We start from the raw sequence: 49137 nt of genomic DNA on the forward strand, positions 1-49137 counted from the left end.
CGTCGTTCAGCGCTCGAAGCGCATGCGCGAAGCGCGAGTCTCGAGCGCTGAACGACGAGACTCGGGGCCGCGAACCCGCCGGAGCGAAGCGGAGGCAAAACAACCCAGCGCGCCTCCGACTCTCGGACGGTGTTCGGGTTTAGGTTCACAAGCGTGACACCGCTCGACTTCCGCGACGGCGCCGCAGCGACCCCGGGCCCCGATAGCGAACCCGCCCAGTTTCGCGCCGCGGTCGATGCGATGGGCACCGCATCCGTGCATCCCCGGATCGAGCTCGCGCCGATCCGGCCGCCACAACGCCTGGCTCCGTACTCCTATGCCATCGGGGCCGAGGTGAAACATCCGGACACCAATGTCATTCCGGTGGATTCGGAGGGGGAGGACGCGTTCGGGCGGCTGATCCTGTTGCACGACCCCAACGGGCATGAGGCATGGCATGGGGTGTTCCGGCTCGTCGCCTATATCCAGGCCGATATCGACGCCGCGCTGGCCGGCGATCCGCTGTTACCGGAGGTCGCATGGAGCTGGCTGGTGGACGCGCTGGAATCGCGGGGGGAACCCTTCACGGCGTTGGGTGGGACGGTGACCTCCACCAGTTCGGTCCGCTACGGCGATATCGCCGGACCGCCGCGCGCCTATCAGCTCGAGCTGCGGGCCTCGTGGACGGTGGGGTCGACCCAACTCGGACCACACGTGGAGGCATTCTGCGAAGTTCTGGCCTATGCGGCGGGTTTGCCGCCCGCCGGCATTACTCATTTGCGGCCGCGTCCGCAGATTGCCGACGACCGGTTCTGACCGCAACGTAAAGTTCTGGGCTATGCCCGACGAGTCCGAGAATTTCCCGGGTGGGGTTGGAGGAAATGCCACCGCTGTCCCCCTACTGGCGCCCGCCGATGGCGTGCCGCCGGTACTGGACACCGCGGTGGATATCGCCGACGCCGCCGCCCGGCTGGCTGCCGGCAGCGGTCCGCTCGCGGTGGACGCCGAGCGCGCCTCGGGTTTCCGCTATTCCAACCGCGCCTATCTGATCCAATTGCGCCGCAAGGGTTCGGGCACCGTGCTCATCGACCCGATCCCCGTGGACGGCGAGCTCACGCCGCTGGCGCAGGTCATCAACGATCTGGAGTGGGTACTGCATTCGGCCGATCAGGATCTACCCGGGCTGGCCGAGCTGGGCCTGCGGCCGGCGGCGCTGTTCGACACCGAATTGGGCGGGCGCCTGGCCGGTTTCGAGCGCGTGGGCCTGGCGGCGATGGTCGAACTGCTGCTCGGACGCGAGTTGCGCAAGGGTCACGGTGCGGCGGACTGGTCCACCCGGCCGCTGCCCGCGGAATGGCTCAACTACGCCGCCCTGGACGTGGAGCTGCTGCTGGAGCTGCGCGACGCTGTCGCCGAGGCCCTGACCGAACAGGGCAAGACCGACTGGGCGGCACAGGAATTCGAACATGTGCGCACCACCGAACCGGGACCGCCGAAGGCGGAGCGCTGGCGGCGCACCTCCGGCATCCACACCCTGCGCCGCACCCGTCAGCTGGCGATCGTGCGTGAATTATGGACGACCCGCGATCAATTGGCCCGCAGCCGCGACGTCGCCCCGGCCCGCATCCTGCCGGATTCGGCGATCATCGCGGCCGCCGAGGCGGATCCGAAGTCGGTGGCGCAGCTGCGGGCGTTGCCGGTGTTCGGCGGTCCGCGGCAGCGCCGGTACTCACGGGAGTGGCTCGGTGCCGTGGAACGCGCTCGCACCCTCTCGGATTCGCAACTGCCCACGCTCACCCAGCCCTACGACGGCCCGCCGCCGGTGAACCGCTGGGAGCGGCGCGATCCGGAGGCCGCCGCCCGCCTCACCGCCGCCCGCGCCGCGATGGCCGATCTGTCGACCCAGCACGCGATCCCGGTGGAGAACCTGCTCACCCCGGATCTGGTACGCCGCCTGTGCTGGGACGGACTCCCCGAATTCCGTTCCGGCAGCAGACCGGACGATCCGGAACAGGTCATCGACGATTTCCTGAAGTCGGGCGGCGCCCGCCCCTGGCAACGCGAGTTGTCGGTACCGCGCCTGTCGGAGGCGCTGTTCCCGGCGGAGCCGTAGCGCCGGGTGAGCCGAGCGGGCCAGTCAGGCAAGGGGTAGACGGGCGGACTCGGTCTCCGAAAGCCGGTGTGCGCCGGGCGTGGTGCTCAGCCCCGCAGCGTGACCCGCAATCGCGCGCCACCGCGGGGACTCTCCTCGAGACACACGGTGCCGCCGTGCAATCGGGCCTGCTGCGCGACCAGTGCGAGACCGAGTCCGCTGCCCGCCGCGGCAGTGGCGCCGCGGGTGAACCGTTCGAAGACTCGCTCGCGATCCTCGGGCGGCACGCCGCACCCATCGTCGTCCACGGTCAGTTCGACCGCGTCGTCGATTTCGCGGGCATCGATGTCCACCAGGGTCGCCCCGCCGTGGCGCACCGAGTTGGTCACCGCATTCTCGACGATGCTGCGCAGGCCCGCGGCCAGGCCTCGGATACGCAGTGGTTCGGTGACGGTCGAGACGATCGTCACCTCCGGATGGTTCCGGCACGCATCCGCCACGACCTGATCGATGAGTTCGTCCAGATCGACCTCGGCGAAATCGTCGTGGGTGGTCAACTCCCCCAACGCCAATCGCTCGAGCGCCCCCAGCGTGTCCTCGACCGACTGCTGGGTGCTCAGTACGTCATCGAGGATGTCGAGGCGCTCCGGCTCCGGCACATCCATCGTCCGCAGCACCTGCAGGTCAGTGCGCATCGCGGTGAGCGGGGTGCGCAATTCGTGCGCCGAAGTGGCCGCGAAATCCCGGGCCGCGGCCAGAGCGTCGGCGGTGTGGCGGCGTTCCGCGGCGATGCGGTCGAGCATCCGGTTCATGGCCGCGGTCAGTTCGGCGGTCTCGGTGGTTCCCCCGGTCGCCGGAACATCTAGCGACAGCCGAGTTCCCACCCCCTTGGTCGCCGTCGTCAACCGCCGCAGCGGCAATACGGCCCGATGCGCGAAGAACCACCCCAGCGCCGCAGCCGCCACGATCGCCCCGGCCCCGACCACCACGATCCGCATCCGCTGCGCCGCAACGGTATCCGCCAGCGCCTCCTTCGGCACCGCGGCCGCGACCACAACCGTGTCCCCATGCCCGACCTCCGCGGGCACGGGCCACGTCAGAAACGTCTCCGCCGGACCGGAACCCACCCCGTCCCGATCGGTCGACACGAACTCCGCACCCGACCCCGGCATGATCACTCTCGGCGAAGCGGCAGCCCCGGAAGCGATCACGCCCGGCACGGCGACAGCCGGACCCGCCGAGGGCGCACCCGGCATCCGCGCGGCAGGACTCGGGGCGGGTGCGGATGTTCCTGACGCGGACTCGGTCGCGCTCGGCGCGGAAACTCCAGGGCCAGACACGCCCGGTGCGGATCCGGAAGCGCTCGGGGTGGATTCGGCTGCACCTGAGGTGGATCCGTTTGTGCCTCGCACGGAATCGACCGGGCCAAGCGAACCGGGCACGAGTCCAGGTGCGCTCGGGGTGGATTCGGTTGCACCTGAGGTGGATTCGGTCGCGCCTCGCACGGAACCAGCCGAGCCAAGCGAACCGGGCACGAGTCCAGGTGCGCTTGCGGTGACCGGTTCTGTTGCGCCCGGCGCAGATACGGGTGCGCCGGGCGCACCCGGCATTGGCGCAGCCGGGCTCGTGGAGGGTCCCGGATCGTTCGGAGCGGGTGGGCTCGGAGTGGGGGGCGATGTCGCCAGGGAGGCGGGGGCGGTGATTCGCAAGGAGCGGACCGTCGTTGCGAACTGTTGTTCGGTGCCGGAGGGGGCCAGGGCGAAGAAGACCGCGCTCATGGCGATGACGACCAGGGCCGCGGCGGCCGCGCTGGCGAGGGCGACTCGGGTGCGCAGGGATAGCAGGCGGGTCATGGTTCCATCCGGAGGACGAAGCCGACTCCGCGGACGGTGTGCACCAGCCGCGGGCAGCCGGTGGCCTCGATCTTGCGGCGTAGGTAGGCCACGAAGACATCCACCACCTTGGTCTGGGTGTGGAAGTCGTAGCCCCACACTCGATCCAGCAATTGCGTGCGGCTGAATACCTGGCCCGGGGCCGCGGCCAACGCGGCCAGCAGGTCGAATTCGCGCTTGGTGAGATCCAGCGGGTGGTCCTCGATGTAGGCGCGGCGGGCGCCGGGCAGCACGGTCAGCGGTCCCAGCACCGTTCGGCTCGGGTCGGCGGCGGGGGCGGGAATGCGGCGCAGCAGCGCGCGCAGCCGGGCGGCCAGCTCGCCCAGGTCGAACGGTTTGGTCAGATAGTCGTCCGCCCCCGCCTCGAGCGCGCCGATCCGATCGACCACCTCCGAGCGGGCGCTGAGCACGCAGATCGGGATCTCGTTGCCCAATGCCCGCAGCGCGGTGACGACCTGGACGCCGTCCAGCCGCGGCATGTTCAGATCCAGGACCATCGCCGCGGGCGCCTCCGCGGCGATGGCCGCGAGTGCCGTGGCCCCGTCGGCCGCGGTGTCGACCTCGAAACCGGACAGCCGCAGCCCGCGTGCCACGGAGGTCAGCACGCGGGCATCGTCGTCCACCACCAGTACTCGACTGTTCGTCACGATTCGACGATATCGACGAGTCGCGGCTCAGGGTCGGGAGCAGGTCACCAGCGTATGGTCCGCGCCGTCGCGCTGCGCATAGGGCTGCGCGGGTTCGGCGGGAACCACCTCGCATCGACCGCGCGGACCCGCGACGACACCGGGTAGGGCCGGGACCCCGATCACCTGTTGCCCGTCGGGACCCACGATCACCACGCCCTGGTCACCGGGAGCCACGACCGCGGGCTCACCCGGCGACACCACCGCGGGCTGCCCATCGGGGCCAACGGTCACGAGACCCGGCGACACGACCACGGGCTGCCCGTCGGAGCCAACGGTCACGACACCCGGCGATACGACCGCAGGCCCGGAACTCGGACCGCCCGGCGACACGACCGCCGGGCCTGACGATCCCGACTGCATAGACAGCGGCGCCTGTGCGCCCGCCACGGCGGGCAGCGTCAGCACCGCGCCGCCCGCGAGACCGGCGATGAGGAGACGACGAACAGTGAACAGCGACATGGGCACAACTCCTGGGCTCGGGGACGATCGCTCGTCGGTATGTCGAACGCCGTCGACGTTATGAGCCCAGTGCTGGACAACCGTTCGAGAACGGTTAGGGAATCGATAGAAAGACTCAGGCGCTCCCGGCCAGCCATCCGGTGATGCGGCGGGCGATATCGGCCTCGGTCAGCTCGAGCTCCTGATGGATCTGCGCGCGCGAGGCGTGGTCCAGGAACTGTTGCGGCACACCGATATCGCGGGTCGGCACGTCCAATCCGGCCGCGCGCAGCCGCGCCGACACCGTGGATCCGATGCCGCCGTGCAGGCCGCCGTCCTCGAGCGTCACCACCAGCCGGTAGTTCTCGGCGAGTTTGACCACGGCATCCGGTACCGGAAGCACCCAGCGCGGATCCACCACCGTCACCGAGACGCCTTCGCGCTCCAACACTTCCGCGGCACCTACCGCGGTATGCGCGAACGGGCCGACCGCGACCAACAGCACATCGCCGCGCACCGACTGCGCCGACGTGCCCTCCGGCATGCGCAGCACATCCACCCCGTCGAGTCGCTCCACGGCCGCGAGATCCTGCGCCACAGCGCCTTTCGGGAAGCGCAGCGCGGTCGGGCCGTCGTGCACGGCCAGCGCCTCGGCGAATTCCTCCCGCAGCGTGGCGGCATCGCGCGGGGCGGCGACCCGGATGCCGGGGACGATGCCCAGCACCGAGAGATCCCACATGCCGTTGTGGCTGGCGCCGTCGTCGCCGGTGATACCGGCCCGGTCCAGCACGAGCGTCACCGGCAGACCCAGCAGCGACACGTCCATGAGCAGCTGGTCGAAGGCGCGGTTGAGGAAGGTCGAGTAGATCGCGACCACCGGATGCAATCCGCCCAGGGCCAGCCCGGCGGCCGAGGTCATGGCGTGCTGTTCGGCGATGCCGACATCGAACATCCGCTCCGGGAACCGCTCGCCGAACGGGGCGAGCCCGGTGGGGCCGGACATGGCGGCGGTGATGGCGACGATATCCTCGCGCTGTTCGGCCTGGCGGATCAGCTCGTCGGAGAACACCGAGGTCCAGCCGACCGAGCGGCCACCCCTCGGCTCACCGGTCTCCGGATCGATGACCCCGATCGAATGCATCTGATCGGCCTCGTGGTTCTCCGCGGGCTGATAACCGCGGCCCTTCTGGGTGACCGTATGCACGATGACGGGCCCGCCGAAGTCCTTGGCGCGGCGCAGCGCGGCCTCGAGGGCCACGATGTCGTGACCGTCGACCGGGCCGAGATACTTCATCCCGAGATCGCTGAACAGCTCCTGCGGGGCCACCGCATCCTTGATCCCGGTCTTGAGCGCGTGCAGCATCGAATACGCCGAACCGCCCACCCGCGGAATGCTCTGCACGAAGCGCTTGGTCGCGTCGAGGGCCTGTTCGTAGGCGGGCTGCATGCGCAGCGCGGTCAACCGATCGGCCAGGCCGCCGATGGTCGGCGAATACGAGCGGCCGTTGTCGTTGACCACGACGATCAGCGAGCGGTCTTGTCCGGCGGCGATGTTGTTCAGCGCCTCCCAGCACATACCGCCGGTGAGCGCGCCGTCGCCGACCACGGCCACCACATGGCGACGCTGCTTGGTCAGCGCGAATGCCTTGGCCAGGCCGTCGGCGTAGGACAGCGACGCCGAGGCGTGCGAGGACTCGACCCAGTCGTGCGGGCTCTCCGCGCGGCTGGGGTAGCCGGACAGGCCGCCCTGCTTACGCAGCCGCTCGAAGTCGTCCTTGCGACCGGTGAGGATCTTGTGCACGTAGGCCTGATGTCCCGTATCGAAGATGATCGGGTCGGCCGGGGAGTCGAAGATGCGGTGCAGCGCGATCGTCAGCTCCACCACGCCGAGGTTGGGGCCCAGGTGGCCGCCCGTCACCGCGACCTTGCGGACCAGGAACTCACGGATCTCCTCCGCCAGCTCGTGCAATTCCGGTACCGCCAGCCGGCGCAGGTCCTCGGGCGTATCGACCCGGGAAAGAACTCCCACCGCTATCGCTCCCTCTGGATGGCTCGCTCGTCGTTTGGAACAGTCTACGGAGCCTGACAGGGTCCTCATGACCGGAATGGCAACCCACCTGCGACAGGCGTCCGGTATGTGAGGCTCGACATAGCCTCGGATGGCTACTGTGGGCGCTGCACTGTGCCACAGCCACTCTCGCACCCAGAAGGAACCTCAGTGACCGCCGACCAGCCCCACACCGCCGCCACGGTGACCACCTTCGGACACGGCACCGCCGCCGCCACCCCCGACCGCATGCAGGTCACCATCTCGATCGAAACCCGCGCCAGCACAGTCGCTCTGGCGTATCACCGCGCCGGAGAGCGCACGACATCGGTCACGGCCGCGCTGCGCGCCGACGACGTGCGCTCGACCGATATCGCCACCAGCGGGCTGTCGGTGCACACCGAGACCACCTGGATCGAGGGTGGCGGTTCGCGCATCACCGGCTATGTGGCGAGCACCTCGCTGACGGTCGCGCTGCACACCGACGAGAAAGGTTCGGATCCGGCCACGATCATCGGCCATGCGGTCGACGCCGGCGGCGACGACGTCCGCCTGGGCGGGCTGAATCTGACCTTCGCCGATCAGGAATCCCTGCTCATCCGCGCCCGCGACGCCGCCTGGGACAACGCCCGCACCAAGGCCGAGCAGTACGCCGCCCGCGCCGAACGCAAACTGGGCCCGGTCCTCGAGATCACGGAGAACACCACCTCCCACTCCCCGGTCCCCCACCACACCGTCCAATTCATGGCCGCCAAGTCCGAGGCCGCCCCCATCCCCATCGAATACGGCGAATCCGAAGTCTCCGCGACCCTGCGCGTCACCTGGCTGCTGGCCTGACCCTTTTCGCACCCTCTCCCGCGCTTCGCACCCGCTGTGGGCGGCTGGAAGGGGTGCGGAGTGCGGGAAAGGGTGCGGATCAGGGGGTGGGCTCGAGGAGGGCCAGGCATTCGACGTGGTGGGTGGCGGGGAAGGCGTCGAAGGCGCGTAGGCGGGTGGGGGCGTAGCCCGCGGCGCGGTAGAGGCCGATATCGCGGGCGAATGCGGCCGGGTCACAGCCGATGTGGATGATGCGGGCGGGGTGGTGGGCGGTCATGGCGGCGACGACCTGTTTGCCCGCACCCGCTCGGGGTGGGTCCAGCACGATGACTTCCGGTGTGGGAGCGCCGAATCGCTCGTCGACCCAGCTCTCGACGCGGTGCGCGTCCATATCGACCCAGGGCAGATCGCGCAGGGCGGCGATACCGTCGGCCACGGCCGAGCGCGCGGATTCGATACCGAGCACCGCGCCGTCGGGGCCGACCTGCTCGGCCAGGCGGGCGGCGAAGACGCCCGCGCCGCTGTAGAGATCCCATGCCGTCGCGCCCGGCCCGGCGTCCGCCCAATCGGCGACGATATCCGAATAGCATTGCGCCGCACCGCGATGCGGCTGCCAGAAGCCGGTCGCCGCGACCTCCCAGCGTCGGCCCGCCACATACTGCGCGGCCCGGCCGCTGCCCTCCAGCACGCGTTCGCGCCGCGGTCCGTGCGCGGCCGCCCGGCGCGCCGCGGTATTGCGCCGATCGCCGCCGGAACGCCGCCCGGAGCGCGACGGCTCGAGCTCCACGATATGCCGCAGTCCGTCCCCGTCGACGGCGATGACCAGCTCCGCACCCGGCGTCCAGCGGCTCTCCGCGATACCGTCGAGCGCACCCGAAACCGGTTGCGGGCAGCGCAGATCCGTGATCACCTCGGTGCTGCGATAGCGATGCACCCCCGCGCGCCCGTCGGCGTCGACGACCAGCCGGATCCGGGTTCGCCATCGATCGTTGCCCGCCTCGGGCGGGATCGGCTCCACGACCACCTCGGTATCCCAATCGGCCAGCCGCCGCAGCTGCTCGGTCACCACGTCCGCCTTGAGCGCGCGCTGGGCCTCGGGCGTTGCGAAGGCGAAATCACAGCAGCCCGCGCCACCCGGCCCGGACACCGGGCAGATCGGATCGATGCGATCGGGCGAGGGCTCGAGGATCTGCACCGCCTCGGCGCGGCAGAAGGAGCCGCCGCGATCCTCGGTCACCCGGGCCCGCACCAGTTCGCCCGGCAGCCCGTGCCGGACGAACACCACCCGCCCGTCGTGCCGTGCCACACAGAATCCGCCATGCCCCGGCGCACCGAGCCGCAGCTCGAGAAGCGTTCCCTCCCAGCTATTCTCGCTCATCAGCCGCGCCCGTCGTAGCCGCGTCGCACCGAACCGGGCGCGTTCACGTCGACCTCTTGGCGCGCCCGATCCGACGAACTGAGCTGCCACGGCACGCTGGTCACCATGACGCCCGGCTCGAACAGCAGCCTGCCCTTGAGCCGCAGCGCACTCTGGTTGTGCAGCAACTGTTCCCACCAATGTCCGACCACGTATTCGGGGATGAACACGGTCACCACATCGCGCGGCGAACTGCGCCGCACCCGCTTCACGTAATCCACCACGGGCTTGGTGATCTCGCGATAGGGCGATTCGATCACCTTGAGCGGCACCGGAATTCCGCTCTTCCCCCATTCGCGCACCAGCTGACGGGTATCGGGTTCGTCGACGTTGACGGTCACCGCCTCCAGGACATCGGGCCGCGTGGCTCGGGCGAAGGCCACCGCGCGGCGGGTCGGCAGATGCAGTTTGGACACCAGCACGATCGAATGCGTCCGGCTCGGCAGCACGAGGTTGTCATCGGACTGCTCGTCCAGCTCGCGGGCGACGGTGTCGTAATGCCGCCGGATCAGCCGCATCAATCCGAAGATCGCGGCCATGGTGACGATCGCGATCCACGCGCCCGCCAGGAACTTGGTGATGAGCACGACCACCAGCACGATCCCGGTCATGGTGAGGCCGATGGCGTTGATGACCCGCGACCGCAGCATCCGCCGCCGCACCGCGGGATCGGTCTCGGTGCGCAGCAACCGCGTCCAGTGCCGCAACATGCCGGTCTGGCTCAGCACGAAGGAGACGAAGACACCGACGATGTAGAGCTGGATCAGCCGCGTCACCTCCGCGCCGAACAGCACGACGAACGCCATGGCCGCGCCGGACAGGAACAGGATGCCGTTGGAGAAGGCCAGCCGATCCCCGCGGGTATGCAACTGCCGTGGCAGATACCGGTTCTGCGCCAGGATCGACCCGAGTACCGGGAATCCGTTGAACGCGGTATTGGCCGCCAGCACCAGAATCAGCGCGGTCACGACGGTGATGAAGTAGAACCCCGCCGGGAATCCCTCGAACACCGCCTTGGCCAGCTGCGCGATCAACGTCTTCTGCTCGTAGCCCGCCGGCGCACCCTGAAGATCGCTCACGTTCTGCGCGTAGACCACACCGATCCGGCGCGCCAGGGTGATGATGCCGATCAACAACGAGATGGCGATCACACCGAGCAGCAGCAGCGTGGTGGCGGCGTTGCGGGACTTCGGTTTCCGGAACGCGGGCACGCCGTTGCTGATCGCCTCGACACCGGTCAGCGCCGCACAGCCGGAGGAGAACGCCCGCGCGAGGAGGAATACGAACGCCAGCCCCATCAGATGCGATTGCTCGCCATTGAGCTGGAAGCCGTAGGACTCCGCATGCACCTGGTCGCCCAGGATCTCCACCCGGATCAGCCCCCAGATCAGCATCACGAAGACGCCGACCATGAACGCGTAGGTGGGAATCGCGAACATCGTGCCGGATTCGCGTATCCCACGCAGGTTCATCGCGGTCAGCACCGCGATCGCGACCACCGCGAACAGCACCTTGTGGGTGCCCACGAACGGCACCGCGGAACCGATATTGGACGCCGCCGAGGAGATCGACACCGCGACGGTCAGCACGTAGTCGACCAGCAGCGCGCTGCCGACCGTCAACCCGGCTGTCGGCCCGAGATTGACCGTGGCCACCTCGAAATCACCGCCGCCGGAGGGATAGGCGTGCACGTTCTGCCGATAGGAGGCCACCACGACGGCCATGACCGCGGCGACCGCGAGCCCGATCCAGGGGGCATAGACATACGCCGACAGCCCGGCGGCCGAGAGCACGAGGAAGATCTCCTCGGGCGCGTAGGCCACCGACGACAGGGCGTCGGAGGCGAAAACAGGCAGTGCGATCCGCTTGGGCAGCAAGGTATGTCCCAGCGAATCACTGCGGAAGGGGCGGCCGACCACCATACGTTTGACGGCCGTCGTCAACTTGGACACTCGCGCCAGCATAAGCTCAGTGGCCGCCGCCACACAGTGGCGGGGCCAGGGAGTTTCGACCGGTCGCTCAGGGGGAACGTGGCTGCAAGGATCATCAGCGGGTACGGTTGCGCCGATAACGAACCAGACCGCACACCACGGTTTTCGAATTAGGGATGAGCACGGTGTACGTAGTGATCATGGGGTGCGGCCGCGTCGGCTCGTCGTTGGCCCGCGCCCTGGTCCGCGTCGGTCACGAGGTTGCCGTGATCGATCGCGATCCCAGCGCATTCCTGCGCCTGGGCAAGGATTTCACCGGAGAACGCGTCACCGGGGTGGGCTTCGATCGCGATGTGCTGCTGCGCGCGGGCATCGAGCGGGCGGGTGCGTTCGCGGCGGTGTCCTCCGGCGACAACTCCAACATCATCTCCGCGCGGGTGGCACGCGAGACCTTCGGCATCGACCGGGTCGTGGCGCGTATCTACGACGCCAAACGCGCCGCCGTATACGAGCGGCTGGGCATTCCGACCATCGCCACCGTGCCGTGGACGACCGACCGGTTCCTGCGCACGATCATCGGCGATGAGGCCGGCTCCAGCTGGCGCGATCCGACGGGCACGGTCGCGGTCACCGAGCTCAGCCTGCACGAGGACTGGACCGGGCATACCGTGCGAGATCTGGAGGACGCCACCGGCGCCCGGGTGGCCTTCCTCATCCGGTTCGGCCGGGGCGTACTGCCCGGCAGCAAGACCGTGCTGCAGGCCGACGACACCGTCTATGTGGCCGCCACCTCCGGTTCCGTGGGCGAGGCCGTCGCGCTCGCCGCCGCAGCACCAACGAGCGAGGACCAGTCGTGAAAGTAGCGATCGCCGGAGCCGGCGCCGTCGGCCGCTCCATCGCCCAGGAACTCCTGCGCGGCGGACACGAGGTGATGCTGCTCGAACGCCGCCTCGATCACATCGATCCGGTCGTGGCCCCCGCGGCGACGTGGGTACACGGCGACGCCTGCGAGCTGGAACTGCTCGAGGAGGCGGGGCTGCAGGATTTCGAGGTGGTCATCTCCGCGACCGGTGACGACAAGGTGAATCTGGTCTTCAGCCTCCTCGCCAAGACCGAATTCGGGGTGCGGCGAGTGGTGGCCCGGGTCAACGATCCGCGCAACGAGTGGCTGTTCGACGGATCGTGGGGCGTGGATGTCGCGGTATCCACACCGCGACTACTGGCCTCGCTGGCCGAGGAGGCCGTCTCGGTCGGTGATCTGGTGCGCCTGATGACGCTGCGCCAGGGTCAGGCGAATCTGGTCGAGATCACACTGCCCACGGATACGGTGCTGGCCGGGCGGGCGGTGCGGACGCTCGCGCTGCCGCGCGACGTGGCGCTGGTGACGATCCTGCGCGGCGGGCGAGTGATCGTCCCGCAGCCCGACGATCCGCTCGAGGGCGACGACGAGCTGCTGTTCGTGACCTCGGTCGAGGCCGAGGACGAGCTGCGAAAAGCGTTGGGCGTCAACGGATCCGGATCCGACTGATCAGGACACGGCGATCAGCTTGGCGCGCAGCTTGTTCAGCGCCCGATGCTGCATGACCCGCACCACGCCGGGGCTGGTGCCGATGGCCTCGGCGGTCTGAGCGGCGGTCCAGCCCAACACGATTCGCATGACCAGCACCTCGCGATGCGCGGGGGCCAGCACCTGCATGAGGTCGTAGGTCGCGCGGCGACGCTCCGAGGCCAGCGCCATCTCCTCGGGACCGGCGTCCGGGGAGGCCTCCTCGGGGAACTCCGCGACCGGATAGGACGGATGCGTCTGCGCGCGGCGGAAGGCGTCGGCCACCTTGTTGGCCGAAATGCCGTAGACGAAGGCCAGGAACGACTTGCCCTGATCGCGATAGCGCGGGATGGCCTGCACGGTCGCGATGCAGATCTCCTGCGCGATATCGTCGGCGGTGACATGCAGATTGTTACCCGCGCCGACGCGGGCCGCGCAGTAGCGGCGCACCAGCGGATGCACGATCTTGACGATCTCGGTGACGGCCTGGCGATCACCGGCAGCGGCTGGACCGATCAACCGGTCCAGCTCGGCGGCGGCCCTGCGGCTCTCGGAGTTCGCGGCGCCCGGCCGTTCCGGCCGAATGCCGTGACCCTTCGCTCGGTCCTGCGACGCCACCGTGTTGTTGTCGGTACCCACTTGCCGGATCCTTTCGCCGATCTCGCTCTCACGAAAATCGTGCGACTTTCCGGGCTCGCGCAATAGGCACCCCAGGGGTGGGTCACCCCCACCCCCCGGCCATCCGATGCTCACCGTGGGGTCGATTGCCCCGAAAAGGCCGGGGCACAAGGCTGTACGGTAACGGTTCCGATCGGGTTCATCGTCGGGTCGACGTGGCGGGCAGATGCCCCGCCTTGCGCACCGCCCACACCGTGACCAGCAGCGCGACCGCCGTCAACGGCCAGCCCATGGCGATGCGCGCGGTGGCCAGCAGACCCGTGCTGTCGGTGTCGTAGAAGTGGTGCTGGACCAGAAAGCGGGCGCCGAACACCAGCACCCAGACCGCGGTGGCCACATCGTAGAGCCGCATCGCGCGGCGATCGGAGCGCCAGTCGTTACCGTGCCCATTGAGCACGCCCCAGATCACTCCGGCCAGCGGCCAACGCACGATCATCGACGCCAGGAACACTCCGCCGTAGAGCAGGCTGGCCCAGATGCCGAACAGGAAGAAGCCCTTGGCCGCGCCCATCCGATAGGCGATGAACGCGCAGATCCCCACTCCCAGGAAGCCGGAGATCGCGGGCTGGATCGGATTGCGACGAACCAAGCGCCACACCAGAATCGCGGCCGCCACCCCCAGCGCCGACCAGATGGCCGCGCCGAGACCCCACAGCGCGTTGGCGGGCACGAAGACCACCACCGGCAGGGTCGAGTAGATCAGTCCGCTGATGCCGCCCAACTGTTCCAGCAGGGTCTGCTCCAACGCCTCCTCGGATTCGGCCTCGGTGTCGAGGTCCTCGTCGGGCTGCACGATCGGCAGCACGGCGGTGGGCTGATCGTCCGCGGCGCGGTGGTCGGCGCCGTCGTCCTTGCTGGGTATCGGCATATGTGTCAGGTATTCCCGCGTAGTTCGTAGTAGGGGTTGTACATCACCTTGGCGCCATCGCGTTCCCCGATGCGGCCGCGGACCAGAATACGGCGTCCGGGTTCGATTCCCGGAATGCGCCGCCGTCCGATCCACACCAGCGCGACAGCGTCGGTGCCATCGAAGAATTCGGCCTCCAGCCCACCGGTGGATGCGGTCGGACAGGTCTCCACGCTGCGCAAGCGCCCGAGCATGGTGACCTCCTCGCCGCGGCGGCAGTCCGACGCCTGACAGGCGCCCGATGCCTCGGAGGTCTCGGCCAGTTCCTCGGCGTCGAGCCGGTCCAGATCCGCGGTGAGCCGGCGGCCGAGCCGCCGGAAGTAGCCGCTGTCGGGGCCCGCCTTGCCTTCAGCGGTACCGGATCCCGCCTTGTTCCTGCCCGTGAAAGGCATCTTCGCAACACTTCCTGCAACTGCTGACGACGTGGGTCGCACGTCATCGGGTTCCCACTCGAGCGGCCGGTTGGCCGTACCCCGCCAACTGTAGATGGGGCCCCGATGAGCTGCCACGCGGCCCGCGCCCATGCGTCCGGCGGACGCACCACCTGTGAATACCCACGCCCGCCTCCGCCGAACCAGTCGGTGTGCCGCGTAGGCTCGGCGGGTGCCCGACCTACCCCGCCCCGCGCTCGTCGTCGCCCTGCCCGGCACCGGGTCGGATGCCGATTTCGCGCGCCGCGCCTTCGGACCCGCCTGTGCCGCAGTGGATCTGCCGTTCCTGGCAGTCGAGCCGGATCCGCGGGCGGTGGTCGACAGCTGCCACGCGGCCCTGGACACCGCGGCGCGTTCGGGGCCGGTGCTGGCCGCCGGGATCTCACTCGGCGCGGCCATCGCGGTGGAATGGGCGGTCGCACATCCGGATTCGGTATTCGGGGTGATCGCCGCGCTGCCCGCCTGGACCGGCGCCGACACCACGGGCTGCCCCGCCGCCCTCAGTGCCGCGGGCACCGCCGCCCAACTGCGCGCCGACGGCCTGGACTCGGTCCTGGCCCGCATGCGCGCCAGCAGCCCGCGCTGGCTGGCCGACGCCCTGACCCAATCCTGGACCGCCCAGTGGCCGCACCTCCCCGAAGCCCTCGAGGAGGCCGCCGCCTACCCCTGGCCCACCGCGAAAACCCTTGCCGCCCTGTCGGTCTCGACCGCCATCATCTCCGCCATCGACGACCCGGTCCACCCACTGCCCATCGCCGAGCAATGGACCGACCACATCCCGAAGGCCGACCTGATCCGCATCACCCTCGACGATTTGGGCACCGACCCCGCTATCCTCGGCACCCAAGGCCTCAACCACCTGCTCCCCCGCCACGCCACCCACCGCTGACCCGGCGAAAAGCGCGCCGGGGCAAGCGATTTCGAGCACGCCGCGCCCATCCTCGGTTCCCCGCACCGTCCGCACCGCGCCGACCCCTGGTTCCCCGCACCGTCCGCACCGCGCCGACCCCTGGTTCCCCGCACCGTCCGCACCGCGCCGACCCCTGGTTCCCCGCACCGTCCGCCCAGCGGGCGGTGCGGGGATCGCTCAGTTCCGGCGCAGCTGTTGCATGGCCGAGCCCTCCGCGCCGCGGCGCGGCCCCTGCTGTTCCGGTGGGACCACGGGGAACTGGCCGGTGGCGTGCGCCTGGGCCGCGGCCGCCTGGGCCGCCAGCGCCTCCTGCTGGGCCTGCATCTGCTGCTGATGTGCCGCGATGAGCTGATCGGCCAGTTCCTGCGGCAGGACCACGGGCAGCGGCTCGCGCACCGGCAGCGGTTCGTCGCCGCGGCGCACGATGGTCTCGGTGAGGATCGAGCGCGCGGCATTCACCAGCGGCTGACCCTCGTCGGCCGCACCGCTCGGGCCCGCGGCGACCAGCCGCAGCATCCAGCGGTAGCCGTCGATACCGATGAAGCGCAGATCCGCGCCCTCGGTGACCGCGTGCAGCTCCCTGCCCCACGGACCGTTCTGGATCGAGACCTGCGCCCCGTCCGCGCGCAGCGAATCGGCGAGATCGGCCGCGACCGAACGCCATTGACCCGGCGACTTGGGCGCGGCGTAGGCGGCCACCGTGAGCCGCCCGTGCTGGGTGGCCAGGTGCACCGCCTGCGGCGTCCCGTCGGGAGTCATCTCGACCTGCAGCTGACCGCCCGGCGGCACCGGCAGGATCACCGAGCCGAGATCCAGGCGCTGATCGGCGACGTTGCCGACCAGATCGGCGACGTCCTCGTAGTCGTAGGGTCCGCTGCGCGGGCCGCCCCCGGCGGGCGCGTCGTCATAGCCCCGGCGCCCCTGATCGGGCTCGTAGCGCGGCTGCTCGTACTCCGCTTCCCGATAATCGGCCTCGTCGTACTCGTCGTCGCGGGCGTACTCGTCGTAGTGCCCGCGACGATCGTCGTCTCCGGATTGCTTCTTCCGTCCGAACATCGTCATGCCTCCTTGCCGACCGGACCTGCCCCCGACGGCGTGGTCAGGCTGGCGTGTCCACCGCTGGACCCGTAACCGCCTGCGCCACGCGATGTGTCGTCGAGCCGATCGACCTCTATGAAATCGACCAGTTCCACCCGCTGCACCAGCAATTGCGCAATCCGGTCGCCGCGCCGCAACTCGATAGGGGTGCGAGGATCGTGATTGATCAGGCATACCTTGATCTCGCCCCGGTATCCGGCATCGACCGTGCCGGGCGTGTTGACGATCGACAGGCCGGTCTTGGCCGCGAGGCCGGAGCGCGGATGGATCAGGCCCACCGTGCCGACCGGGAGCGCGACGGCGATGCCGGTGCCCACGAGCACCCGCTCCCCCGGCTCCAGGATGACGTCCTCGGTGGTGCACAGGTCCACGCCCGCGTCGCCCGGGTGTGCACGGGTGGGCACGGGGATGCCGGGATCGAGCCGCAGCAGGGATATGGGTGGAATACCGGTCACGTAGGGCGAGCCTACGCGTTCACCTCCCCGAGCACTGACCTAGTCTGATGTCGTGTCCGACCAGTCCCGTCAGGTGAGGATGAAGCCCACCGAATCCACCGTCCCCGTCTACTCCGAGCGCCTGTGGGTGCCGCTGTGGTGGTGGCCCATCGGCCTGGCCATCACCGGACTGCTCGCCGCCGAGATCCATATGGGAGCGCCCGGAATTCGGGCCTGGCTGCCGTATGTGCTGCTGTTCCCGATCCCGGTGTGGGCCCTGGCGTGGATGAGCCGCCATCGCGTGGAAGTGATCCGGGATGCCGCGGGCACCCTCGAATTGCGGGCGGACCGGGCGCATCTGCCGGTAACGTATGTGGCCCGGGCGACAACGGTCCCCACCAGTGCCAAGAGCGCGGCGCTGGGCCGCCAGCTCGACCCCGCCGCCTATGTCCAGCATCGACCCTGGATCGGGCCCATGGTTCTACTCGTACTCGACGATCCGGACGACCCGACGCCGTACTGGCTGGTCAGTACGCGTCGACCCGAACGGATCCTGACCGCGCTCGGTCTCTGACAGAGACCGAACGGGTCCACTGACCGCGCCCGGTCTTCGACAGGCTGAGTCGAGACCGAACGGGTCTTGTCCGCGCTCGGCGTACCGAGCGCGGGCTGACGAAATAACCCGTTACAGAAGGTGCTCCGGCCCTCAGGCCGCGCAGTCCATGCAGATCATCTGGCCGCCCGCCTCGGTGGCGAGTCGGCTGCGGTGATGAACAAGGAAGCAGCTGGAGCAGGTGAACTCGTCGGCCTGTTTCGGGATCACCCGAACCGACAGCACTTCTTCGGACAGGTCCGCGCCAGGAAGCTCGAACGACTCCGCGGTATCGGATTCGTCGATATCCACGACGGCGGACGCGGCCTCGTTGCGACGAGCCTTCAGCTCCTCCAGCGAGTCTTCCGACACCTCGTCGGATTCAGTGCGCCTCGGTGCGTCATAGTCGGTTGCCATGTCGTCTTCCCCTCGTCCTTACTCCGTATATCCCGGACCGGCCCCTCCTTGCCGATTCCCGACTGGAACCGGCTCGGCGAGCGCCGCCCCGCCGTGGTGTACGTCACGTGTACACCGGTCGCCGACCGGGCTGGATCTCAGGGATCCTTACCGGATCGCGCTCGGACAACGCAGGGCACGCCCTGGTTGTTCCCGAAAACGATCTGCTGATTCCCATCAGACGATTCGAATCGGGCCGCCAGACAATAGCGGACGGCGGGGCAAAAGTCGCAATCAAAACACAAGCGATCCGAAACCGACAGGTAATCGTCATCCCGAGGGCCACTCGTGGACCATTCCGTGCCCGATCGTCCAGCGAATCGTTACCAGGGCGATACCCGGCGCGCATCCGGCACGTCGGATGTCCGCATGCGCGATCGGGGCCGATCAACACCTAAGGTGTCCATGTGGTTTCACTGATCACCGAAGGTAGCGCGGTCGACGACAAGGGGCGGCCGTTCCTGCGCCGCCGCTACCAGCCCTGGGTCGCCCTGGTCGCGATTCTGGCTCTGATCTGCGCGATCGTGTGGATCAAGGCCCTGACGACCGAGGGTAAGAGCCATGCCGCGATGGCATGTAACCCCCCGACCGCCGTGCAGGACCCCAACGCGCCGCAGCAGCCCGTGCCGCTGGGTCAGCGGGTGTCCTCCTCCCGGCTGCACGATGTCGAGCCCGCCCCGCTGGCCCAGTCCCGGGTGCGCATCTACAACGCGTCGGGCCAGCGCGGCCTGGCCGAGCACATCGCCTCCCGGCTGAGCGACTACGGATTTGCCAGCCCGCCCGCGCCGGTGTACGCCAACGATCCCGTGTACGTCAACGGCGACCTCGAATGCACCGGTCAGATCCGTTTCGGGGTCAACGGCCGCCCCGCCGCGGCCTCGGTCCAGCTGATCGCGCCCTGCGCCGAGCTGATCGAGGATCAGCGCACCGACGACTCGGTCGATCTGGCCCTGGGCTCGCTGTTCGGCAACGACGTCCACCCCGGTACCGACGCCGAGGAGGTCCTCAAGGCCCTCAAGAGCCCGGCCCCGGGCGGCCCGGCCATCGACTCCAGCCTCCTCGACGCGGCACGCAAGGGGCACTGCTAGTTCTCCGGAATCGCCTCCGACACGCCGAGGCGATCGAACAGTCCGAGCAGATCGTCGGCGATACCGGGCGCGACGGCCACGACCAGCTCTCCGGTCTTGCTCACCGACCCCGGCGGCGGCAGGACCAGCCGGGCGCCCGCCTCGGCGGCGATCAGCGCACCGGCCGCCCAGTCCCAGGTGTTGAGGCCGTGCTCGTAGTGCGCGTCGACCTGACCCGAGGCGACCATGCACAGATCCAGGGCCGCCGAGCCGACGCGACGAATGTCACGCACACACGGCAGCACCTCCGCGATCAGACGGCCCTGCCGGGCGCGGCGGGCCGAGCCGTAGCCGAAGCCGGTGGCGAGCAGGGTCATGCCCAGTGCGTCGACCTCGTTGCAGCGCAAGGCGATCGACGTACCGTCCGGTTCGCCACGCTGCGCGCCCGCACCGAGTCCGGCGCTGTAGGTCACCGAGCGCGCGACGTCCACCACGGCCCCGGCCAGCGAACGGCCCGCACGCATGGCGGCCACCGAAACCGAGTACGCCGGAATGCCGTACATGAAGTTCACGGTCCCGTCGATCGGATCGACCACCCAGACGATCTCCTCGCCGCTCTCGTCGAGGCTGCCCCCGCCCTCCTCGCCCAGCACGTGATCGCCGGGCCGCAGCTCACTGAGCAGGCGGCGGATCAGCTGTTCGGTCTCGGTGTCGACGATGGTGACGGGATCGGTCGGCGTGCTCTTGGACCGCACCGCGTCCACCGCGCGGGCGGCCCCGAACACCTCGGGGCGGCGGGTACGCACATGCGCGGCGGCGGTCTGCGCGAGATGGATTGCGATACGGCGCAATTCGGCGACTTCGGCGGGATCGAACGGTGACAACGGTGACGCGGCGGCAGGGCCGGAGTCGGGGGCGGCGGCAGGGACTGAATGGTTCGATTCGGGCACGACGTCCATCGCAGCACAGATCCCCCGGGCCGCGCATTAGGCTTGTCGTGCACGACACAGATCGATTCGTCGCGCAGCCCATCACACAACGACGTGTATCGTGCCGCGCGCACTTGTTTCGCTCGGCACCTCAGGGAACGAGGAGTTTCAATGTCCGCTCGGGGACCAGCATTCGGAATCGATATCGGGGGTAGCGGCGTCAAGGGCGCCCTGGTGGACCTGACCACCGGCGACCTCGTCCACGACCGCATCAAGATCGCCACACCGCATCCGTCCACCCCGAGCGCGGTCGCCGAGACCGTCGCCAAGCTGGTGGCCCAGGCCGACTGGGACGGTCCGGTGGGCATCACGATGCCCAGCGTGGTGGTCAGCGGCACCGTCCGCACCGCCGCCAACATCGATAAGAGCTGGATCGACACCGATGCCGCCAAGCTGTTCTCCCTCACGCTGGGCGGGCGCGAGGTGGTGGTGCTCAACGACGCCGACGCGGCCGGCATGGCGGAGGACCGATTCGGCGCGGCGCGCCACGTCCAGGGTCTGGTCATGCTGCTGACCTTCGGCACCGGCATCGGCTCGGCGCTGCTCTATCACGGCACGCTGGTGCCCAACACCGAATTCGGCCACATCGAGGTGAAAGGCAAAGAAGCCGAACACCGCGCCGCCTCCTCGGTGAAGGAGCGAAAGGACCTGTCCTACAAGCAGTGGGCCGCGGAGGTCACCAAGGTGCTGGTAACCCTCGAGAATCTGGTCTGGCCCGATGTCATCGTCGCCGGCGGCGGCATCAGCCGCGACGCCGAGCACTGGATCCCGTTGCTGGGCAACAGAACTCCGGTGGTGGCGGCCCATCTGCGCAATACCGCGGGCATCGTCGGGGCCGCCATGGCGGTCGATTCCGGACTCACGCCCTGACCCCGCGCGGCGCCTACCATTCGAGAATGCTCGCGTCACCAGCGAGGTGTAGGCACGAGCATTCCGTTTCGGTCGTTACAATGGAACGCATGACCGGCGGTAGGCCGGAACCGACACCGGCACGAGAGCCGGATGACCCCCGACAGAACCGCTCCGCCGGAAGTTTGACTCTGGCGTGACGCCGCACGAGACCGTCACGAAAGGGCGTACGTGGTAGCCACGAATACCCGACAGACCGCCGAATCGGCCGAAGCCGCCGACTCCGCAGAAAGCCTTACCGCAGCACGGCCGGTCAAGAAGGCTGTCGCGAAGAAGGCGCCGGCCAAGAAGGTCGCCGCGAAGAAGGCTCCCGCGAAGAAGGTGGGTGCCAAGGCCGCCGCCAAGAAGGCCCCGGCCAAGAAAGGCGCCGCCAAGAAGGCACCGGGCGCCGAGGGCGAGGTCGAAGAGACCGTCGACGACGAGTCGTTGGATCTCGACGACATCGAGATCGATGTCCCCGAGGACGACCTGACCGACGAGGTCGAACTCGTCGAGGAGGTCGTCGTCGAGGACGAGGAGACCACCGAGGAGGCCGACGAGCCCACGGAGAAGGACAAGGCCTCCGGCGATTTCGTCTGGGACGAGGAAGAGTCCGAGGCACTGCGCCAGGCCCGCAAGGACGCCGAGCTCACCGCCTCGGCCGACTCGGTCCGCGCCTATCTCAAGCAGATCGGCAAGGTCGCGCTGCTCAACGCGGAGGAGGAGGTCGAGCTCGCCAAGCGCATCGAGGCCGGGCTCTACGCCACCGAGAAGTTCCGCGAGCTCACCGACAAGGGCGAGAAGCTGCCCGTGCAGGTGCGCCGCGATCTGAACTGGATCATGCGCGACGGCAACCGCGCCAAGAACCATCTGCTCGAGGCGAACCTGCGCCTGGTGGTATCGCTGGCCAAGCGCTACACCGGCCGCGGCATGGCGTTCCTGGACCTGATCCAGGAAGGCAACCTCGGTCTGATCCGCGCGGTCGAGAAGTTCGACTACACCAAGGGCTACAAGTTCTCGACCTACGCGACGTGGTGGATCCGTCAGGCCATCACCCGCGCGATGGCCGACCAGGCCCGCACCATCCGCATTCCGGTGCATATGGTCGAGGTCATCAACAAGCTGGGTCGCATCCAGCGCGAACTCCTGCAGGATCTGGGCCGCGAGCCCACCCCCGAGGAGCTCGCCAAGGAAATGGACATCACGCCGGAGAAGGTGCTGGAGATCCAGCAGTACGCGCGTGAGCCCATCTCCCTGGACCAGACCATCGGCGACGAAGGCGATTCGCAGCTCGGCGATTTCATCGAAGACTCCGAGGCCGTCGTCGCGGTCGACGCGGTCAGCTTCACCCTGCTGCAGGATCAGCTGCAGTCGGTCCTGGAGACGCTGTCCGAGCGCGAGGCGGGCGTCGTGCGGCTGCGGTTCGGCCTCACCGACGGCCAGCCCCGCACCCTCGACGAGATCGGCCAGGTCTACGGCGTCACCCGCGAACGCATCCGCCAGATCGAGTCCAAGACCATGAGCAAGCTCCGCCACCCGAGCCGCTCGCAGGTCCTGCGCGACTATCTGGACTGAGTTCGACAACGATTCGAGCCGCGAAGCCTGTGCTTCGCGGCTCGAATCATTCTGGGGCACCTCGCATTCGGAACCGTGGCGCCGGAGCTCACGGATTCCTCATGGGGTTGCGGTCAGGATGCTCGCATGTTTCGAATGTCCTTGTTCGCCACCGGGCTCGTGATCGTCGCGGGCGTGGTGGCCGGCTGTGCCTCCGGAGAATCCGCTCCTCCGGGGCGGTGGGAGCTCCGTTGGTCCGACGAATTCGACGGCCCGGCCGGGCGCGGTCCCGATCCCACCAAGTGGGTCTTCGATCGTGGCGGAGAACCGCAGTGGGGCAACGAGGAATGGCAGTACTACACCGATCGGCCCGAGAACGTATCGCTCGACGGCCGGGGACATCTGGAGATCTCGGCACGGCGCGAGCGGTTGCCGGGAATGTCGCCGTGTCCTCATGGGCCCTGTGATGTCACTTCCGGGCGCATCACCACCCTCGGGAGGTTCGACCAGCGCTACGGTCGTTTCGAGGCGCGCATGCGGATTCCCTCGGGGACGGGGCTGTGGCCCGCCTTCTGGATGATGGGGGCGGATATCGAGGCTCATCCGTGGCCGGGCAACGGTGAGATCGATGTGATGGAGTCCGTCGGGGACGATCCGGGCACCATACACGGCTCGGCGCATGGGCCCGGATTCGTCGATCCCGGCATCACCGACAGCTTTCGGCTGGCCGACGGACAACGACTGGCCGATGCGTTCCACACCTACGCCGTCGAATGGACACCGGACCGGATCGATTGGTGGATCGATGACAACCGCTATCTCACGGTTCTCAGAGGCTCGATGCAGGGCGGGCGGCAGTGGATCTTCGACCATCCCTTCTATCTGCTGCTGAATCTGGCCGTCGGCGGCGGCTGGCCCGGTCCGCCCGGCGACGACACCGCCTTCCCGGCGCGGTTGGCGGTCGACCACGTCCGCGTATACCGCTTCGTCGAATGAGGTGACTCGCCGCCCCGGTCGATGACACCGCGACCCACCCCCACCAGACTGGTCGGTTGTGGACCAGTTGGTATTGATCGCCTTGTTGGCCTTCGCGACCATCGTGGCGCAGCCGTTGAGCCGGCGGCTCGGGTTGGCGCCCGCGGTGCTCATGACGGTGTTCGGGCTGATTCTGGCCGTGATTCCGGCGGTACCGAGCGTCGATATCGAGCCGGAACTGATTCTGCCGCTGGTATTGCCGCCGCTGCTGTATGCCTCGGCGCGACGGACCTCGTGGCAGCAGTTCGCGGCCAATGCCTGGCCGATTCTGTTGCGGGCGGTCGGATTGGTGATCGCGACGGCCGCGGCGGTGGCCGCCGTCTTTCATATCTGGTATCCGGATGTGCCGCTGGGGGCGGCGTTCGCACTGGGCGCGGTGGTCGCCCCGCCGGATCCGGTCGCGGTGAGCGCGCTGGCCGGGCGGCTCGGGCTGCCGCGCCGATTGGTATCCGCGCTCGAGGGTGAGGGCCTGTTCAACGATGTGACCGCGGTCGTGCTCTACAACATCGGGGTGCAGGCCGTCGTGACGGGCCGCTTCTCCGCATGGCACGCGGTGGGCGAATTCCTGGTCTCGGCCGTGGTCGCGATCGTGGTCGGCGTGGCGCTGGGCTGGGCGGGCAGCCGGTTCATGCGCACGCTGGAGCAGGCGACCTGGCAGGTGGCGCTGGGTCTGCTGCTGCCGTTCGCCGCCTACGGACTGGCCGAGTACTGGCACGGATCGGCGGTGCTGGCCGTGCTCATCTGTGCGCTCTATCTGGTCGACGCCGCAACGGATTTCAGCGACAGCGCCTACCGCGTCGTCGGCGATTCGGTGTGGGAGGTAATCGATCTACTGGTCACCGGCGTGGCGTTCGGGCTGATCGGATTGGAACTGACGACCGTGCTCGATGCGGCCGGGCCAGGATGGCCGCGCCTGCTGGGCGGGACCGCGGCCGTGATCGCGGTGGTCGTGGGACTGCGACTGCTGTGGCTGTTGCCCACGACCGCATTGGCCCGGCGATTCCTCAGCCGCGGCGATACCGACGAACCCCGCACCTGGCGCGAGACGGTGGTCACCTGGTGGGCGGGTATGCGCGGGGTGGTCACCGTCGCGCTGGCCTTGGCCGTGCCGTTCACCACCGACACCGGCGCGCCGTTCCCGGGCCGGGATCGGGTGCTGTTCATCGCCTTTGCCGTGGTGTTGTTCACATTGCTGCTGCAAGGTCCGACCCTGCCGCTGGTGGTGCGGATCACCCGTGTGCAGGCCGATACCGAGCTGGAGCGAATCCTGGAGCGCCGCTTGTGGACTCGGATCTTCCGCGCGGAACTCGTTCGGCTGGAACAGATCGCGAATCGGGAGGATATGCCCGAGGAGGTCTATTCGCGGCTGCGTGAGGGCGTCGAACGCCGCCTCGCCCGCGCCGATCCGGAGGCGGCGCAGCAGTCGGAGACCGAGGACGACAAGGCATTCGAACGCAATATGCGCTTCACCAAGAGCATGCGCGCCGTCAGCGATGAGGTCCTCGACGCCGGGCGCGCCGAGGCCCTCGCCGCCCGCCGCGAACCCGGAATGCCACCGGATCTGGTGGACCGGGTGATGCGCCGACTGGATCTGCGGCCCGGACAACTGTTCTGAGCGAACTCAGCCCACATCCAGGACGGGCGCACCGTCCCCGGGCAGTGCGGCCCGATCGGAGGTGTCCTTCAGCTCGACCCCGGAGCGCCCGAGTCTGCGGGCCCCGACGATCAGTCCCGCCGCGACCTTGGCCGCCGCCGCATAGCCGAGGCCCTCGGGCGGATGGATATTGGAGACGCAGTTGCGGTCGGCGTCGGCGCGGCCGGGTTGCGGCCGATGGGTGAGATAGATGCCGAGACTGTCGGCCACCGACAGGCCGGGCCGCTCCCCGATGAGCATCAACACCGTTGTGACGCCGAGGGCTCGGCCGATATGGTCGCCCAGCGCGACGCGAGCCTGGGTCGCGATCACCGGCGGTGCGAGCCGAAACTCCTGTCCCAGTTCCTCTTTCAATGCCGCGAGCATGGCTACCCCGTGATCGTGCAGCGCCCGGGGCGACAGTCCGTCGGCCAGCACGAAGCCGATATCGGCGCCCGTGGCCGACAGCTCCGAGAACCCCTGTCCGGCACCGGTTTCCGGAAGCCGACCCAGATCGGGTCGGCGCAGATACTCCGACCGATCCGCGGCTCGGCTGCGCACCCGGGTCGGCGTGCCCAGCCCCACCCGCGCGACCCGCGCGGCGAATTCGTCGACCGCCAGCGGCGTATGGACCGCATCGCGCGCTGCGGCATGTGCGGCCCGGAATTCCAGGACCCGCCCGGTGGGCAGCGCATCCCCCGCCCGCCCGAGCCCGATCCGCGCCTGGGTGCTGCGGCGCAGCTCGTCCCAGAACTCGCTCATCGCGCACCCGCCAGCGCGCGCAGCGGCGAGGACAGCGGCTCGACCTCGCGGATGCGGCCGCTCGCGTCCAGCATTCCGAGGCGATCGAGCCAGGCCGCGAATTCCGGGGCGGGCCCGAGCCCCAACACCTTTCGCGCGTACAGCGCGTCATGGAAGCTCAGGCTCTGATAGCCGAGCATGACGTCGTCGGCGCCCGGCACCGCGATGACGAAGGCCACACCCGCCGCACCCAGCAACGTCAACAAGGCGTCCATATCGTCGGAATCGGCCTCGGCGTGATTGGTGTAGCAGACGTCGACGCCCATCGGCAGTCCGAGCAGCTTGCCGCAGAAGTGATCCTCCAGGCCCGCGCGGATGATCTGCTTACCGTCGTAGAGATACTCCGGACCGATGAAGCCGACCACCGTATTCACCAGCAGCGGATCGAATTCGCGCGCAACGGCATACGCGCGGGTCTCCAGGGTCTGCTGATCGACCGGCCGCCCGCCGACGCCCAGATGGGCCCCCGCGCTCAGTGCCGAGCCCTGACCGGTCTCGAAGTACATGACGTTGTCGCCGACCGTGCCGCGCCGCAGCGAGCGGCCCGCCGCATCGGCCTCGCGGAGTAGCGAAATGTTCACGCCGAAGCCGGAATTGGCGCCCTCGGTACCCGCGATCGATTGGAAGACCAGATCCACCGGCGCCCCGGATTCGATCAGCTCGAGCGTCGTGGTGACATGCGTGAGCACACAGGACTGGGTGGGAATGTCGAAGCGGGTGCGCACCTCGTCGAGCAGATACAGCAGATCCGCTGTGGCCCTGGGGGAATCGGTCGCGGGATTGATGCCGATCACCGCGTCGCCACAGCCCAGCAGCAGCCCGTCGAGCATCGCGGCGGCGATACCGCGTGGATCGTCGGTGGGGTGATTGGGTTGCAGCCGGGTCGTCAGCGTGCCGGGCGCGCCGATCGTGGTCCGGAATCCGGCCCGCACCCGCACGGCCCGCGCGACGGCGATCAGGTCCTGATTGCGCATCAGTTTGCTGACCGCGGCCACCATCTCCGGGGTGAGACCCGGTGACACCGCGGCCAGCGTCGCACCGGCGTCGGCGCGCGCACTCGCCGCGAGCAGCCAATCCCGCAGCCCGCCGACCGTCAGATGCGATACCGGCGCGAAGGCCGCGCGATCGTGGGTGTCGATGATCAGCCGGGTGACCTCATCGGTCTCATAGGGCACCACGAGCTCGTTCAGGAATACCGGCAGCGGCACCTCGGCCAGCGCCCACTGGGCGGCCGCCCGTTCGGCATCGGATTCGGCCGCGCATCCGGCCAATTCGTCGCCACTGCGCCGCGGGGTCGCCTTGGCCAGCAGTTCCACCAGCCCGTCGAAGGTGTAGGTGGTGTTGCCCGATCGCTGCCGATACACCGTCATCCAGTCCTCCTCCACCACACGACCGCAGGCTGCCGATTGTGATCGGTCAATGTTGCCGCCCGGTTGGCGAATGTTGCGGGTAGATGTCCCGAGGCGGCCGCCCACCCAGCATCCCTCCGCGGCGCGGGCGCCGAACATCCCTGTGACCAGCGACGCTCGCCATATGCGCCGGCCGGTGTGTTGCGTACGACACGGCGTGCGCGGGCCGAGGCGGTAGCGGTTTCAGGGCGCGTCGGCAAGCGCGGCCGACGCGGACGGGCGAGACTTACCGGCGTGGGTGCTTCCGTGCTGAATTTCTACCGATCCCCCTGGACCCGCACGATCGACCTCGAGGACGGACTGCGCACGGTGCGGACGTGGTGGGGCCGTCCCGCGCGCTGGCACCGGGCGCTGCGGGTGGTCCACGACCAGCTGGCGGGCGCGCCCGCCAGCTGCGCGTACGCGTTCACGCTGTTCGTGACGTGGTGGACGCTGCGCGGCATCAGCGATTTCGCCGGGCATCGGCTGATCCTGTCGGCGTCGACGAATCTGCACAATATGCGCCGCGATCCGGTGCAGGTGCTGGTGGCGTCGGCGTTCTGGACCGAGGGCGGCTTCCCGTGGACGACCATCCTCGGCTTCCTGGTCCTGATGGCCTTCGCCGAGCGCTGGCTGGGCACGGTGCGCTGGATCATGGTCTTCGCCGTCGGCCACGTGGCCTCGACGCTGATCGTGGTGACCGGTATCTCGCATGCCGTCGACCGCGGCCTGATCCCGCTGAAGGTGACCGTCGCCGCCGACGTCGGTGCCTCCTACGGCTTTTCGGCCGTCCTGGCGGCCCTGGCCTACCATCTGCGCGGCCCGGCCCGCCTGCTCTGGATGGGCGCTCTGCTGGGCTGGTACACCCTGGGCGCCTGGCGCGGGCGCACCTTCACCGATTACGGCCATCTCACCGGCGTCGTGATCGGCCTGCTCACCGGGGCCATCGCCGTCGCCTCCGCCCGCTGGCTGGAGCGCCTGCGCGACCATTCCCCCGGCACCCACGAAACCCCAGCCGACCACACCGCGTAGCGGCGCGAAAGGCGAACGCCCGCAGGCATATCCGGAGGTTCAGTCCGAGCGCGGCCCGAGCAGGTCGTCGAACAGGGTGTCCAGCAGATCGCGGGGAATGCTCGACCCCGTCAGGACGCAGTAGACGATCGGGCCGACCAGAGCCTCGATCGTGGCGTCGAGACCAAGCCTGGGCGAGACCTCTTTCGCCTCGATACCGCGCGCGAGCAGGCCGCGTTCCTGCGCGCGGCGCGGGCTGCTCATCGACCCCGGCCACAATCGGACCCGGCTCGGCGGACCCGACGCACCCCTCGACCCTCGGGAGAGCATCCCGGCCGTCGTCGACGTCCTCGAAGCGCAGGCCGGCGCCCCCGGCCTGCGGTTTCTGGATCGCCACGGCGAGATCGTCCCGTGGTGAGGCGAATTCAGGGCTCGCGCGTGGCCGCCGCTGCACCGCTGGCGGATTCGATCGCGACGGGCACCGCGCGGCGCCCGAACAGGTGGACCACGGGTTCGACCAGGCGGGCGGCGATCGGGCCCAGGACGGCCATCAGCAGCACATAGGCCGAGGCGAGGGCGGCCAGATCGCCGGTGACCGCGCCGACCGACACCGCAAGGCCCGCAATGACGATCGAGAATTCGCCGCGGGCCACCAGCGCGGCCCCGGCGCGGGCGCTGCCCAGGCGGCGGATGCCCTGCCGATGGGCGGCCCACCAGCCGGTGCCGATCTTGGTCAGCGTGGTCACGACCGCCAGCAGCACCGCCCAGCCCAGCACGGGCGGGATCGAATGCGGATCGGTGTTCAGGCCGAAGGCCACGAAGAAGATGGCCGCGAACAGATCTCGCAGCGGTTCGAGCAGTTTGGCCGCGTTCTGTGCGGTCGATCCGGAGATCGCGATGCCGAGCAGGAACGCGCCGACGGCCGCGGACACGTTCAGCGCCGAGGCCACCCCCGCCACCAGCAACGCCGCGCCGAGCAGCTTGAGCAGGAACACCTCTCGATCGGCGCTGTCCACGATCGCCGACACATAGCGCCCGTAGCGCAGCGCGATCACCAGGACACACGTGATCGCCAGCAGCGCGATCGCCAGCGAGCGCAGCCCGGCCATGTACCCGATCCCGGCCAGCATGGTCGTGAGAATCGGCAGATACACCGCCATCGCCAGATCCTCGAACACCAGGATCGACAGCACCACCGGCGTCTCCCGGTTACCCAGGCGCCCAAGATCATCGAGCACCTTCGCCACGATCCCCGAGGACGAGATGTAGGTGACCCCGCCCATGGTGACCGCGCCGGTCGGGCCCCAGCCCAGCAGCAGCGCCACCACCACGCCCGGGGTCGCGTTGGCGACGATGTCGAGGATGCCGGCCGGCCACGATCGCCGCAGTCCGGTCATGAGTTCGGGCGCGGTGTACTCGAGCCCGAGCAGCAGAAGCAGCAGGACCACACCGATTTCGCCGGCCACATGGCCGAATTCGACGGCCGACTCCAGCTCCATCACGCCACCGCGCCCGAAGGCCAGCCCGCCGAGCAGGTAGAGCGGAATCGGCGACATTCCGAACCGCTGGGCCACCCGCCCCAACACTCCCAAGGCGAACAGGATGCCACCGAGTTGGACGAGCGCTAGCGCGGTCGAGGGCACCTCGTCACCCGTCGGTCAGGATCTCGAGCGCGGCGTCCAATCCGTTCGGGGTGCCGACCATCACGAGTAGATCGCCCGCCGCGAGCACGAAATCCGGTCCCGGCGAGGGGGATACCTGTCCGGCCCGCATGACCGCCACGATCGAGGCCTTGGTCCGGGTCCGCATCCGGGTCTCGCCCAGCGCCCGGCCCTGATACGGCGAGGATTCGCCGATCGGGAGCTGCCGGGTCACGATGCCCGGCATATCGCGGTGCTCGGCGTTGAGCTTCTCCACCAGCTGCGGCGCCCCGAGCAGATTCGCCAGCACCGCCGCCTCATCGGTGGTCAACGGGACCTGGACGGCGCAGGCGTCCGGGTCGTCGGCCTTGGAAATGATGAGGTCGATGCCGCCGTCGCGGTGGGCGACGACGCCGATCCGGCGACCGGATCGGGCCTCGAAGTCCTTGCGTACCCCTATGCCGGGCAGCGCTGTCACGTCGACGTTCACATCTCCACCCTAGGTCAGATGCCCGAAATCTCCGGAAACGCGCCGTCGGGGCCGGGTCGATAGTCGGTGACCTCGACGACCGCGGCCAGCGGTATCGGGCCGTACAGATGCGGAAACAGCATCGCCGCCGGATCGGTGGGCACGCCGGGCTCCCAGCGCACCGGCGCGGGCAGCCGATCGGGGTTCAGCCACAGCAGAACAAGATCTTCGCTACCAGCGAACAACCGATTCGCCGGCAGGTGGACCTGACCCGGTCCGGACAGGTGGATGAAGCCCTCTGTTTCCAGTGACGGCGCCCGGCGTTCCCCCGCCCGACGTGCGGCTTCCCATTCGTCACGGGTGCACATGTGAACCAGCATGCGCGCCTTGGCAATTCGGTCGTCTGCGGCGGCCATGGCTCGACCATAACGTACATCACAGGCTCGTGGCCTCGAAGTTTGCCCAAACCGGAGTGTGAGTGTCGGCAGGCCGGGGTAATCTGCCGACAAGACAACTGGATCGGCTCGTTCACGGAGGTGGACCTCACAGAACACCCGAGCAACCCATGCTGTTCGCCCTTGGCGAAATGCCTGGTCATGTTAGGGATGACACAAAGAAACATCTCCGGGAACAAAGCCCCCGTCCCGAACGTCTGACAAAGTAGTCATTGCCACTGCTGGGAAGTAGCGGTAGCGAGCCCACGGGGGGACCGTGGGCCCCACACCCAGGCGAACCGGCTTTCTGCGCCGGGAGCCAGGACGGAGGAGTCATGCCAGGAACACTGACTAGCACCCCACTGACCGCGGTCGACCGTTGCGACCGTTGCGGGGCGGCTGCGCGGGTCCGCGCAACCCTTCCCGCCGGTGGCGAGTTGCTCTTCTGCCAGCATCACGCCAATGAGCACATGTCGCGCCTGCGCGAACTCGAGGCCGTGATCGACACGGAGTCGGCACCGGCGCTGTAATCAGCTCCTTACGTCCGCTCGACAAGTTAATCCGTCAATTGAACAACCCACGGCGGGCGGCCCTTCGGAGGCCGCCCGCCTCGCGTTATCCGGCGGCGATGCCGTCGAGCAGCCGGGCCAGGCCGTAGTCGAAGCCGCCGTCCGGATCGCCCGGCGCCTGATAGAGCTCCCCGACCGCGGTGCCGACCCGGCCCGACAGGGGGAACTGCTCGGCGGGCATGAGCCGAGTCAGCAACGGGCCGTACAGCTCCCACCATCGCACGTCGCTCATCTGGGCCGCACTGCGCCGGGCCGCCACCGCCATGCGCGCATTGCCGGTCGCGAATTCCGACAGGGCCGCGATCACCCGATCCATCTCCACATCCGAGAGCCCGAGCCCCTCCAGCGCGGCCAGCTGCCGCTCATAGCGCCGTAATCGTCCGGGTCCCAACAGCTGTCGCCACGGCGGCACCTCGAGCAGCCAGGGATGCGCCAGCAGTTCGGCGCGCACGCCGCGCGCGATGGCGGCCATTCGCTCCCGGGCGGGCAGTGCGGCATCGATGGGCGCGTCCTCGGCGGCGACCGCGTCGACCATGAGCATGATCAGCGCATCCTTGCTGGGCACATAGGTATACAGGCTCATCGGCCCGAGCCGCAGTTCGGCGGCCACCGCGCGGATGGACACCTTGTCGTAGCCGTCCCGATCCGCCAAGGCGATGCCCGCCCGCACGACGTCGTCGACGCTGACCGCCTGTTTGGGCCCGCGCACCCCCGCCCGCGGCGGCACGACCTCTCGCCACAGCAGCGTCAGCAGACGTTCGGCCTGCTCATCGGATGTGTCACCGGCCACAGGCCCTCCCGCGGGAATATCGGTACAGTGTACGAAGTTACGTTACTACGTACGCTGTACGACAAATGGGGAGGGCCCGCTCTGATCACTCATGCCACCTATCTGCCCGACCGCCACCAGTTCGCGCTCTGGACCTGGTCCGGCCACGGCCCCGGCCCGGCGCCACACGACCCGCCGGACCCCGACCGAGACGGGGACATCGACCCGACATCGCAGGCCCGGCCGAACTTCGAACGAGGGGCCGACGATCCCGACCCGACACCGCGCGTCCGCCCGGGCCTTGACCGAGAGGCGGACGATGCCGGGGCGGAATTCATCGAACTCGTCGTGCCCGCGGCGGGCGGCGGGTTCACGGTCGCGCCCGTGGCCTGCGTGCTGGCCGAGCCGGATCGGCTGGCGGCGTGGGAGTTCGAACGGCCCGGCGCATCGGTGGATGCCTGGCGGCGCGCGCTCGCGGGTGAGCTCGAACCCGCGCGGCTTCCGACTGCCGGGCATGCGGTGCCCAATGCGGCCGGGAGCGCGATCGTTTCGGCCGAACGGGCCGTGCGGGCCTGTACCGAGGCCCAGGCCGTCGCGGCGGAGTTGCGGCTGGGTTTGAAGGCCGAGCTGCGGCCGTATCAGGCGCGCGGGATCGCCTGGTTGCGGGAGACGACCGCGGCGCACGGCGGCGCGATCCTGGCCGATGAGATGGGGCTCGGAAAGACCGTGCAGGCCATCGGATATCTCCTCGGCCGCGCGCCGCTCGGGCCGCAGTTGGTGATCTGCCCGACTTCACTGATCGGCAACTGGGTGCACGAGATCGAGCGTTTCGCCCCGGAGCTGCGGCCGATCGCCTGGCGCGGCGGTGACCTCGCGGCCGAGGCGGGCACGATCGTGGTCACCGGCTATCCGACCCTGCGCGGACACGGCGAGGCGCTGGCCGAGACCGAGTGGGCGACGGTCGTTTTCGACGAGGCGCAGATGCTCAAGAATCCGCGCACGCAGGTGGCGCGGGCGGCCCGGGCGATTCCCGCGGCGGCCCGGGTGGCATTGACCGGCACGCCGGTGGAGAATCATCTCGACGAGCTGTGGGCGTTGCTGAATCTCGTCGTCCCCCGGTCGTTCGCGCACAAGACGCAGTTCCGCCGGCGTTTCGTGCGGCCGATCCACGAGGGCTCGTATCAGGCCGTGGTGCGCCTGCGCGATACCCTGGAGCCGATCGTCCTGGGCCGCAAGAAGATTCAGGTGGCCGCGGCGCTACCGCCGAAGATCCACTGCGATCTGATCTGCGATCTCACCGACGAGCAGCAGCGGCGCTACGACGAACTGCTCGCCCGCGCCGAAGAGGCGGGTTTCGGCGCCGGGGCCCAGCGGCACAGCCGGGTGCTGGCGGCGCTGACCGGGCTCAAGCAGATCTGCAATCATCCGGGCCTGATCGATGGCGAACTGGACGAATTGCCCGGGCGCTCCGGCAAGTTCGATGTCTGCTTCGACATCCTGGCCAACAACCTCGAATCGGATTCGCCCACCTTGATCTTCACGCAGTACCGCCGCACCGGCGAACTGCTGGTGCGACACTGCGCCGAGCGGTTCGGGGTGCGGGCGCCGTTCTTCCACGGCGGACTGGATGCCGCCGAGCGCGGCGAGATCGTCACTCGGTTCCAATCCCCCGACGGCCCAACGATTCTGGTGCTGAGCCTGCGCGCGGCGGGCACCGGCCTGACCCTGACCCGGGCGGCCGATGTGATCCATTTCGATCGCTGGTGGAATCCGGCCGTGGAGGCCCAGGCCTCCGACCGCGCCCACCGGATCGGTCAGACCCGCCCGGTCACCATCACCACCCTCACGACCGGCACCACCGTCGAGGAACATATCGCCGCGATGCACGAGCGCAAATCCGCGCTCGCGGATCTCGAGGGTGCCGAGGCGAATATCGCCGCCGCCCTGGCCCGCCTGAACGACGACCAGCTGCTCGGGGTCCTGCGCCGGAAGCGAGGCAATTGACATGGCCGACAACGAATTCGGCTACACCCGCTGGGGCATGGACTGGGTGCGCCTGGCCGAACCGCTCAGCCTCACCCGTCCCGAACCGCTACTCCCCCGCGCCCGCAGCATCGCCCGCCACGGCGGCGTCACCCTCGAATACGACAACACCGGCGTCCGCGCGCACCTCCAACGCGGCAACCAGGCCTCGGTGACCTACCTGGAAATCACCCCCATCCCCCGCCCGGCCATATCCGCCATCGCGGCCCACATCCCCGCCCCCACAGTCGAACTCACCGACACCCTGCACAACACCCTCACCACCGCAGGCCTCACCATCGCCCCACGAATAACCACTACCGACTGCTCCTGCTCCGCTCGCACCCCCCGCTGCCTCCATTACCTGGCCACCTGCTACACCCTGGCCCGCCAGGTAGACGAAAACCCCTGGCTAGCACTGGATCTCCAGGGCTACCACCGCACCCTCACCGAAGAATCCGACCCCCACACCCCGCCCCCACGCTGGACCTCCCTCGACTCCCTGGACCCCACAACGTATTTCGCAATCCCCACCGGATAGCCAATCCCCGCCGCACATCGCTCCGCGCTGTGCGGCGGGGAACAGAGGGACGACCAATGTCGTTGGGGCGCTGGGGCGCTGGGGCGCTGGGGCGCTGGGGCGCTGGGGCGCTGGGGCGCTGGGGCGCTGGGGCGCTGGGGCGCTGGGGCGCTGGGGCGCTGGGGTTCCCGGCCTGCGCTGGCCCCATGTCCCCGTCGCCCGGCCGCCAGGCCGGGCGACGGGGTTACGGGTGGCGGGCGCTGAAGCGGAAGCTGCCGGTGCCGGTTTCGACGTGGATGTCGGTGAAACCGGCGGCGGTGAGGCGGGCGGGGAGAGCGGTGTGGGGGATCGGGTTGTAGGTGTCGCCCAGGTGGACCAGGCGGAAGCTGAGGCTGTCCATGCCGTCGCTGCCCGCGAAGACGCCGCCGGGGCGAAGGACTCGGAAGGCCTCGGCGAAGACGGCGTCCTGTTGGGTGGGTGTGGGTACGTGGTGCAGCATGGTGAAGGTGACCACGGCGCTGAATTCGTGGTCCGGCAGTGGCATTGCCGCGCCGTCGCCCTCGATCACGCGCAGGCGATCGGCATGGCGGGTGCGCAGCCGGGCCGCCAGGGCCGGATCGATCTCGACGCCGGACAGTTCGGTGGTCCGCCCGCGCAGGGTGCGGACATTGGCGCCGTAACCGGGGCCGACCTCCAGCGTGGCGTCGCCGAGGTCGACGCCCTCGAGGGCCCAGGGCACGATGCGGGTGGCGCTGGTCTTCTCCCAGTGCGCGGAGCCGCAGAGCCAGCGGTGCACAAGATTCATCGTCATGGTCACGACGTTAGGAACCCCCGCGCGGATCGACGAGACGCTACGCTGACACATCATGTCGCCGAACGGTCAACCGCCGCTGGTTGCCGCGACGACCGGGCCGACCGCGATGGTGCTGGGGGCGGGCACGCTCCCCGCGGGTCTCTGGTTCGACGCGCACCGGCACCCGCAACATCAAATCGTCTGGGCCTCACAGGGAGTCCTCACCGTCGAGATCGACGGCGGAACCTGGGTGCTGCCGCCGACCCGCGCGCTCTGGATCCCGGGCGGCAGGCCGCACCGCACCGGCACCTCCGCGGGTGCGGATATGCGCGGCATCTTCATCGAGCCCGACCGCTGCCCGATCGCCTTCCCCGACCCCACCCTGCTGCGCGTGGACCGGCTGCTGCACGAACTGTTCGATCATCTGACCACCGGCAGCATGCCCCCGGGTGATCGGGCCGAGCCCATCGAAACCCCCGGCGTCGCAACCGATCGCCGTAGCCGGGCCGAAACGGTCGTCTTCGATCTGCTCGAACCCGTCGAGGTGATTCCGGTCGGCGCCCCGACGCCCGCCGATCCGCGGGCCCGGGTGGTCGCCGAGGCGCTGCTGCGCGATCCGGCCGACGATCGCACGCTCGAACAGTTCGCCCCGGCGGCCGCCGCGAGCCCGCGGACGCTGGCACGGATATTCCTCGCCGAGACCGGAATCACCTTCGGGCAGTGGCGAACCCAGATCCGGCTGGCGGCCTCGCTGCCGCTGCTGGCCGCGGGCCTGCCGATGAACCGGATCGCCGATCGGGTCGGCTACGGCACGGCGAGCGCCTATGTGGCGGCATTCCGGCGCGCCGTCGGGATCTCACCCGGGCGATACTTCGCGCGCTGAGGATCAGGAGTTGGTACCGCCGTCGACGGTGAGCGTGGCGCCCGTGATGCTGCGCCCGGCAGGCGATGCCAGGAAGGTGACCGCGGCGGCGATATCGTCCGGGCTGCCGTAACGGCCGAGCGCGTTGAACTGAAGTTGTTGCGCCGCATGGTCACCGCTCGCCGGATTCATATCCGTATCGGTCGAACCCGGCTGCACCAGATTCACGGTGATGCCGCGCGGACCCAGCTCGCGGGCCAGCGCCCGGGTGAAACCGTTGAGCGCCGATTTGCTCAGGTTGTACAGCGCGATACCGCCGAAGATCGCGCGCTCGGACAGATTCGAGCCGATGCTGACGATCCGGCCGCCGTGCGGCATATGCGAGACGGCCGCCTGCGCGGCCACGAATGCCGCCCGCGCGTGGATGTTCAGGGCCTCATCGATCTCGGCGACGGTGAACTCCTCGAACGGCTTGGCCGGGAAGATGCCCGCATTGTTGACCAGCGTGTCCAACCGGCCCAGCTCCTCGGCCACGCGATGCACGGCCCCGGTGACCTGGGCGGCGTCGGCGCTGTCGGCCCGGACGGCCAGCCCGCGGCGGCCGTGCGCCTCGATCTCGGCCACCACCTTCCGCGCGCCCGCCGCATCGTCGCGATAGGTCACCGCCACATCCGCACCGGCAGCGGCCAATTCGCGCGCGATGGCCGCCCCGATCCCCCGGCTGCCACCGGTCACCAGGGCCACGGTTCCGCTCAGGTCGCTCATCGGATTCTCCTCAATTATGTGTCGATCAGTACATAAATACCCAAACAGATGCCCCACGCCGCTGTCAATGGGTATATTCAACGATCGACACAGAAAGGGAGGGGCATGGCCGATCGCGGACGACCCCGCGCCTTCGATCGAGCGCTCGCGCTGCGGTGCGCCATGGAGGTGTTCTGGGAGCACGGTTTCGCGGGCGCGTCGATGAGCGATCTCACCGCGGCCATGGGCATCAACTCCCCCAGCCTGTACGCGGCCTTCGGCGGCAAGGAGCAACTGTTCCGCGAGGCGGTGGATCTGTACCGCGAGACCGACGGCGGCTACACCGAACGCGCCCTGAGCGAGCAGCCGACGGCCCGCCGCAGCATCGAGGCCATGCTGCGCGACAACGCCGCCGCCTATGCCGACGACACCACCCCGCGCGGCTGCATGGTCGTACTCGCGGGTTCCACCTACACCACCCGTAATACGGCCATTCGTGACTTCCTCATCGAAAAGCGCGGGCACACTACCGATTCCGTGCGTGCCCGCTTGGATCGCGGCGTCGCGGCGGGCGAGCTGCCCGCTGATACCGATACCGCGGAACTGGCCGATTTCTACGTCACGGTGTTGTTCGGCCTGTCCGTCAAAGCCCGCGACGGGGCCGAGCTGCCCCAGCTTCAGCGGTCGATCGATCGCGCGATGTCGGCCTGGCCCACGGAGGTTCGGGCCTGAGCGCTACGGCGAATAGACCCCACCAGCGCCTCGAGCATCGCCCACTGCCGTTCGGCCGTGATGGTCCGCGGCGTCAGCACGCCGACGATCTGCGCGCCCATCATGAGGGTCATGAGCTGATCGGCGACCAGGGCGATATCCGCATCGCGCAGTACCTCCCCCGAATCCCTTGCCTGGTCGAGGAATTCGATCAGCCGCACGCGCCAGTCGCCGAGGGCCCGCTCGTTCACCGCCATCAGATACTCGTCGTACATCGCCCGCTGCCACAGCGATGTCGCGATGCGCGCCTCGAGCAGCGTCTCCTCGGTGATGGGCACGACCTCGCGACAGAAGATCCGCAGCGCGGCCAGTCCGGTCGCCTCCCCGAGCGCGGCCGCGATGCGCCGATTCGTCGCGTCATAGACATGGTCGAACGCGAAGCGCAGGATCTCATCCTTGCCCGAGAAGTAGTGCGACAGTGAGCCATTGGCGTATCCGGCCTCCGTCGCGATATCCCGCATATTCAGCGCGTCGATGCCACGGGTCGCGATCACCCGCCAGACCGCCGCGGCGATGGCATGGCGCCGCTCGTCGTGATCGACCAGCCTAGGCATGCCGTGCGCCCGCGGTCACCCGCCCGGCCACCGCCCCGAAGACGAACACGACGCCCACCACGGCCAGCAGAATGTCGGCGACGATCCAGGACCCGCCGACCAGAATCGCGAAGTTGCGCAAGACCATCGCCGTCACCAGCAGCAGGCATCCGGTGCCGAGTACGGGCGCGATCCGGCTGTGCCACCAGCGCCTATCCAGGCCGGTGCGCCGGAAGAACAGCACGACCGCGGCACTGGTCAACGCCATCAGAATCAGGATGGCCACCGTGGCCAGCCCGGCCAGCCAGGTGAACAGCTGCCGCACCGGATCCGCGCCCGCCACCGCGAACGCCCCCACCACCAGCACGGCCGACACCGTCTGCGCGATCGACGCCTTATGTGGCGAGCCGTGCCGAATGTGGATGTGCCCCAACGCGATATGACCGAATCCGTCGCGCGCCAGCGCGTACAGGTACCGGACGATCGCGTTGTGGAAGGCCAGCAGCGCCGCGAACAGGCTCGTCACCAGCATGATCCGCAAGACATCGGAGGCCGGGCCGCCCAGAAACCGCTCGGCCGCGGTGAAGGTCAAACCCACGGGATCAGCGCTGGCCGCGGCGGTCACCTCGTCGTCGCCGAACGCGAGCACGACGGCCCAGCTGGCGATGGCGTACACCAGTCCGATCGCGGTCACCGCCACATAGGTGGCCAGCGGCACCGTGCGCCGCGGCTGACGTGCCTCCTCGCCGTAGAGGGCCGTCGCCTCGAATCCGATGAACGACGCGATCGCGCACATCAGTGCCACACCGGGTGATCCGCTCAGAAAGGCCGCGGGCGTGAACGATTCGGTATCGATACCGTGTGCGCCGCCGCGCACCAGCACCGCGATCGACAGGGCGAGAATCATGCCGATCTCGACGACCAGCAGGACGCCGAGCACCTTGGCGCCGAGTTCGATATTGCGATATCCCAGCACACCTACCAGCGCGATCAGCAGCAGCGCGTAGCCGGACCAGGGTAGCTCCGGCCCGCCGTAGCGCAGCACCACCTCGCGCAGCGTCGCGGCGGCCAGACCGTAGATCGCGGCCTGGATCGCGGTATAGGTCAGCAGGGCCAGTCCGGCCGCACCCAGCCCGCACGCCGCGCCGAGACCGCGGCGGATATAGGCGTAGAACGCACCCGCGTCGACCATATGCCTGCTCATCGCGGTATATCCGACGCTGAAGAGCAGCAGTACGACCGCCGCCACCAGATACGCGGACGGCGATCCGGCCCCGTTGCCGAGCGCGATCATCATCGGCAGCGCGCCACCGATCGAGGTCAGCGGCGCGGCCGCGGCGATCACGAGGAATACGATCCCGGCCACACCCATCGAACCGCGCAGGCCCGAGCCCCGCTCGACCTGTTCACTCATCGAGTTCTCCTGAGCAGCACGGACTTCGGTGCGCGGTGGTCGCCGGAACGTCGAGGGTGGGATTGCGATCGAAGAAGCCGACCGGCTTCAGCGTGAATCCGGTGTAGTCGACGGGCATGATCGGCCAGTCCTCGGGCCGCGGGAAATGCGTGAGCCCGAACGTATGCCAGACCACCAGATCCTCGTTATCGATCACGCGGTCGACCGCGACGTAACTGGGCAGTCCGGCCCCGCCGGGGTGTTGATTGACGAAATCGCCTGCGGCATAACGCTGCGCGGGGTCGTATCGGGTCACCCAGAGATTCCTGGTCGCGAAGGCGGCGCGCCGGGCGATCGACGATTCGTCGGCCGCGAGCAGGGTCTCCCGGCCCTCCGGATACAACGCGTATCCCACGGGCCCGCCGAGCCGATTGGCCACCCCGGGATTGACGATATGCCAGCTGCGCCCGACGCGATTGTCGGCGAGCCGCTGCGCCTGCGACTCCCGGGTCAGCGCCGTACGCGACTGGGTGAAGGCATTGCCGTGCGGATTGTCCGGGCCGATCGGAATCCGTTGTGTCTGCACCTCTTCCACGCGGTTGCGGTGTCCGTCGATCATCATGTCCAGGCGCGCGCTGAACAGGTGCTGATGACACGGCGCGCCGAGCCCCGGCGCGATCTCGGTGGCATAGGGGTAACCGAGGCCGGGATGGGCCGAGGTGAAGACGATGCCGGTGGCCTTGACCTCGAATCCGATGGTGCCGTCGAGGTAGAGATACCAGAAGAAGCCGTAGTCGTAGTTGCCGACGGTGGTGAAAAACGAGATCACCAGCCGCCGCTGCCGGCGCACCTCCCGTGAGCCGGTCCACAGATCGGTGTGCTTCCACAGCACGCCGAAGTCCTCCTCGTGCATGCAGATCGCGTTGTGCGCGATGCGCGGCTCGCCCGCCTCGTCGGCCAGCACCGCGTCGAAGTAGGTGATGTCGCCGAGGCAGTCGCAGCCCAGTTCGAGCGCGTTGGCGTAGCGGCCCACCAGATACTCGCCGGTGTCGAAGTAGTTCTGCCACGACCGCACCGGTGACGGATCGCCGTAGGGCACAACCATTTCCGCGATCGAGGCGCGATGGATGATCGGGCGTAGCCGATCACCGTCGCGAAATCCGATCTGGTGCAGTACGAGTCCCTCGCGGGCGTCGAAACCCACACGCAGCGACCACTTCTCCCATTCGACGAGATTGCCCTCGACAGTGAAGCTCGGACCCTGCGGCTGGGTGATCTCGATCGGGCGCCCGGTGGTGCGCGGCGGACCGGTGACCGCGGGATCGTCGAAGTTCCCGGACTCGGCGGGCACGGGCATCGGGCCGAGGTCGATGATCCGCAGCACCTCGCGGCTCATGACATCCACGAAGGCGACCAGACCGTCGACGGGATGGGCCCACGGGTGATCGCGCTCGTGCTGTTGATGGAAGGCCAGCCCGCGCAGGATCCGCCGCCCCTGTTCGCCCTCGTAGTCGAAGACGCCCGCCGACAGCGGCGCGACGCGGACCTGCGCGACGTCGAGATCGCGCGCGGCCAGGGCGGACAGCCACCCCGGATCGGTCGCCAGAATGGCCTCGACGAGACCGAATTCCTCGTCCAGGACCGGCAATTGGCCGTCGGCGATCGCATCGAGCACGCGCCGGGACACGATCTCGCGCGCGGTCGCCGACACCACGAGATCGAGCGCGTTGGGCCGATCGATATCGTGCAGCAGCACGCGGAAGCGGCGCTCGAACACCGCGGGGTCGCGGTACAGCGACTCCTTATCCGGTTCGTCCAATCCGACGTAGACGAATCGCGTGGTCGCGCCGGCCAATCCGGCCGCGACCACGATCGATCGCACCTTGGCGATCTCGGCGGCGGTCGGAAGCGACAGCGGATGGTCCACCCGGTACGGCGTATGAGAGGGCATGACCGCTCCTTCCGGCTCGCGCATGGTCCTACGACTGTTGGGCAACAACGTAGGCGCGAACTACTTCCGACCGGAAGGAGTAGCGGGTTACGGCTCAGTTAACCTTTCCGCACGGCTCACATGCGGCGCAGTGCGGCGATCCGTTCGGTGAGCTGATCGGCCGTCGCCAGCGCCGTTGGCGGGCCGCCGCATTCGCGGCGCAGCTCGCCGTGGATCACTCCGTGCGGCTTACCGGTGCGGTGGTTATGCATGGCGACCAGGCTGTTGAGTTCACGGCGCAGCTCACCGAGCCGATCGGCGGTGGCGATGCGCTCGGCGGCGGCCGCGGCGTTCGGGCTCGGTTCGGGGACCGCGGTCGCGGTGGCGGTGCGGTCCTTGATCTGGCGGGTCTGGCGGTCGCGCAGCAACGCCCGCATCTGGTCGGCGTCGAGCAGGCCCGGGATGCCGAGATAGTCGGCCTCCTCATCGCTGCCGGAGAAGGTGGCCGTGCCGAAGGAGTCGCCGTCGTAGATCACCTGATCCAGTTCGGCGTCCGCGGCCAGCGCGACGAAGGCGCGCTCCTCCTCACCGGGCTCGTCCTTCTGCTTGTTGGCATCGATGAGCAGTTCGTCGTCGAGCATTTCCTTCGGGCGATGCGGTTTGCCGATCACATGATCGCGCTGCACCTCCAGCTGCGCTGCCAGATCCAGCAGCACCGGCACCGACGGCAGGAACACACTCGCCGTCTCACCGGTTCTGCGCGCACGCACGAAACGGCCGATGGCCTGTGCGAAGTACAGCGGCGTCGAGGCGCTGGTCGCGTAGACGCCGACCGCCAGCCGTGGCACGTCCACGCCCTCGGACACCATGCGCACCGCGACCATCCACGGTTCGGTGCTGCCCGAGAACTCCCCGATCCGCTTCGAGGAGCTCGGATCGTCGGACAGCACCACGGTGGGCCGCGAACCCGAAATGTGTTCCAGCAGTTCGGCGTAATCGCGCGCCTTGTCCTGATCGGTCGCGATGACCAGACCGCCCGCGTCCGGCATGCCGGTGGCGCGTAACTGCTCGAGGCGGGTGTTGGCCGCGGACAGCACCTTCGACATCCAGTCACCGGCCGGGTCCAATGCGGTGCGCCAGGCTCGGGCCGTCTGTTCGACGCTCAGCGGCTCACCCAGACGGGCGGAATACTCATCGCCCGCGCTGTCGCGCCAATGCGCCTCGCCGGAGTAGGCCAGGAACACCACCGGCCGCACGACGCCGTCGGCCAGCGCCTCGGAGTAGCCGTAGGAGTAGTCGGAGCGCGAGCGCGGAAAGCCGGACTCGTCGGGCTCGTAGTTGACGAACGGGATCTGCGAATCGTCGCTGCGGAACGGCGTACCGGTCAGCGCGAGCCGCCGGGTCGCGTCGCCGAACGCCTCGGCGGTCGCCTCACCCCAGCTCTTGGCGTCGCCGGCATGATGGATCTCATCGAGAATCACCAGCGTGCGGCGGTTTTCGGTGCGCACCCGATGCTTGAACGGATGCGAGGCCACCTGGGCATAGGTCACCACCACGCCGTGATAGTCGCCGGAAGTGCCGCCGGTGGAGTTGGAGAAGTTCGAATCCAGCGCGATGCCCACGCGCGCGGCCGCGCTCGACCACTGATGTTTGAGGTGCTCGGTGGGCGCGACGACGGTGATCTGGTCGACGGTGCGATCGGCGAGCAGCTCCGAGGCCAGCCGCAGCGCGAACGTCGTCTTACCCGCGCCGGGCGTCGCGACCGCGAGGAAGTCGCGTGGCTTCGTCGTCAGATACTTGGTGAGAGCCCTGCGCTGCCATGCACGTAGCGAACCGCCACCACCCGAAGTCACTCTGTAGAGATTAGCCAGTGCCCCCGACACGGTTCCACTCCGGCGCGGTGTCGTGCGGGAGAACAGGTCTCCGACGTGTCGCATTCCACGCGGCCGCGCGTGTCGCGCAGCCCCGCCACCGCTGTGGTCGAGAACACCGCCCACACGTTTCGCCGCTGGTGCGGTATTCCGCGCGGCGGTGGGCAATGCTGGAGACACCATGCACACACCCGGCCGCCATCCACTTCGCGTCGCCGCGACCGAACTTGTCGCGGCCGCGGCCCAACGCGCTGGTCAAGGGGCGCGGCGGGGCGGGCAGCTCACGATCCGGGTGGCGGTGAAGGCCTGGGGCGATTCGATTTTCGCCAAATCCGCGGCCGCGGCGTTCTGGCAGACGCTCTCGCTCGCGCCGCTGCTGCTGGGACTGCTGGGCAGTCTCGGCTATGTGGGCGGCTGGTTCGGGCCCGATACCGTGCATATCGTCGAGGCCAAGATCATCAGTTTCAGCCGGAACCTGTTCAGCGGCAATGTGGTCGACGATCTGATCGCACCGACCGTGCGCGATGTGCTGCAGCGCGGGCGCGGCGAGGTGGTGTCGGTGGGATTCGTGCTGTCGCTGTGGGCGGGCTCGTCGGCGATGTCGACCTTCGTCGACTCCATCGTGGCCGCGCACGGGCAGAGCGAGGCGCGACATCCGGTGTGGCAGCGGCTGTTCGCGCTGTGGCTGTACGTGCTGTTCCTGGTGGTGTCGGTCTTCGTGCTGCCGCTGGTGGCGGTCGGGCCGACGTTGATCGGGCGGATACTGCCGAGCGGCTGGCGTGAGCCGGGGCTGCGGTTCATCGACACCTTCTACTATCCGACGACCGGTCTGCTGCTCATCGTCGGACTCACCACGCTCTACAAACTCGCCCTGCACCGCTCGCTGCCGTGGCACCGGCTGTTCGGCGGGGCGCTGGTCGCGGGCGTGTTCTTCATGGCCGCCAGCGACGGACTGCGGCGATATCTGGCCTGGGTGACCCGCACCGGAATCAGCTACGGCGCACTGGCCACACCGATCGCATTCCTGCTGTTCACGTTCTTCCTGGCATTCGCGGTGATCCTGGGCGCGGAATTCAATGCCGCCGTCCAGGAGTTCTGGCCCGCCCGCACCAGTCGTCTGACCCGGATATGGCACTGGCTGATCCGTCGGCTGCGCTCGACCGTACCCCGCGGGCTGTCCGGCGAACCGGAACCCGCGGCCACTCCGTCACCGAAGGACGAGATCCGCCCGGTACGCAGCACCTCGTAGTGGAGCCGGGTGTCAGCTCTGGCGCAGCGTGTCGTAGATGCGCTTGCACTCCGGGCACACCGGCGAACCGGGCTTGGCCGAGCGGGTGACCGGGAACACCTCGCCGCACAGCGCCACGACGTGGGTGCCCATGACGGCGCTCTCGGCGATCTTGTCCTTCTTCACATAGTGGAAGTACTTGGGGATATCGCTGTCGGTGGACTCGTCGGTGGTGGTATCCGGGCGAACCAGGGTATCGGTGCTCACCCATCCATGATGCCAAAGCCGGCCCCCGCGGTCGCGACCCCGTGTGCATTCGATCTTGCGGAGTGGAAGACTCGGGGCATGCAGCGTGACGGCGATGTCCCCGATGCCGAGAGCCGCGACGACGAGGTTCACCCCGAATTCGAGATCCGACCCCCCGGCTCCGTGCCGCACCCCGCACGCTCTCGCCCGTCGACGGCCGAGCGCAGCGAGGGCTACTTCCCCGGCGAGGACAGCCATCCCGTCCTGATCACCGAGGCCGCGCCCTCGCTCGATCAGCAGCATCGCACGCGAGTGCGCCGATACATGCTGCTCATGGGCTTTCGCATCCCGTGCCTGATCCTGGCCGCTGTCGCCTACGGCCTCTGGGCCAACTGGGTGATCTCGCTGCTCATCATCGGCGTCTCCATCCCGCTGCCGTGGATGGCGGTGCTGATCGCCAATGATCGCCCGCCGCGCCGCAAGGACGAACCCAGCCGATGGGATGAGCGCCGGGCCGCGAAGGCGCTGGAATCGGGTCAGCACCGGGCCATCGACGGCTGAATGTACAAAGGGCCCCGGCCGTACGGCCGGGGCCCTTTGTTCGCAGGCCGGACATCGTGCACGACGCCCGGCTCGAGTCATGGTGTGACGCCGGGAGTTTCCGCCGCAGCCCCCTACGCCGCGGCGAGTTGCGGTATGACCGGCACGATCTTGCGCCGGATCGCCAGTGACATCACCGCCGCGATCGCGCACAGCCCGCCCGCGAGATACCAGGCCAGGTTGTAGCTGCCCTGGACATCGCGGATGATCCCGACGCCGGTGGCCGCGATGGCCGCGCCGAGCTGATGGGAGGTGAACACCCAGCAGAACGCGATCGGCGCGTCGTCACCGAAGTGCTCGCGGCACAGCGCGACCGTCGGCGGCACGGTGGCGATCCAGTCCAGGCCGTAGAAGATGATGAATACCCACATGCTCGGCGCGGCGGTCGGCCCGAGCAGCGACGGCAGGAACAGCAGCGACACCCCGCGCAGCGTGTAGTACGCGACAAGCAGGTAGCGGGAGTCGATGCGATCGGTCAGCCAGCCCGACAGCACCGTGCCGACGATATCGAAGATGCCGACGAGGACCATCAGGCTCGCCGCGGTGGTGATCGGCATGCCGTGATCGTGTGCGGCAGTGACGAAATGCGTCTGGATCAGGCCGACGGTGGTGGCGCCGCAGATCATGAAACCGCCGACGAGCAACCAGAACACCGGACTGCGCGAACACCGGGCCAGCACCTTCAGTGCCTCGGTGGCCCCGCCCTTGATCTCCGTGCGCACCCCGTCCGTACTGCCCGGTTCGGCGCCGTAGGCCAGCACACCGACATCGCTGGGGAAATCGCGCAGGAACAGCAGGACCAGCGGCACCGCGAGCAGCGCGATCCCGGCCACCACGACCGACGGTGCCCGCCAGCCGTGGGCCTGCGCCAGCATCGACACCAGCGGCAGGAAGACCAGCTGGCCGGTCGCTCCGGCGGCGGTGAGAATGCCCGTCACCAGTCCGCGTTGCCGCACGAACCAGCGCCCGGTGATCGTGGCGACGAACGGCATCGACATCGATCCGACGCCGACTCCGACCAGCACACCCCAGGTCAGCCACAGCTGCCACGGCTGGGTCATGAAGACGGTCAGCCCGGCGCCCAGTGAGACCAGCAGCAGCGAACCGGCCACCACGTACCGCACGCCCACGCGGTCCATCAGCGCCGCCGCGAACGGCGAAATCAGGCCGTAGAGCGTGACATTCACCGATACGGCCGCGCCGATCGTGCCGATCGACCAGCCGAATTCCTGGTGTAGCGGATCCATCAGCACGCTGGGCACCGACCGGAATCCGGCCGCGCCGATCAGCGCGAAGAAGCCGATGATGGCCACGAACCAGGCGGGGTGGATTCCGGTGCGGCGCAACAGACCGGGCCGGTCGGTCACCGTGAGATCTCGCAGTTCGGTCACGGGCAAGATCGTCTCGCGGATCCGCTTGTCGAACGAGTGGCCTGAATGACACAATCCGTCAATATCTGGCCAATAGTGGGGAGTGCGCATGATCCGATGGAATCGGGCGTTCATCGACCGGCCGGCCGCGGTGTTCGACGAGGCCTTCGCCTTCTGGACCGCGGTGTCGGCGAGCACATTGTCCGAGCGCGGGGGGGCGAACGGCGAATTCGCCACGCTCGAACCGGAGGACGACGATGCCTGCCTGCGGGCCCAAGCGGTGGGCGGACCCGGCGGGGCGCATCCGGATCTGGACGTCGACGAACCGGTCGCGGCGCGGCAACTGGCCCGCAAGCTCGGCGCTCGCCGGATGCACCGGGGCGCGCACTGGACGGTGATGAACGACCCCACCGGTGGCGTCCATTGCCTCACCTCTCGTCATCCGTCGAACGGAAAGGTACCGCAGCAGTGATGACCGTGACTTCCCTTGCCCCACAGAATCTTTCACAGACCGTCCGGCCCGCGCATCCGTGCGATGGCCGATCGCCGGTCGTCGGCTCCGCGGCGCTGCCGGACGAATCCGGTGCCCTGCGCACCGACACCGGGGTGCATACCCGGCCGCAGCGGGTGGCCGTGCTGGCCCTCGCGCCGGTCATCGGCTTCGATACGACCATTCCGCCGACGGTATTGGGGAGCGCGGAGGCCGCCGACGGTTCCCCGCTCTACGACGTGCAGGTCTGCGGTCTGACCACCGAACCGGTGATGACGACGCTGGGCTACGGCTTCGTCCCGCAGGCCGGGGCGGAGGCGCTGGCCACCGCGGATACGGTCATCGTGCCGGGCACCCAGATCCCGGGGCCGCGCCGATTCGGCACCGTCCCACCGGAATTGGCCGAGGCACTGGCCACCATCCGGCCCGACGCACGGATCGTGTCCATCTGCACGGGCGCGTTCGTCCTCGCGGCCGCGGGTCTGCTCGACGGGCGTCGCGCCACCACGCACTGGTCGTTCGCCGACGACTTCCGCCGCCTGTATCCGAATGTGCGGATGGACGAGAATCTGTTGTTCGTCGAGGACGGAAACATCTGCACCGCCGCGGGTTTGGCCGCGGGTATCGATCTGTGTCTGCATCTGCTGCGCACCGATCACGGCAGCGAGGTCGCCAACCGGGCCGCCCGCTACTGCGTGGTTCCGCCGTGGCGCGAGGGCGGACAGTCCCAGTTCATCGATCGCAACATCCCCGAGGACGGCTCCGACGGCACCGCACCCACCCGCGCCTGGGCCCTGCTCCATCTGGACCAGGAACTCGACCTGGCCAGCCTCGCCGCCCACGCCCGCATGAGCGTGCGCACCTTCACCCGCCGCTTCAAGGCCGAAACGGGCCTGGCCCCCGGCGCCTGGCTCCTCCAGCAGCGCCTCCGCCACGCCCAGCACCTCCTCGAATCCACCGACCTGCCGATCGATGAGGTGGCCCGGTCCTCGGGCATGGGCACGGCCTCATCCCTGCGCCACCACATGCGCGCGGGTTTGGGCGTGCCGCCGCTGACCTACCGCAAGACCTTCCGCGCGGCTCCTAGAGCGGTCGCGCACTGAATCCCCGCCGCCCGGCCCTGGGGGCCGGGCGGCGGGGAACAGAGTGGGCCGACGCAGGGCG

49 protein-coding genes and 1 pseudogene are annotated in these 49137 nt (G+C 68.9%); 22 read left to right on the forward strand and 28 right to left on the reverse strand.

Annotated elements, in window-relative coordinates; translation table 11 throughout:
• Positions 1–153 precede the first annotated feature (153 nt).
• A complete protein-coding gene (locus ACIA76_RS21110; RefSeq protein ID WP_397153543.1) occupies positions 154–795 on the forward strand; it encodes a DUF3000 domain-containing protein in 642 nt (213 codons plus the stop codon).
• A gap of 22 nt (positions 796–817) precedes the next feature.
• Positions 818–2092 (forward strand): HRDC domain-containing protein, encoded by a 1275-nt coding sequence (locus tag ACIA76_RS21115; protein WP_397153544.1) that lies wholly within the window; start codon positions 818–820, stop codon positions 2090–2092.
• A gap of 86 nt (positions 2093–2178) precedes the next feature.
• Here the strand turns inward: ACIA76_RS21115 and ACIA76_RS21120 are convergent, their stop codons facing one another.
• The 4 genes from ACIA76_RS21120 to dxs all read right to left on the reverse strand — a co-directional run bounded on the left by ACIA76_RS21120 (position 2179) and on the right by dxs (position 7119).
• A complete protein-coding gene (locus ACIA76_RS21120; protein WP_397153545.1) occupies positions 2179–3219 on the reverse strand; it encodes an ATP-binding protein in 1041 nt (346 codons plus the stop codon).
• Between the two features lie 701 nt (positions 3220–3920).
• Positions 3921–4610 carry a response regulator transcription factor gene (locus tag ACIA76_RS21125; protein WP_397153546.1) on the reverse strand — a complete coding sequence of 230 codons (690 nt, stop codon included), beginning with the start codon at positions 4608–4610 and terminating at the stop codon, positions 3921–3923.
• Positions 4611–4637: 27 nt separating this feature from the next.
• Complete coding sequence (locus tag ACIA76_RS21130; RefSeq protein WP_397153547.1) at positions 4638–5111, reverse strand: hypothetical protein; 474 nt, start codon at positions 5109–5111, stop codon at positions 4638–4640.
• A 115-nt stretch (positions 5112–5226) separates the two neighbouring features.
• Entirely contained in the window at positions 5227–7119 is a 1893-nt protein-coding gene (gene dxs / locus ACIA76_RS21135) for a 1-deoxy-D-xylulose-5-phosphate synthase (protein WP_397153548.1), read from the reverse strand.
• 189 nt (positions 7120–7308) lie between these two features.
• On the opposite strand from dxs, the gene ACIA76_RS21140 reads away from it, so the two are divergent.
• Positions 7309–7974 (forward strand): SIMPL domain-containing protein, encoded by a 666-nt coding sequence (locus ACIA76_RS21140; protein ID WP_397153549.1) that lies wholly within the window; start codon positions 7309–7311, stop codon positions 7972–7974.
• Between the two features lie 79 nt (positions 7975–8053).
• Here the strand turns inward: ACIA76_RS21140 and ACIA76_RS21145 are convergent, their stop codons facing one another.
• Together ACIA76_RS21145 and ACIA76_RS21150 are read right to left on the reverse strand one after the other, a co-directional pair.
• Entirely contained in the window at positions 8054–9331 is a 1278-nt protein-coding gene (locus ACIA76_RS21145) for a class I SAM-dependent RNA methyltransferase (protein WP_397153550.1), read from the reverse strand.
• Positions 9331–11322, reverse strand: coding sequence for an APC family permease (locus ACIA76_RS21150; RefSeq protein ID WP_397153551.1), 1992 nt, complete (start codon positions 11320–11322; stop codon positions 9331–9333). Before ACIA76_RS21150 ends, ACIA76_RS21145 begins: the two co-directional genes overlap by 1 nt.
• A gap of 164 nt (positions 11323–11486) precedes the next feature.
• Between ACIA76_RS21150 and ACIA76_RS21155 the strand changes: the two genes are divergently transcribed.
• Positions 11487–12158: a potassium channel family protein gene (locus ACIA76_RS21155; protein ID WP_397153552.1), complete on the forward strand. Its 672-nt coding sequence runs from the start codon at positions 11487–11489 to the stop codon at positions 12156–12158.
• On the forward strand, positions 12155–12829 hold the full coding sequence (locus ACIA76_RS21160; protein ID WP_397153553.1) for a potassium channel family protein: 675 nt from the start codon (positions 12155–12157) through the stop codon (positions 12827–12829). Before ACIA76_RS21155 ends, ACIA76_RS21160 begins: the two co-directional genes overlap by 4 nt.
• Here the strand turns inward: ACIA76_RS21160 and ACIA76_RS21165 are convergent, their stop codons facing one another.
• The 3 genes from ACIA76_RS21165 to ACIA76_RS21175 form a co-directional block, all read right to left on the reverse strand.
• Positions 12830–13432 carry a sigma-70 family RNA polymerase sigma factor gene (locus ACIA76_RS21165; RefSeq protein ID WP_397153853.1) on the reverse strand — a complete coding sequence of 201 codons (603 nt, stop codon included), beginning with the start codon at positions 13430–13432 and terminating at the stop codon, positions 12830–12832.
• A 232-nt stretch (positions 13433–13664) separates the two neighbouring features.
• Positions 13665–14393, reverse strand: coding sequence for a DUF3159 domain-containing protein (locus ACIA76_RS21170; RefSeq protein ID WP_397153554.1), 729 nt, complete (start codon positions 14391–14393; stop codon positions 13665–13667).
• A gap of 5 nt (positions 14394–14398) precedes the next feature.
• Positions 14399–14824: an OB-fold nucleic acid binding domain-containing protein gene (locus tag ACIA76_RS21175; RefSeq protein ID WP_397153555.1), complete on the reverse strand. Its 426-nt coding sequence runs from the start codon at positions 14822–14824 to the stop codon at positions 14399–14401.
• Positions 14825–15035: 211 nt separating this feature from the next.
• Here ACIA76_RS21175 and ACIA76_RS21180 point away from each other — a divergent pair, with 211 nt between their 5' ends.
• A complete protein-coding gene (locus tag ACIA76_RS21180; RefSeq protein ID WP_397153556.1) occupies positions 15036–15752 on the forward strand; it encodes an alpha/beta fold hydrolase in 717 nt (238 codons plus the stop codon).
• A 198-nt stretch (positions 15753–15950) separates the two neighbouring features.
• On the opposite strand, the gene ACIA76_RS21185 is transcribed toward ACIA76_RS21180, so the two are convergent.
• Positions 15951–16829 carry a DUF3710 domain-containing protein gene (locus ACIA76_RS21185; protein WP_397153854.1) on the reverse strand — a complete coding sequence of 293 codons (879 nt, stop codon included), beginning with the start codon at positions 16827–16829 and terminating at the stop codon, positions 15951–15953.
• 2 nt (positions 16830–16831) lie between these two features.
• Positions 16832–17326 carry a dUTP diphosphatase gene (dut, locus tag ACIA76_RS21190; protein ID WP_397153557.1) on the reverse strand — a complete coding sequence of 165 codons (495 nt, stop codon included), beginning with the start codon at positions 17324–17326 and terminating at the stop codon, positions 16832–16834.
• Positions 17327–17405: 79 nt separating this feature from the next.
• Between dut and ACIA76_RS21195 the strand changes: the two genes are divergently transcribed.
• Positions 17406–17879, forward strand: coding sequence for a DUF3093 domain-containing protein (locus tag ACIA76_RS21195; protein ID WP_397153855.1), 474 nt, complete (start codon positions 17406–17408; stop codon positions 17877–17879).
• Positions 17880–18011: 132 nt separating this feature from the next.
• Here the strand turns inward: ACIA76_RS21195 and ACIA76_RS21200 are convergent, their stop codons facing one another.
• Positions 18012–18314, reverse strand: a complete 303-nt coding sequence (locus ACIA76_RS21200; RefSeq protein ID WP_397153558.1) for a DUF4193 domain-containing protein — start codon at positions 18312–18314, stop codon at positions 18012–18014.
• 446 nt (positions 18315–18760) lie between these two features.
• On the opposite strand from ACIA76_RS21200, the gene cei reads away from it, so the two are divergent.
• On the forward strand, positions 18761–19441 hold the full coding sequence (gene cei, locus ACIA76_RS21205) for an envelope integrity protein Cei (protein ID WP_397153559.1): 681 nt from the start codon (positions 18761–18763) through the stop codon (positions 19439–19441).
• Here the strand turns inward: cei and ACIA76_RS21210 are convergent.
• Positions 19438–20379 carry an inositol monophosphatase family protein gene (locus ACIA76_RS21210; RefSeq protein WP_397153560.1) on the reverse strand — a complete coding sequence of 314 codons (942 nt, stop codon included), beginning with the start codon at positions 20377–20379 and terminating at the stop codon, positions 19438–19440. The genes cei and ACIA76_RS21210 overlap by 4 nt on opposite strands.
• 141 nt (positions 20380–20520) lie before the next feature.
• On the opposite strand from ACIA76_RS21210, the gene ppgK reads away from it, so the two are divergent.
• From ppgK to ACIA76_RS21230, 4 genes and pseudogenes are all read left to right on the forward strand, one after another.
• A complete protein-coding gene (gene ppgK / locus ACIA76_RS21215; RefSeq protein WP_397153561.1) occupies positions 20521–21279 on the forward strand; it encodes a polyphosphate--glucose phosphotransferase in 759 nt (252 codons plus the stop codon).
• 168 nt (positions 21280–21447) lie between these two features.
• Positions 21448–22872, forward strand: a pseudogene (locus tag ACIA76_RS21220) (RNA polymerase sigma factor); the annotation flags it as partial.
• Positions 22873–23007: 135 nt separating this feature from the next.
• Positions 23008–23847 (forward strand): family 16 glycosylhydrolase, encoded by an 840-nt coding sequence (locus ACIA76_RS21225; RefSeq protein ID WP_397153562.1) that lies wholly within the window; start codon positions 23008–23010, stop codon positions 23845–23847.
• A gap of 58 nt (positions 23848–23905) precedes the next feature.
• A complete protein-coding gene (locus tag ACIA76_RS21230; RefSeq protein WP_397153563.1) occupies positions 23906–25501 on the forward strand; it encodes a Na+/H+ antiporter in 1596 nt (531 codons plus the stop codon).
• A 6-nt stretch (positions 25502–25507) separates the two neighbouring features.
• Here the strand turns inward: ACIA76_RS21230 and eutC are convergent, their stop codons facing one another.
• Complete coding sequence (gene eutC, locus ACIA76_RS21235) at positions 25508–26281, reverse strand: ethanolamine ammonia-lyase subunit EutC (RefSeq protein WP_397153564.1); 774 nt, start codon at positions 26279–26281, stop codon at positions 25508–25510.
• Positions 26278–27690, reverse strand: a complete 1413-nt coding sequence (locus ACIA76_RS21240; protein WP_397153565.1) for an ethanolamine ammonia-lyase subunit EutB — start codon at positions 27688–27690, stop codon at positions 26278–26280. Before ACIA76_RS21240 ends, eutC begins: the two co-directional genes overlap by 4 nt.
• 273 nt (positions 27691–27963) lie before the next feature.
• On the opposite strand from ACIA76_RS21240, the gene ACIA76_RS21245 reads away from it, so the two are divergent.
• Positions 27964–28740 carry a rhomboid-like protein gene (locus tag ACIA76_RS21245; RefSeq protein ID WP_397153566.1) on the forward strand — a complete coding sequence of 259 codons (777 nt, stop codon included), beginning with the start codon at positions 27964–27966 and terminating at the stop codon, positions 28738–28740.
• Between the two features lie 39 nt (positions 28741–28779).
• Here the strand turns inward: ACIA76_RS21245 and ACIA76_RS21250 are convergent, their stop codons facing one another.
• The 4 genes from ACIA76_RS21250 to ACIA76_RS21265 form a co-directional block, all read right to left on the reverse strand.
• Positions 28780–28983, reverse strand: a complete 204-nt coding sequence (locus tag ACIA76_RS21250; protein ID WP_397153567.1) for a TetR/AcrR family transcriptional regulator C-terminal ligand-binding domain-containing protein — start codon at positions 28981–28983, stop codon at positions 28780–28782.
• 161 nt (positions 28984–29144) lie between these two features.
• Positions 29145–30362, reverse strand: coding sequence for a cation:proton antiporter (locus ACIA76_RS21255; RefSeq protein ID WP_397153568.1), 1218 nt, complete (start codon positions 30360–30362; stop codon positions 29145–29147).
• Positions 30363–30366: 4 nt separating this feature from the next.
• Positions 30367–30849: a cation:proton antiporter regulatory subunit gene (locus ACIA76_RS21260; RefSeq protein ID WP_397153569.1), complete on the reverse strand. Its 483-nt coding sequence runs from the start codon at positions 30847–30849 to the stop codon at positions 30367–30369.
• A 14-nt stretch (positions 30850–30863) separates the two neighbouring features.
• The gene (locus ACIA76_RS21265; RefSeq protein WP_397153570.1) at positions 30864–31244 is read right to left on the reverse strand and encodes a DUF952 domain-containing protein; all 381 of its coding nucleotides are present in this window, start codon (positions 31242–31244) and stop codon (positions 30864–30866) included.
• 353 nt (positions 31245–31597) lie between these two features.
• Here ACIA76_RS21265 and ACIA76_RS21270 point away from each other — a divergent pair, with 353 nt between their 5' ends.
• Positions 31598–31792: a hypothetical protein gene (locus ACIA76_RS21270; protein ID WP_397153571.1), complete on the forward strand. Its 195-nt coding sequence runs from the start codon at positions 31598–31600 to the stop codon at positions 31790–31792.
• A gap of 85 nt (positions 31793–31877) precedes the next feature.
• Here the strand turns inward: ACIA76_RS21270 and ACIA76_RS21275 are convergent, their stop codons facing one another.
• A complete protein-coding gene (locus ACIA76_RS21275; RefSeq protein ID WP_397153572.1) occupies positions 31878–32621 on the reverse strand; it encodes a TetR/AcrR family transcriptional regulator in 744 nt (247 codons plus the stop codon).
• A 327-nt stretch (positions 32622–32948) separates the two neighbouring features.
• Here ACIA76_RS21275 and ACIA76_RS21280 point away from each other — a divergent pair, with 327 nt between their 5' ends.
• Positions 32949–34604 (forward strand): DEAD/DEAH box helicase, encoded by a 1656-nt coding sequence (locus ACIA76_RS21280; protein WP_397153856.1) that lies wholly within the window; start codon positions 32949–32951, stop codon positions 34602–34604.
• Between the two features lies 1 nt (position 34605).
• The gene (locus tag ACIA76_RS21285; protein ID WP_397153573.1) at positions 34606–35163 is read left to right on the forward strand and encodes a hypothetical protein; all 558 of its coding nucleotides are present in this window, start codon (positions 34606–34608) and stop codon (positions 35161–35163) included.
• A gap of 223 nt (positions 35164–35386) precedes the next feature.
• On the opposite strand, the gene ACIA76_RS21290 is transcribed toward ACIA76_RS21285, so the two are convergent.
• Complete coding sequence (locus tag ACIA76_RS21290) at positions 35387–35953, reverse strand: class I SAM-dependent methyltransferase (RefSeq protein WP_397153574.1); 567 nt, start codon at positions 35951–35953, stop codon at positions 35387–35389.
• 55 nt (positions 35954–36008) lie between these two features.
• Between ACIA76_RS21290 and ACIA76_RS21295 the strand changes: the two genes are divergently transcribed.
• Positions 36009–36818 (forward strand): AraC family transcriptional regulator, encoded by an 810-nt coding sequence (locus tag ACIA76_RS21295; RefSeq protein WP_397153575.1) that lies wholly within the window; start codon positions 36009–36011, stop codon positions 36816–36818.
• Positions 36819–36821: 3 nt separating this feature from the next.
• Here the strand turns inward: ACIA76_RS21295 and ACIA76_RS21300 are convergent, their stop codons facing one another.
• A complete protein-coding gene (locus ACIA76_RS21300; RefSeq protein ID WP_397153576.1) occupies positions 36822–37562 on the reverse strand; it encodes an SDR family NAD(P)-dependent oxidoreductase in 741 nt (246 codons plus the stop codon).
• Between the two features lie 105 nt (positions 37563–37667).
• Here ACIA76_RS21300 and ACIA76_RS21305 point away from each other — a divergent pair, with 105 nt between their 5' ends.
• Positions 37668–38273, forward strand: coding sequence for a TetR/AcrR family transcriptional regulator (locus ACIA76_RS21305; RefSeq protein WP_397153577.1), 606 nt, complete (start codon positions 37668–37670; stop codon positions 38271–38273).
• Here ACIA76_RS21305 and ACIA76_RS21310 read toward each other — a convergent pair.
• The 4 genes from ACIA76_RS21310 to ACIA76_RS21325 form a co-directional block, all read right to left on the reverse strand.
• Positions 38219–38866, reverse strand: a complete 648-nt coding sequence (locus ACIA76_RS21310; RefSeq protein ID WP_397153578.1) for a TetR/AcrR family transcriptional regulator — start codon at positions 38864–38866, stop codon at positions 38219–38221. The genes ACIA76_RS21305 and ACIA76_RS21310 overlap by 55 nt on opposite strands.
• Complete coding sequence (locus ACIA76_RS21315) at positions 38859–40259, reverse strand: APC family permease (RefSeq protein WP_397153579.1); 1401 nt, start codon at positions 40257–40259, stop codon at positions 38859–38861. The genes ACIA76_RS21310 and ACIA76_RS21315 overlap by 8 nt, the downstream gene beginning before the upstream one ends.
• A complete protein-coding gene (locus tag ACIA76_RS21320; protein WP_397153580.1) occupies positions 40252–42189 on the reverse strand; it encodes a primary-amine oxidase in 1938 nt (645 codons plus the stop codon). The genes ACIA76_RS21315 and ACIA76_RS21320 overlap by 8 nt, the downstream gene beginning before the upstream one ends.
• Before the next feature lie 116 nt (positions 42190–42305).
• On the reverse strand, positions 42306–44105 hold the full coding sequence (locus ACIA76_RS21325; protein WP_397153581.1) for a DEAD/DEAH box helicase: 1800 nt from the start codon (positions 44103–44105) through the stop codon (positions 42306–42308).
• Between the two features lie 115 nt (positions 44106–44220).
• On the opposite strand from ACIA76_RS21325, the gene ACIA76_RS21330 reads away from it, so the two are divergent.
• Positions 44221–45288 (forward strand): YihY/virulence factor BrkB family protein, encoded by a 1068-nt coding sequence (locus tag ACIA76_RS21330; protein ID WP_397153582.1) that lies wholly within the window; start codon positions 44221–44223, stop codon positions 45286–45288.
• A 12-nt stretch (positions 45289–45300) separates the two neighbouring features.
• Here ACIA76_RS21330 and ACIA76_RS21335 read toward each other — a convergent pair whose 3' ends face one another.
• A complete protein-coding gene (locus tag ACIA76_RS21335; RefSeq protein WP_397153583.1) occupies positions 45301–45534 on the reverse strand; it encodes a DUF3039 domain-containing protein in 234 nt (77 codons plus the stop codon).
• 162 nt (positions 45535–45696) lie between these two features.
• Between ACIA76_RS21335 and ACIA76_RS21340 the strand changes: the two genes are divergently transcribed.
• A complete protein-coding gene (locus ACIA76_RS21340) occupies positions 45697–46074 on the forward strand; it encodes a DUF3099 domain-containing protein (RefSeq protein ID WP_397153857.1) in 378 nt (125 codons plus the stop codon).
• Between the two features lie 113 nt (positions 46075–46187).
• Here ACIA76_RS21340 and ACIA76_RS21345 read toward each other — a convergent pair whose 3' ends face one another.
• Positions 46188–47495 carry an MFS transporter gene (locus tag ACIA76_RS21345; RefSeq protein WP_397153858.1) on the reverse strand — a complete coding sequence of 436 codons (1308 nt, stop codon included), beginning with the start codon at positions 47493–47495 and terminating at the stop codon, positions 46188–46190.
• A 97-nt stretch (positions 47496–47592) separates the two neighbouring features.
• Between ACIA76_RS21345 and ACIA76_RS21350 the strand changes: the two genes are divergently transcribed.
• Complete coding sequence (locus tag ACIA76_RS21350; RefSeq protein ID WP_397153584.1) at positions 47593–47955, forward strand: VOC family protein; 363 nt, start codon at positions 47593–47595, stop codon at positions 47953–47955.
• Positions 47955–49076, forward strand: coding sequence for a GlxA family transcriptional regulator (locus ACIA76_RS21355; RefSeq protein WP_397153585.1), 1122 nt, complete (start codon positions 47955–47957; stop codon positions 49074–49076). The genes ACIA76_RS21350 and ACIA76_RS21355 overlap by 1 nt, the downstream gene beginning before the upstream one ends.
• Positions 49077–49137: the final 61 nt, after the last annotated feature.

The sequence above is a fragment of the Nocardia sp. NPDC051570 genome, from assembly GCF_044454005.1.
Classification (GTDB): domain Bacteria; phylum Actinomycetota; class Actinomycetes; order Mycobacteriales; family Mycobacteriaceae; genus Nocardia.

What these genes read in the sequence shown, in the direction of transcription:
- ppgK (WP_397153561.1), top strand. Translation starts at nt 20,521, where the DNA reads ATGTCCGCTCGGGGACCAGCATTCGGAATCGATATCGGGGGTAGCGGC.
- ACIA76_RS21310 (WP_397153578.1), bottom strand. Translation starts at nt 38,866, where the DNA reads ATGCCTAGGCTGGTCGATCACGACGAGCGGCGCCATGCCATCGCCGCG.
- ACIA76_RS21300 (WP_397153576.1), bottom strand. Translation starts at nt 37,562, where the DNA reads ATGAGCGACCTGAGCGGAACCGTGGCCCTGGTGACCGGTGGCAGCCGG.
- ACIA76_RS21250 (WP_397153567.1), bottom strand. Translation starts at nt 28,983, where the DNA reads ATGAGCAGCCCGCGCCGCGCGCAGGAACGCGGCCTGCTCGCGCGCGGT.
- ACIA76_RS21170 (WP_397153554.1), bottom strand. Translation starts at nt 14,393, where the DNA reads ATGCCGATACCCAGCAAGGACGACGGCGCCGACCACCGCGCCGCGGAC.
- ACIA76_RS21175 (WP_397153555.1), bottom strand. Translation starts at nt 14,824, where the DNA reads ATGCCTTTCACGGGCAGGAACAAGGCGGGATCCGGTACCGCTGAAGGC.
- eutC (WP_397153564.1), bottom strand. Translation starts at nt 26,281, where the DNA reads ATGAGCGAGTTCTGGGACGAGCTGCGCCGCAGCACCCAGGCGCGGATC.
- ACIA76_RS21350 (WP_397153584.1), top strand. Translation starts at nt 47,593, where the DNA reads ATGATCCGATGGAATCGGGCGTTCATCGACCGGCCGGCCGCGGTGTTC.
- ACIA76_RS21195 (WP_397153855.1), top strand. Translation starts at nt 17,406, where the DNA reads ATGAAGCCCACCGAATCCACCGTCCCCGTCTACTCCGAGCGCCTGTGG.
- ACIA76_RS21355 (WP_397153585.1), top strand. Translation starts at nt 47,955, where the DNA reads ATGACCGTGACTTCCCTTGCCCCACAGAATCTTTCACAGACCGTCCGG.
- ACIA76_RS21315 (WP_397153579.1), bottom strand. Translation starts at nt 40,259, where the DNA reads ATGAGTGAACAGGTCGAGCGGGGCTCGGGCCTGCGCGGTTCGATGGGT.
- ACIA76_RS21210 (WP_397153560.1), bottom strand. Translation starts at nt 20,379, where the DNA reads ATGGACGTCGTGCCCGAATCGAACCATTCAGTCCCTGCCGCCGCCCCC.
- ACIA76_RS21325 (WP_397153581.1), bottom strand. Translation starts at nt 44,105, where the DNA reads ATGCGACACGTCGGAGACCTGTTCTCCCGCACGACACCGCGCCGGAGT.
- ACIA76_RS21145 (WP_397153550.1), bottom strand. Translation starts at nt 9,331, where the DNA reads ATGAGCGAGAATAGCTGGGAGGGAACGCTTCTCGAGCTGCGGCTCGGT.
- ACIA76_RS21330 (WP_397153582.1), top strand. Translation starts at nt 44,221, where the DNA reads ATGCACACACCCGGCCGCCATCCACTTCGCGTCGCCGCGACCGAACTT.
- ACIA76_RS21225 (WP_397153562.1), top strand. Translation starts at nt 23,008, where the DNA reads ATGTCCTTGTTCGCCACCGGGCTCGTGATCGTCGCGGGCGTGGTGGCC.
- ACIA76_RS21265 (WP_397153570.1), bottom strand. Translation starts at nt 31,244, where the DNA reads ATGGCCGCCGCAGACGACCGAATTGCCAAGGCGCGCATGCTGGTTCAC.
- ACIA76_RS21185 (WP_397153854.1), bottom strand. Translation starts at nt 16,829, where the DNA reads ATGTTCGGACGGAAGAAGCAATCCGGAGACGACGATCGTCGCGGGCAC.
- ACIA76_RS21290 (WP_397153574.1), bottom strand. Translation starts at nt 35,953, where the DNA reads ATGACGATGAATCTTGTGCACCGCTGGCTCTGCGGCTCCGCGCACTGG.
- ACIA76_RS21295 (WP_397153575.1), top strand. Translation starts at nt 36,009, where the DNA reads ATGTCGCCGAACGGTCAACCGCCGCTGGTTGCCGCGACGACCGGGCCG.
- ACIA76_RS21305 (WP_397153577.1), top strand. Translation starts at nt 37,668, where the DNA reads ATGGCCGATCGCGGACGACCCCGCGCCTTCGATCGAGCGCTCGCGCTG.
- ACIA76_RS21320 (WP_397153580.1), bottom strand. Translation starts at nt 42,189, where the DNA reads ATGCCCTCTCATACGCCGTACCGGGTGGACCATCCGCTGTCGCTTCCG.
- ACIA76_RS21130 (WP_397153547.1), bottom strand. Translation starts at nt 5,111, where the DNA reads ATGTCGCTGTTCACTGTTCGTCGTCTCCTCATCGCCGGTCTCGCGGGC.
- ACIA76_RS21285 (WP_397153573.1), top strand. Translation starts at nt 34,606, where the DNA reads ATGGCCGACAACGAATTCGGCTACACCCGCTGGGGCATGGACTGGGTG.
- ACIA76_RS21200 (WP_397153558.1), bottom strand. Translation starts at nt 18,314, where the DNA reads ATGGCAACCGACTATGACGCACCGAGGCGCACTGAATCCGACGAGGTG.
- ACIA76_RS21240 (WP_397153565.1), bottom strand. Translation starts at nt 27,690, where the DNA reads ATGACGGTGTATCGGCAGCGATCGGGCAACACCACCTACACCTTCGAC.
- ACIA76_RS21270 (WP_397153571.1), top strand. Translation starts at nt 31,598, where the DNA reads ATGCCAGGAACACTGACTAGCACCCCACTGACCGCGGTCGACCGTTGC.
- ACIA76_RS21115 (WP_397153544.1), top strand. Translation starts at nt 818, where the DNA reads ATGCCCGACGAGTCCGAGAATTTCCCGGGTGGGGTTGGAGGAAATGCC.